This is a genomic window from Ruegeria sp. B10, assembly GCF_056539825.1.
Window position 1 is genome coordinate 1 of record NZ_JBQFVP010000021.1, and the last position, 54,727, is coordinate 54,727.

Annotated in this window: 60 protein-coding genes and 1 tRNA gene (1 of these 61 cut by a window edge); 35 read left to right on the forward strand and 26 right to left on the reverse strand. The window is 58.7% G+C overall.

Annotated elements, in window-relative coordinates; genetic code table 11:
- The first annotated feature begins 282 nt into the window (after positions 1-282).
- From ACR0J4_RS21670 to ACR0J4_RS21680, 3 genes are all read left to right on the forward strand, one after another.
- The gene (locus ACR0J4_RS21670) at positions 283-1,437 is read left to right on the forward strand and encodes a phosphoserine transaminase (protein ID WP_170644219.1); all 1,155 of its coding nucleotides are present in this window, start codon (positions 283-285) and stop codon (positions 1,435-1,437) included.
- 57 nt (positions 1,438-1,494) lie between these two features.
- A complete protein-coding gene (gene serA, locus ACR0J4_RS21675) occupies positions 1,495-3,090 on the forward strand; it encodes a phosphoglycerate dehydrogenase (RefSeq protein ID WP_170644217.1) in 1,596 nt (531 codons plus the stop codon).
- Positions 3,091-3,211: 121 nt separating this feature from the next.
- Positions 3,212-3,937, forward strand: a complete 726-nt coding sequence (locus tag ACR0J4_RS21680; RefSeq protein WP_170556283.1) for a metallophosphoesterase family protein — start codon at positions 3,212-3,214, stop codon at positions 3,935-3,937.
- On the opposite strand, the gene ACR0J4_RS21685 is transcribed toward ACR0J4_RS21680, so the two are convergent.
- Complete coding sequence (locus tag ACR0J4_RS21685) at positions 3,924-5,441, reverse strand: malonate--CoA ligase (RefSeq protein ID WP_170644215.1); 1,518 nt, start codon at positions 5,439-5,441, stop codon at positions 3,924-3,926. The genes ACR0J4_RS21680 and ACR0J4_RS21685 overlap by 14 nt on opposite strands.
- Positions 5,442-5,585: 144 nt before the next feature.
- Between ACR0J4_RS21685 and serB the strand changes: the two genes are divergently transcribed.
- The gene (serB, locus tag ACR0J4_RS21690) at positions 5,586-6,461 is read left to right on the forward strand and encodes a phosphoserine phosphatase SerB (protein WP_170644214.1); all 876 of its coding nucleotides are present in this window, start codon (positions 5,586-5,588) and stop codon (positions 6,459-6,461) included.
- Here serB and ACR0J4_RS21695 read toward each other — a convergent pair.
- Together ACR0J4_RS21695 and ACR0J4_RS21700 are read right to left on the reverse strand one after the other, a co-directional pair.
- Entirely contained in the window at positions 6,458-8,761 is a 2,304-nt protein-coding gene (locus tag ACR0J4_RS21695; protein WP_170556280.1) for a caspase family protein, read from the reverse strand. The two genes, serB and ACR0J4_RS21695, sit on opposite strands and share 4 nt — an antisense overlap.
- A 17-nt stretch (positions 8,762-8,778) precedes the next feature.
- Positions 8,779-9,096: a hypothetical protein gene (locus ACR0J4_RS21700; RefSeq protein WP_170644138.1), complete on the reverse strand. Its 318-nt coding sequence runs from the start codon at positions 9,094-9,096 to the stop codon at positions 8,779-8,781.
- Between the two features lie 183 nt (positions 9,097-9,279).
- Here ACR0J4_RS21700 and ACR0J4_RS21705 point away from each other — a divergent pair, with 183 nt between their 5' ends.
- Genes ACR0J4_RS21705 through ACR0J4_RS21715 form a run of 3 tightly spaced genes read left to right on the forward strand, consistent with a single transcriptional unit; the run spans position 9,280 to position 10,368 of the window.
- The gene (locus ACR0J4_RS21705; protein ID WP_170556278.1) at positions 9,280-9,609 is read left to right on the forward strand and encodes a metalloregulator ArsR/SmtB family transcription factor; all 330 of its coding nucleotides are present in this window, start codon (positions 9,280-9,282) and stop codon (positions 9,607-9,609) included.
- A complete protein-coding gene (locus ACR0J4_RS21710) occupies positions 9,597-10,025 on the forward strand; it encodes an SRPBCC family protein (RefSeq protein ID WP_170556277.1) in 429 nt (142 codons plus the stop codon). Before ACR0J4_RS21705 ends, ACR0J4_RS21710 begins: the two co-directional genes overlap by 13 nt.
- A 22-nt stretch (positions 10,026-10,047) precedes the next feature.
- The gene (locus ACR0J4_RS21715) at positions 10,048-10,368 is read left to right on the forward strand and encodes a YciI family protein (RefSeq protein ID WP_170644212.1); all 321 of its coding nucleotides are present in this window, start codon (positions 10,048-10,050) and stop codon (positions 10,366-10,368) included.
- A gap of 5 nt (positions 10,369-10,373) precedes the next feature.
- Here the strand turns inward: ACR0J4_RS21715 and ACR0J4_RS21720 are convergent, their stop codons facing one another.
- A complete protein-coding gene (locus ACR0J4_RS21720; RefSeq protein ID WP_170556275.1) occupies positions 10,374-11,372 on the reverse strand; it encodes an asparaginase in 999 nt (332 codons plus the stop codon).
- A gap of 181 nt (positions 11,373-11,553) precedes the next feature.
- On the opposite strand from ACR0J4_RS21720, the gene ACR0J4_RS21725 reads away from it, so the two are divergent.
- The 4 genes from ACR0J4_RS21725 (at position 11,554) to ACR0J4_RS21740 (ending at position 14,534) form a co-directional block, all read left to right on the forward strand.
- Positions 11,554-12,087, forward strand: a complete 534-nt coding sequence (locus ACR0J4_RS21725) for an invasion associated locus B family protein (RefSeq protein ID WP_170376002.1) — start codon at positions 11,554-11,556, stop codon at positions 12,085-12,087.
- A 147-nt stretch (positions 12,088-12,234) separates the two neighbouring features.
- A complete protein-coding gene (locus ACR0J4_RS21730) occupies positions 12,235-12,402 on the forward strand; it encodes a hypothetical protein (protein WP_170376001.1) in 168 nt (55 codons plus the stop codon).
- 117 nt (positions 12,403-12,519) lie between these two features.
- Positions 12,520-13,710, forward strand: coding sequence for a dual-specificity RNA methyltransferase RlmN (rlmN, locus tag ACR0J4_RS21735; RefSeq protein WP_170644210.1), 1,191 nt, complete (start codon positions 12,520-12,522; stop codon positions 13,708-13,710).
- A 200-nt stretch (positions 13,711-13,910) separates the two neighbouring features.
- Positions 13,911-14,534 carry a cytochrome P460 family protein gene (locus ACR0J4_RS21740; protein ID WP_170644208.1) on the forward strand — a complete coding sequence of 208 codons (624 nt, stop codon included), beginning with the start codon at positions 13,911-13,913 and terminating at the stop codon, positions 14,532-14,534.
- Between the two features lie 2 nt (positions 14,535-14,536).
- On the opposite strand, the gene ACR0J4_RS21745 is transcribed toward ACR0J4_RS21740, so the two are convergent.
- Positions 14,537-14,875 (reverse strand): hypothetical protein, encoded by a 339-nt coding sequence (locus ACR0J4_RS21745; protein WP_170556272.1) that lies wholly within the window; start codon positions 14,873-14,875, stop codon positions 14,537-14,539.
- Entirely contained in the window at positions 14,872-15,792 is a 921-nt protein-coding gene (locus ACR0J4_RS21750; RefSeq protein ID WP_170644206.1) for a J domain-containing protein, read from the reverse strand. The genes ACR0J4_RS21745 and ACR0J4_RS21750 overlap by 4 nt, the downstream gene beginning before the upstream one ends.
- Before the next feature lie 159 nt (positions 15,793-15,951).
- On the opposite strand from ACR0J4_RS21750, the gene ACR0J4_RS21755 reads away from it, so the two are divergent.
- Entirely contained in the window at positions 15,952-16,335 is a 384-nt protein-coding gene (locus ACR0J4_RS21755) for a hypothetical protein (protein WP_170644204.1), read from the forward strand.
- Here the strand turns inward: ACR0J4_RS21755 and ACR0J4_RS21760 are convergent, their stop codons facing one another.
- Positions 16,336-17,433 (reverse strand): cystathionine gamma-lyase, encoded by a 1,098-nt coding sequence (locus ACR0J4_RS21760; protein ID WP_170644202.1) that lies wholly within the window; start codon positions 17,431-17,433, stop codon positions 16,336-16,338.
- A gap of 3 nt (positions 17,434-17,436) precedes the next feature.
- Positions 17,437-18,279, reverse strand: a complete 843-nt coding sequence (locus ACR0J4_RS21765; protein ID WP_170644200.1) for an LOG family protein — start codon at positions 18,277-18,279, stop codon at positions 17,437-17,439.
- 79 nt (positions 18,280-18,358) lie between these two features.
- Between ACR0J4_RS21765 and ACR0J4_RS21770 the strand changes: the two genes are divergently transcribed.
- From ACR0J4_RS21770 to dapD, 3 genes are all read left to right on the forward strand, one after another.
- Positions 18,359-19,270 (forward strand): threonine/serine dehydratase, encoded by a 912-nt coding sequence (locus ACR0J4_RS21770; protein ID WP_170644197.1) that lies wholly within the window; start codon positions 18,359-18,361, stop codon positions 19,268-19,270.
- 44 nt (positions 19,271-19,314) lie between these two features.
- Entirely contained in the window at positions 19,315-19,914 is a 600-nt protein-coding gene (locus ACR0J4_RS21775) for a GntR family transcriptional regulator (protein WP_170644195.1), read from the forward strand.
- A gap of 109 nt (positions 19,915-20,023) precedes the next feature.
- Positions 20,024-20,851 carry a 2,3,4,5-tetrahydropyridine-2,6-dicarboxylate N-succinyltransferase gene (gene dapD / locus ACR0J4_RS21780; protein WP_170644193.1) on the forward strand — a complete coding sequence of 276 codons (828 nt, stop codon included), beginning with the start codon at positions 20,024-20,026 and terminating at the stop codon, positions 20,849-20,851.
- Between the two features lie 51 nt (positions 20,852-20,902).
- Here the strand turns inward: dapD and ACR0J4_RS21785 are convergent, their stop codons facing one another.
- Positions 20,903-21,238, reverse strand: a complete 336-nt coding sequence (locus ACR0J4_RS21785) for a cupin domain-containing protein (RefSeq protein ID WP_170375979.1) — start codon at positions 21,236-21,238, stop codon at positions 20,903-20,905.
- Positions 21,239-21,336: 98 nt separating this feature from the next.
- On the opposite strand from ACR0J4_RS21785, the gene ACR0J4_RS21790 reads away from it, so the two are divergent.
- The 11 genes from ACR0J4_RS21790 (at position 21,337) to ACR0J4_RS21840 (ending at position 32,584) form a co-directional block, all read left to right on the forward strand.
- Positions 21,337-21,681, forward strand: coding sequence for a hypothetical protein (locus ACR0J4_RS21790; protein WP_170375977.1), 345 nt, complete (start codon positions 21,337-21,339; stop codon positions 21,679-21,681).
- 70 nt (positions 21,682-21,751) lie between these two features.
- Positions 21,752-23,137 carry a trypsin-like peptidase domain-containing protein gene (locus ACR0J4_RS21795; protein WP_170644191.1) on the forward strand — a complete coding sequence of 462 codons (1,386 nt, stop codon included), beginning with the start codon at positions 21,752-21,754 and terminating at the stop codon, positions 23,135-23,137.
- A 3-nt stretch (positions 23,138-23,140) separates the two neighbouring features.
- Positions 23,141-24,454 carry a replication-associated recombination protein A gene (locus ACR0J4_RS21800; RefSeq protein ID WP_170644189.1) on the forward strand — a complete coding sequence of 438 codons (1,314 nt, stop codon included), beginning with the start codon at positions 23,141-23,143 and terminating at the stop codon, positions 24,452-24,454.
- A gap of 94 nt (positions 24,455-24,548) precedes the next feature.
- Positions 24,549-25,355, forward strand: coding sequence for a crotonase/enoyl-CoA hydratase family protein (locus ACR0J4_RS21805; protein ID WP_170644187.1), 807 nt, complete (start codon positions 24,549-24,551; stop codon positions 25,353-25,355).
- A 117-nt stretch (positions 25,356-25,472) separates the two neighbouring features.
- Positions 25,473-26,516, forward strand: a complete 1,044-nt coding sequence (locus ACR0J4_RS21810) for an RluA family pseudouridine synthase (protein WP_170644184.1) — start codon at positions 25,473-25,475, stop codon at positions 26,514-26,516.
- The gene (locus ACR0J4_RS21815; RefSeq protein ID WP_170644182.1) at positions 26,513-27,184 is read left to right on the forward strand and encodes an HAD-IA family hydrolase; all 672 of its coding nucleotides are present in this window, start codon (positions 26,513-26,515) and stop codon (positions 27,182-27,184) included. The genes ACR0J4_RS21810 and ACR0J4_RS21815 overlap by 4 nt, the downstream gene beginning before the upstream one ends.
- 4 nt (positions 27,185-27,188) lie before the next feature.
- The gene (locus ACR0J4_RS21820) at positions 27,189-27,896 is read left to right on the forward strand and encodes an ATP12 family protein (RefSeq protein WP_170644180.1); all 708 of its coding nucleotides are present in this window, start codon (positions 27,189-27,191) and stop codon (positions 27,894-27,896) included.
- 207 nt (positions 27,897-28,103) lie between these two features.
- Positions 28,104-29,120 carry an amino acid ABC transporter substrate-binding protein gene (locus ACR0J4_RS21825; protein WP_170644178.1) on the forward strand — a complete coding sequence of 339 codons (1,017 nt, stop codon included), beginning with the start codon at positions 28,104-28,106 and terminating at the stop codon, positions 29,118-29,120.
- Positions 29,121-29,245: 125 nt separating this feature from the next.
- Complete coding sequence (locus ACR0J4_RS21830; RefSeq protein WP_170375961.1) at positions 29,246-30,478, forward strand: amino acid ABC transporter permease; 1,233 nt, start codon at positions 29,246-29,248, stop codon at positions 30,476-30,478.
- Between the two features lie 3 nt (positions 30,479-30,481).
- Positions 30,482-31,780, forward strand: a complete 1,299-nt coding sequence (locus tag ACR0J4_RS21835) for an amino acid ABC transporter permease (protein ID WP_170644175.1) — start codon at positions 30,482-30,484, stop codon at positions 31,778-31,780.
- 12 nt (positions 31,781-31,792) lie between these two features.
- Complete coding sequence (locus tag ACR0J4_RS21840; protein WP_170528808.1) at positions 31,793-32,584, forward strand: amino acid ABC transporter ATP-binding protein; 792 nt, start codon at positions 31,793-31,795, stop codon at positions 32,582-32,584.
- A 44-nt stretch (positions 32,585-32,628) separates the two neighbouring features.
- Here the strand turns inward: ACR0J4_RS21840 and ACR0J4_RS21845 are convergent, their stop codons facing one another.
- The 10 genes from ACR0J4_RS21845 to ttcA all read right to left on the reverse strand — a co-directional run bounded on the left by ACR0J4_RS21845 (position 32,629) and on the right by ttcA (position 42,467).
- A complete protein-coding gene (locus ACR0J4_RS21845; protein ID WP_170644173.1) occupies positions 32,629-33,126 on the reverse strand; it encodes a histidine phosphatase family protein in 498 nt (165 codons plus the stop codon).
- Positions 33,123-33,797 (reverse strand): ferredoxin, encoded by a 675-nt coding sequence (locus ACR0J4_RS21850; RefSeq protein WP_170644170.1) that lies wholly within the window; start codon positions 33,795-33,797, stop codon positions 33,123-33,125. Before ACR0J4_RS21850 ends, ACR0J4_RS21845 begins: the two co-directional genes overlap by 4 nt.
- An 18-nt stretch (positions 33,798-33,815) precedes the next feature.
- Positions 33,816-34,679, reverse strand: a complete 864-nt coding sequence (argB, locus tag ACR0J4_RS21855) for an acetylglutamate kinase (RefSeq protein WP_170556255.1) — start codon at positions 34,677-34,679, stop codon at positions 33,816-33,818.
- A gap of 114 nt (positions 34,680-34,793) precedes the next feature.
- The gene (locus tag ACR0J4_RS21860) at positions 34,794-36,197 is read right to left on the reverse strand and encodes a PepSY-associated TM helix domain-containing protein (protein ID WP_170644168.1); all 1,404 of its coding nucleotides are present in this window, start codon (positions 36,195-36,197) and stop codon (positions 34,794-34,796) included.
- 69 nt (positions 36,198-36,266) lie between these two features.
- Positions 36,267-36,635 carry a DUF2946 domain-containing protein gene (locus ACR0J4_RS21865; RefSeq protein ID WP_480668817.1) on the reverse strand — a complete coding sequence of 123 codons (369 nt, stop codon included), beginning with the start codon at positions 36,633-36,635 and terminating at the stop codon, positions 36,267-36,269.
- Entirely contained in the window at positions 36,632-37,285 is a 654-nt protein-coding gene (gene yihA, locus ACR0J4_RS21870; protein WP_170644166.1) for a ribosome biogenesis GTP-binding protein YihA/YsxC, read from the reverse strand. The genes ACR0J4_RS21865 and yihA overlap by 4 nt, the downstream gene beginning before the upstream one ends.
- On the reverse strand, positions 37,282-38,019 hold the full coding sequence (locus ACR0J4_RS21875) for an MOSC domain-containing protein (protein ID WP_170644164.1): 738 nt from the start codon (positions 38,017-38,019) through the stop codon (positions 37,282-37,284). Before ACR0J4_RS21875 ends, yihA begins: the two co-directional genes overlap by 4 nt.
- Positions 38,016-39,845, reverse strand: a complete 1,830-nt coding sequence (gene yidC / locus ACR0J4_RS21880; protein WP_170644162.1) for a membrane protein insertase YidC — start codon at positions 39,843-39,845, stop codon at positions 38,016-38,018. The genes ACR0J4_RS21875 and yidC overlap by 4 nt, the downstream gene beginning before the upstream one ends.
- Positions 39,846-39,971: 126 nt before the next feature.
- Complete coding sequence (locus tag ACR0J4_RS21885; protein ID WP_170644160.1) at positions 39,972-41,507, reverse strand: GGDEF domain-containing phosphodiesterase; 1,536 nt, start codon at positions 41,505-41,507, stop codon at positions 39,972-39,974.
- 66 nt (positions 41,508-41,573) lie between these two features.
- Entirely contained in the window at positions 41,574-42,467 is an 894-nt protein-coding gene (gene ttcA, locus ACR0J4_RS21890; RefSeq protein ID WP_170556249.1) for a tRNA 2-thiocytidine(32) synthetase TtcA, read from the reverse strand.
- 113 nt (positions 42,468-42,580) lie between these two features.
- Between ttcA and ACR0J4_RS21895 the strand changes: the two genes are divergently transcribed.
- Positions 42,581-42,730: a hypothetical protein gene (locus ACR0J4_RS21895; protein WP_170556248.1), complete on the forward strand. Its 150-nt coding sequence runs from the start codon at positions 42,581-42,583 to the stop codon at positions 42,728-42,730.
- Between the two features lie 49 nt (positions 42,731-42,779).
- On the forward strand, positions 42,780-43,517 hold the full coding sequence (locus tag ACR0J4_RS21900) for an alpha/beta hydrolase (protein ID WP_170644158.1): 738 nt from the start codon (positions 42,780-42,782) through the stop codon (positions 43,515-43,517).
- Here ACR0J4_RS21900 and yidD read toward each other — a convergent pair.
- The 3 genes from yidD to rpmH are packed head-to-tail and all read right to left on the reverse strand — an operon-like array spanning position 43,514 to position 44,333.
- A complete protein-coding gene (yidD, locus tag ACR0J4_RS21905) occupies positions 43,514-43,750 on the reverse strand; it encodes a membrane protein insertion efficiency factor YidD (protein WP_170459835.1) in 237 nt (78 codons plus the stop codon). The genes ACR0J4_RS21900 and yidD overlap by 4 nt on opposite strands.
- Positions 43,747-44,172 carry a ribonuclease P protein component gene (gene rnpA, locus ACR0J4_RS21910; RefSeq protein WP_170556246.1) on the reverse strand — a complete coding sequence of 142 codons (426 nt, stop codon included), beginning with the start codon at positions 44,170-44,172 and terminating at the stop codon, positions 43,747-43,749. Before rnpA ends, yidD begins: the two co-directional genes overlap by 4 nt.
- Before the next feature lie 26 nt (positions 44,173-44,198).
- Entirely contained in the window at positions 44,199-44,333 is a 135-nt protein-coding gene (gene rpmH / locus ACR0J4_RS21915; protein ID WP_005980833.1) for a 50S ribosomal protein L34, read from the reverse strand.
- 269 nt (positions 44,334-44,602) lie between these two features.
- Here rpmH and ACR0J4_RS21920 point away from each other — a divergent pair, with 269 nt between their 5' ends.
- The 4 genes from ACR0J4_RS21920 to ACR0J4_RS21935 all read left to right on the forward strand — a co-directional run bounded on the left by ACR0J4_RS21920 (position 44,603) and on the right by ACR0J4_RS21935 (position 48,327).
- Entirely contained in the window at positions 44,603-45,361 is a 759-nt protein-coding gene (locus tag ACR0J4_RS21920) for a TVP38/TMEM64 family protein (RefSeq protein ID WP_480668818.1), read from the forward strand.
- A 5-nt stretch (positions 45,362-45,366) separates the two neighbouring features.
- Positions 45,367-46,785: an FAD-dependent oxidoreductase gene (locus tag ACR0J4_RS21925; protein WP_170644156.1), complete on the forward strand. Its 1,419-nt coding sequence runs from the start codon at positions 45,367-45,369 to the stop codon at positions 46,783-46,785.
- 18 nt (positions 46,786-46,803) lie between these two features.
- Positions 46,804-48,186 (forward strand): sensor histidine kinase, encoded by a 1,383-nt coding sequence (locus tag ACR0J4_RS21930; protein ID WP_475220645.1) that lies wholly within the window; start codon positions 46,804-46,806, stop codon positions 48,184-48,186.
- 64 nt (positions 48,187-48,250) lie between these two features.
- Positions 48,251-48,327, forward strand: a tRNA-Arg gene (locus tag ACR0J4_RS21935).
- Positions 48,328-48,440: 113 nt separating this feature from the next.
- On the opposite strand, the gene ACR0J4_RS21940 is transcribed toward ACR0J4_RS21935, so the two are convergent.
- On the reverse strand, positions 48,441-48,818 hold the full coding sequence (locus tag ACR0J4_RS21940; RefSeq protein ID WP_170556244.1) for a hypothetical protein: 378 nt from the start codon (positions 48,816-48,818) through the stop codon (positions 48,441-48,443).
- 155 nt (positions 48,819-48,973) lie between these two features.
- Positions 48,974-49,255, reverse strand: coding sequence for a hypothetical protein (locus ACR0J4_RS21945; RefSeq protein ID WP_170644154.1), 282 nt, complete (start codon positions 49,253-49,255; stop codon positions 48,974-48,976).
- A 376-nt stretch (positions 49,256-49,631) separates the two neighbouring features.
- Here ACR0J4_RS21945 and ACR0J4_RS21950 point away from each other — a divergent pair, with 376 nt between their 5' ends.
- Positions 49,632-50,306: an SOS response-associated peptidase gene (locus tag ACR0J4_RS21950; protein ID WP_170556242.1), complete on the forward strand. Its 675-nt coding sequence runs from the start codon at positions 49,632-49,634 to the stop codon at positions 50,304-50,306.
- 360 nt (positions 50,307-50,666) lie between these two features.
- On the forward strand, positions 50,667-52,112 hold the full coding sequence (locus tag ACR0J4_RS21955) for a phospholipase D-like domain-containing protein (protein ID WP_170644152.1): 1,446 nt from the start codon (positions 50,667-50,669) through the stop codon (positions 52,110-52,112).
- A gap of 459 nt (positions 52,113-52,571) precedes the next feature.
- Here the strand turns inward: ACR0J4_RS21955 and ACR0J4_RS21960 are convergent, their stop codons facing one another.
- Together ACR0J4_RS21960 and ACR0J4_RS21965 are read right to left on the reverse strand one after the other, a co-directional pair.
- Positions 52,572-52,958 carry a hypothetical protein gene (locus ACR0J4_RS21960; protein ID WP_170644150.1) on the reverse strand — a complete coding sequence of 129 codons (387 nt, stop codon included), beginning with the start codon at positions 52,956-52,958 and terminating at the stop codon, positions 52,572-52,574.
- A gap of 1 nt (position 52,959) precedes the next feature.
- Positions 52,960-53,427 (reverse strand): hypothetical protein, encoded by a 468-nt coding sequence (locus tag ACR0J4_RS21965; protein WP_170644148.1) that lies wholly within the window; start codon positions 53,425-53,427, stop codon positions 52,960-52,962.
- A gap of 259 nt (positions 53,428-53,686) precedes the next feature.
- Between ACR0J4_RS21965 and ACR0J4_RS21970 the strand changes: the two genes are divergently transcribed.
- Positions 53,687-54,727, forward strand: the 5' end (the start) of a protein-coding gene (locus tag ACR0J4_RS21970; protein ID WP_480668819.1) for an alkyl/aryl-sulfatase. The gene runs 1,044 nt beyond the window's last position; 1,041 of the gene's 2,085 nt are visible here — the first part of the coding sequence; its start codon is at positions 53,687-53,689; its stop codon lies off the right edge, out of view.

Genomic DNA, 54,727 nt, shown 5'->3' on the forward strand with positions numbered 1-54,727 from the left:
CGTCAACCGCGTCGACAACGCATACGGTGACCGAAACCTCGTCTGCACATGCCCTCCAATGGAAGCTTACGAAGAAGCCGCCGAATAAAACTACAAACCCTGCCGCGAAATCGGCGGGGTTTTCGCTTATCGGAAACCTCTGTTCTCATTTGCGCTCATCTTTGGTGTCGTTTTTTGCGGTGAAAGCGTCTTTTTCGCTTGCTGCGTCTGCGAAGGCCTCATAGCTCTGTCCGTGGGACACCCCTCCCCAACGAGGGGCGTGTATCTGGAAGGGTAATACAGATGAGCATTGAACAACCGGCGACGCGGCCGGCGAATCCGCGTTTTTCCTCGGGCCCCTGCGCCAAACCCCCCACATTTGATCTGTCCAAACTGGCCGATGCCGCGCTGGGTCGTTCGCACCGTGCTGCTGTCGGCAAGGACAAGCTGAAAGCGGCGATCGAAGGCACGCGTGAGATTCTGGGCATTCCAGCGGGCTACAAGATCGGTATTGTTCCCGCGTCGGACACCGGCGCGGTTGAGATGGCGCTTTGGTCGCTGCTGGGTGAGCGCAAGGTTGAAATGCTGGCTTGGGAGAGCTTCGGCGCGGGCTGGGTGACTGACGTGGTCAAGCAGCTGAAGATCGACGCCGAGGTGAAGACCGCAGATTACGGGCAGATCGTTGATCTTGCTTCGGTCGATTTCTCCAATGACGTTGTGTTTACGTGGAACGGCACAACCTCGGGCGTGCGCGTACCCAATGGCGACTGGATTGCCGATGATCGTCAGGGCCTGACGATTTGTGATGCGACCTCGGCCGCCTTTGCGATGGACTTGCCCTGGGACAAACTGGATGTGACCACTTTCAGTTGGCAGAAGGTGCTGGGCGGTGAAGCTGCCCACGGGATGCTGATTCTGAGCCCGCGTGCCGTTGAGCGGTTGGAGAGCTATACACCCGCATGGCCTTTGCCCAAGATTTTCCGTCTGACCAAGGGCGGCAAGTTGATCGACGGTATCTTTACCGGAGCCACGATCAACACGCCCTCGATGCTGGCGGTTGAGGATTACCTGTTTGCGCTGGACTGGGCACGCTCGGTTGGTGGGTTGCAGGGGCTGATCGCTCGTGCCGATGCCAATGCCGGTGCGGTGTATGCGTTCTGCAACCAGAACGATTGGATCGCCAATCTTGCTGAGGACGAGGCGACGCAGTCGAACACCTCGGTCTGCCTGAAATTCACAGATGGGCGCATTCAGGACGGTGCAGCATTCGCGAAAGCCGTGGCCAAACGGCTTGAGGCCGAGAATATCGCCTTGGACATCGGTGCCTATCGCGACGCGCCTGCGGGCCTGCGCATCTGGTGCGGTGGTACGGTCGAGACCTCGGACATCGAGGCGATGCTGCCATGGCTCGCATGGGCCTTCGAGGCCGAGATCGCGACGCAGTCTGAGGCTGCCTGACTTTTCACCGGGCCGTCCAGGGCCCGGACCTTCCATACAATTCAAGGACCAGAGAATATGGCCCCCAAAGTACTCGTATCTGACAAGCTCAGCGAAACCGCCGTGCAGATTTTCCGCGATCGCGGCATCGATGTGGATTTCATGCCCGATCTGGGTAAGGACAAAGACAAACTGGCCGAGGTGATCGGTCAGTATGACGGCCTTGCCATTCGTTCGGCCACCAAGGTCACACCAACCATTCTGGAGAAGGCCGACAAACTGAAAGTGATCGGTCGTGCCGGGATCGGGACCGACAATATCGACAAGGATGCGGCGTCGAAGAAGGGTGTGATCGTGATGAACACGCCCTTCGGCAACATGATCACCACCGCTGAGCACGCGATTGCGATGATGTTTGCAGTGGCGCGGCAGATCCCCGAGGCCAGCACCTCGACCCATGCGGGTAAGTGGGAAAAGTCCAAGTTCATGGGCATCGAGCTGACCAACAAGACCCTCGGCGTGATCGGGGCAGGCAATATTGGCGGTATCGTGTGTGAGCGCGCGATTGGCCTGAAGATGAAGGTTGTGGCCTATGACCCTTATCTGGGCGAAGAGAAAGCCGCGCAGATGGGTGTCGAAAAGGTCGAATTGGACGAGTTGCTGGCTCGCGCTGATTTTATCACTCTGCACGTGCCGCTGACGGATCAGACCCGCAATATCCTGAGCCGAGAAAACCTGGCGAAGACCAAAAAAGGCGTGCGGATCATCAACTGTGCCCGCGGTGGTCTGGTCGACGAAGAAGCCCTGGCCGAAGCGCTACAATCGGGCCATGTCGCAGGCGCGGCGTTTGACGTGTTCAGCGAAGAGCCGGCGAAAGAAAACGCCCTGTTCAACCTGCCCAACGTGGTTTGCACGCCTCACCTCGGCGCGGCAACGACCGAGGCGCAAGAAAACGTTGCGCTGCAAGTGGCCGAGCAGATCTCGAACTATCTGCTGACCGGTGCGGTGGAAAATGCGTTGAACATGCCCAGCGTAACGGCTGAAGAGGCCAAGGTCATGGGGCCGTGGATCAAACTGGCGGGCCATCTGGGCAGCTTTATCGGCCAGATGACCGATGAGCCGGTGCAGGCGATCAACATCCTCTACGATGGTGTGGCGGCTGAAATGAACCTGGCCGCGCTGAACTGCGCTGTGGTTGCGGGGATCATGAAGAAGTTCAATCCTGAGGTGAACATGGTCTCGGCCCCGGTTGTCGCCAAAGAGCGTGGCATCAAGATCTCGACCACCAATCAGGACAAGTCCGGTGCCTTTGAGGGCTACATCAAGGTCACCGTCGTGACCACCAAGCGCGAACGCTCGATCGGTGGGACAGTGTTCAGCGATGGCAAGCCGCGCTTCATCCAGATCAAAGGCATCAATATCGACGCCGAGATCGGGGCGCATATGCTCTACACCACCAACGAGGATGTGCCGGGCATCATCGGTGCGCTGGGTCAGACCATGGGCGAGAACGACGTCAACATCGCGAACTTTACCCTCGGCAGGTCTGAGGCGGGGGGTGAGGCCATTGCGCTGCTTTACGTGGACGAACCTGTCCCGGCCGAGGCGCGCGCTAAGCTGGCGGAAACAGGTCTGTTCACGCAGATCAAACCGCTGGAGTTCGACGTCGCCTGATTGGCACCCTGTGTCATTTCAGACAATTTGACACCCGCGCCAAGGACAGGCGCGGGTGTTCCTGATTGCGCTATCAACGCTTTCGCCTCTAAACTGCCGTGACAGCAGACGAGACCTTTTCATGACCAAACCGATTTACGCCATTGGCGACCTGCACGGGCAGAGCGCCGAGTTCGAGCGACTCCTTTCTCTGATTGACCGCGACGGCGGGCCTGAGGCTCAGGTGGTGTTTCTGGGCGACTATACCGACCGGGGACCAGATAGCCGGGGTGTTCTCGACCGCCTGATCGCGGGACACGCCGAAGGGCGGGACTGGATCACTTTGCTGGGTAATCACGACCGTATGTTTGCATGGTTTCTTGAGGATTTCCCCCGCCATGATCCGCATCTTCTGGTCGGTTACCACTGGCTGCATGAGCGTCTGGGTGGTGTCGAAACACTTGCCAGCTACGGTGTCGTGTTCGAGGGGCAAACCCGGCTTGAGGATCTGCACGCCATGGCATTGCAGGCCGTGCCCGAGGAACATCGTGCGTTCCTGCAGGGGCTGGTCTTGATGCACCAGACACCCGACCTGGCTTTTGTTCATGCCGGCATCCGCCCCGGTATCGCGCTGGATCAGCAGGATGAAAACGATCTGGTTTGGATTCGGCAGGAGTTTTTGAAACATACTGCGCCGCATCCCAAGCTGATCGTTCACGGCCATACTCCGGTCGACCGGGTGACGTATTGCGGGAATCGTGTGAATCTGGATACCGGCGCGGGGTATGGACGCCCGGCCAGTGCCGTTGTCTTCGAAGGCCGGACCTGCTGGGAGTTGACTGAAAAGGGCCGGGTCAGCCTTGTGTAAAGCTGTCTTTATAGGTCTCGCGCAGGGCGTTCTTTTGCACCTTGCCCATGGTGTTGCGGGGTAGCTCATCCAGCACGATCAGTTTGCGCGGATGTTTGAACCGGGCCAGCTGATCCTGAACAGTTGTTTGAATGGAATCCAGATCCAAGACTTGTCCGGGCTGAGGCACCAGAATGCCCAGCACCGTTTCGCCAAAATCCGGATGCGGCACACCGATGACCGCGCTTTCCAGAACGCCGGGTTGGTCATCCAGCAAAAGCTCGATTTCCTTGGGGTAGATGTTGTAGCCGCCCGAGATGATCAGGTCTTTGCCGCGGCCGACGATATGGACATAGCCATCCTCGTCAACCCGGCCCAAATCGCCAGTTATAAAGAACCCGTCCTCGCGCAGCTCGGCCGCGGTTTTTTCGGGCATTTGCCAATAGCCCTTGAAGACGTTCGGACCGCGCACCTCGATCATGCCGATCTCGCCGTGTGGCAGCAGCGCGCCGGTTTCAGAGTCCGTGACCTTCAACTCGACATCCGGCAGCGGGAACCCGACGGTCCCGGCGCGGCGTTCGCCGTCATAGGGGTTTGAGGTGTTCATATTGGTCTCGGTCATGCCATAGCGTTCGAGGATACGATGCCCGGTGCGGGCCTCGAACAACTCATGGGTTTCTGCGAGCAGCGGGGCCGAGCCTGAGATGAACAGCCGCATATGGCGCGTCAGATCTCCGGTAAACCGGTCATCGCCCAGCAGGCGAGTGTAGAAGGTTGGCACACCCATCATCGAGGTGGCCTCCGGCATCAGACGCAGGATGTCGTCCAGATCGAATTTGGGCAGAAAGATCATCGACCCGCCCGAAGCCAGCACCACATTGGTCGCTACGAACAGGCCATGCGTGTGAAAGATCGGCAGCGCATGCAGCAGCACATCGTCCTTGGTGAAGCGCCATTCCTGCGCCAGCGTTTCGGCATTGGACAGCAGGTTGGCCTGCGTCAGCATCGCACCTTTCGACCGCCCCGTGGTGCCTGAGGTATAAAGGAACGCGGCCAGATCATCTTCGGACCGTGAAACAGGTTCATACGCAGGCAGCATTCCCAGCGCCCAGCGCATCAGGCTGCCACTGCCATCGGCGTTCAGAGTTGCAATATGGGCGTTCTGCGCTTGGGCAATCGGGGTCAGGCCAGCCTCGTTCGCGATATCGCAGACCACTAGCTTCGCGCCGCTGTTTTCGATGAAATACTGCAGCTCAGTGGTCGTATAGGCGGTGTTAAGCGGCAAGAAGATCAGCCCGGTCTGCGCACATGCCGCGTAGAGGGCAAGCGCCTCAGCCGATTTTTCGACCTGAACGGCGATGCGGTCTCCGGGCTCCAACTCCAGCCCTGTCAGCGCGTTGGCCAGCCGCGCGGTCATGTCGAGAAAGGCAGCGTGGGTCAGAACCTGACCGTCGGGCAGGTATAGGAACGGCGTGGTTTTCCCAGCGTGAAAGCCAAACAGACGATCATAAAGCGGGTTGGCCATTCGGTGTTCCTTTCCGTGCGTCGCGGGCTGAATCTGGCGGGGAAAACCGGGACCGTAAAGCCCCGTTTGCCAGATATTTCCAACCAACTCTGGCGAAAATGCTGTACCTGCGATATGCGCTATGCAGATTGCCGGAGACCTGCCATGTACGTTGCCACCTTGCTGACCAATCCCACCACGCCCTCGCTTGAGGTCCCGATGGTGGACGCGTTGCGAAATGCGTGGGGCGGGGGCGAAGTCACGTGGCTCAACCCCGGTGAGGCGGCCGAGTTCACACTGTTCGAGATGCCAGACAATCGTTGGGATGTCTGGGCCGATCTGCAGGAAATGAGCGTCGATCTGGTCGTTCAGGCGTCCGAAGGGCGGCGCAAGAAAATGCTGCTGGCGGATATGGACAGCACCATGATCCAGCAGGAATGCATTGATGAGCTGGCGGATGAGGCGGGCGTGGGTGAGCGTGTCAAGGACATCACCGCCCGCGCGATGAATGGTGAGCTGGATTTCGAAGGCGCGCTGATCGAACGGGTCGGGTTGTTGAAAGGGTTGGACGAGGCGGTCATAGACCACGTTCTGAACACGCGGATCACCCTCATGCCCGGCGGGTGCGAGTTGGTGGCGACCATGCGCGCGGCTGGCGGCTATGCGGCCTTGGTCTCGGGCGGGTTCACCGCGTTTACGGCCCGCGTGGCAGAGCAGTTGGGGTTTGATGAGAACCGGGCGAACACTCTGTTGACCGAGAATGGGCAGCTAACGGGCGATGTGCAGCGCCCGATCCTAGGGCGGCAGGCCAAAGTGGAGTCGCTGGAGCGGATCACCGCAACGCTTGGCTTGTCCGAGGGCGACGTGATCGCGGTTGGCGACGGAGCCAACGATCTGGGAATGCTGGGGCGGGCCGGAACCGGCGTTGCACTGCACGCAAAGCCTTCGGTTGCGGCTGAGTGCGACGTGCGGATCAATCACGGAGACCTGACGGCCCTGCTTTACATTCAGGGCTACAGCAAGGCTGATTTCAGCGTCTAAAACAAGTCAAAGCGCACCGGATTCTGTGCCCAGTACACCCGCGCGGCCAGCAACAGCCGGGCCTTCGGATCGCTGGCGGCGGCATAGGGAACCGGAACACCGAACTTGGCGCTGATATTTTCGAGCGCAGTCAGAGTCGCCGGGCCGACTTGGCCATCGACGGTGACATTTTCCCCAAGTTCATTCAGCGCCAGTTGCAATGCTCGATCCAGATCCCCGCGCGAGAGGCTGTCCAATTGCGATTGAGCCTGCGCGGCAGGCTCTTCATTCGGCAGCAGGGCCGCTTTGGCCGCCCGCAGTGCCGCATCAGCGGGGCCTTTGCCCGGTACCTGACCGTCCAGAATGATATAGGCTCCGTTCGCACCGCCCCAGGCATCACCGCGTTCCAGCGAGGTGTCGTACCAGGCCAAGGCCTCGGTGCGAGGCCGACCTTTCAACTGATCCCGCAGGATCATGCGGGCGATACTGGCCGGAGCAGTTGGATGCCCACCCTGAGCTGCCGCCAGAAAGTAGGATTCGGCTTTGTCGAAATCGACCGGATTGCCGCCCAGCCCATTCAGCGAGACATAGGCCAGATTGTCGTACCCATAGATGTCCTGCCGCAGCTCGGACGCCCGCAGATATCGCAACCCACGCTCGGGGATATAGCGTTCCGAGTTTTCACGCAAGAAATACATGCCAAGTTCATTCATCGAATAGGTATGTCCAAGCTCGACCGAGCGTTCCAACAGCTCAAAGCCGCGGTTTTTCTCTTCGGTCGTTTCACCTTTGCGCAGCAGTTGTTGGCCCAGCCGGTGCATGGCATAGGGGTCTTGCTGGGCGATGGCTTCTTCTAACAGCGCGCGCGCTTTATCCGGGTCATAAGGGGTCTTGGTGACCGCGCGGTCGATGCGCTGTGTATCCAACAAAGTTGCCAGAGCGTATTTGGCGCGAATATGCCCGCCGTCGACAGCGGTCGTGAAACTCTCAAAGGCGCCTGGCACATTGCCTGCGGCTTGTTGCAAACGGCCCAGTTGATACTGGAACCGCGCGTTTTCCGGATAGTCCTCGACCGCTTGCGAACAGGCGGCCAGACCTTTGGTGATATCCAGCTCATTCGGCAGGCGAAACACGCCAACGCCGTTGAGGTCCAGCGCATCCCCCGCTTCGAGATCGCAGGCATTCATCCCCAATTCCAGAGAGACCTCAACCGTCTGTCGCGTCTGATCAGCGGTTACGACTTCGACTGCGAAGGTATCGGCGAAATCGGTTTTGGGCAGGTCAACGGCACGTGTGTCCGTGATCTCGGGCGTATAGGTCAGAGATGTGTCGCTGGCGTTGACAGCACCTCGGTCAGGGGTTTCCGTCACCCGCACATCTACGATGTCCCTTCCTAGGGCTTGGCTCAGGCTTTGGGACAATGGGACGGATTTGTCGAACTGATAGCTGAGCGATAGGGATTGGGGGGCGCCATCCTGCAGCGCTTCTGGTTCAACCTCGACCTTTTGCTGCGCCAGATAGAACGGGCGCACCAGTGTCGAGCTTTCCCAGGGGATCTGCTGCCCCGATGTTTTGGTGTGAACCCTCTCGCGAATGACCGGAAAGAGCTGTTGGATATTCTCAAACGGAGAGGATTGGGCTGTTTCCAGAACGGCCGCCGTATACGGGCTGTTGTGGCCGATCTCGCCATCACTGGCCACCGCACCGGGCGAGGTGGAATAGGCCACCAGTGAGTTCAGCGGTGTCTTGAACACGTCGAACCCTTCGCGGGTCTCAAAAAGGTTGGCGTCCAGATCGGCCGCCAATCTGAGGTCTTGAAACGGATTGTCCCTGCACGAGTCCAGAATGGCCACATGGGCCGCGCTACGGGCGGACAGGGTGTCAATCACGCGATCCAGCGTCATCGTTGCCAGCGGCACATCATAGACGCTTTCAAACTTGGCATCCACGGGCAGCAAATAGTTTCGCCGCCCGATCTGAATGCCGTGACCCGCATAGTAGAACAGAACATCTGCGGAATCCGGGATGTTCAGAACCGCTGTGCGGATCAGCTCTTCAAACTCGCGTTTGGTCAGGTCATAGCCGTCAAAGACTTGGAAATCGAAGTCTCGCAGCATGTCCGCAATGTCTTCGGCGTCTTTTCTGGCATTGGTCAGGTCGCCAACGCTCGTGTAGTCCTGATTGCCGATGACGATCGCAACCCTGCTGTTCGCGCTGGTTGCCGACGAGGACTGCGCGCTGAGGCCGCTTGCGCAAATCGTCAGGATAGACGCAGCTGCTAGTAAATGGCGCCGACCAGTTTTAGACCCAAGCTTAAGCATGTGGTGTCGTCTCCGGCTTAACCGCCCCAGCCGCCACCGCCGCCACCGCCGTCTCCACCACCGCCGCCACCGCCGCCGCCGCCACCACCATCTCCGCCGTCGCGGTCATACGCATTTTGAGGCGCTGTCGATGAAACGGCCGTCGGGGTTACTGCTGGGGCTGCTGCCGCCGTCGTTGCGGGCGCAGGCGCGGGAGTTGTCGCTACTGCCGCCGCTGGGGTTGGTTGAGGGGCGGTTGCAGTCGGGGTGACAGTCTCAGTCTGTGACCAAGGGGATGCACAGCCTGCAACAACAAGGGTACAGGCGATAAACAATGAAGTGGGCGCGAAGCGCATCTCAAGCCTCCTAAAATAAAACAACTTATTAAACTCACACATAACACCGTAACTTGTGTCTTTGGAGCAGGTCTATGAACCTTTTCACATATACACGAAAAGAAGAGGCACGGCCAATTTTCCTGATTGGCGCTGACAAAAGGTAGACTTTCCTAAATTTAACATTTATGTTAAATAAGAATCATGACCGATCTTATTACAGCCTTTTCCGCACTATCTGACCGCACTCGGTTTGCCATCGTCGAGCAACTGATGGAAGGCGGTGAACTGCCCGCCGGAGACCTGATCGAAGGCAAAGGCATGTCAGGTGCCGCGATCTCGCGCCACCTGAAGGTGCTGCGCGAGGCAGGATTGGTGCAACAACGCGTGCTGGGCACCCAGAGGTTGTATTCCGTCCACTCCGAAGGCCTTCGTGCGATTGCCGAGTGGACGATCTCGAAACGGCAGTTCTGGGAAAACAGTCTGGATCGTTTGGGTGACATTTTGGAAAGGGAAAATTCATGGCCGACCTGAAATTGGAGCGGGACTTTCCCGTCAGCCCAGAAGACCTTTTTGTTTGGGTGACAGATGGCTCGAAACTGCTGCAGTGGTGGGGGCCGGAAGGCATACATGTGCCGGATCACAATCTGGATTTTTCAAGAACCGGCCCCTGGTTTTCAGTGATGGAAAACAGCGATGGACAACAATTCAAGGTTTCGGGGCATGTCACGCATGTTGATCCACCGAACTCGGTTGGCTTTACATGGGGTTGGCATGACGATCAGAATCAACGCGGCCCGGAAAGCCACGTGACATTTTCAATAGCTGCAACCGAAACTGGCGCCCGACTTGTTGTCGATCACCGTGAACTCGCCGACGCCGAGGTAGCTGAAAACCACAACACAGGCTGGACATCCTCGCTGCGCAAGCTCGAAGCGCAGTGCCAATAGATTTCACTCAGGGAGGACCGAAATGCCCCAATATCTATTTGTTTATCATGGGGGACACACCCCAACCGACCCCGCAGAGATCGACGCAACCATGGCCGCATGGGGCGCATGGTTTCAAAACATGGGCGAGGCTTTGGATATCCCGGGAAACCCAGTAGGCCAATCCTATACCGTCAGCAACGGCGGCGTTGTCGACAATGGCGGGGCTAACCCGGCCTCTGGCTTCACGGTGATCAAAGCCGATAGCATTGATGCCGCGACCGAGATGGCCAAAGGTTGCCCGATGGTCATCAACGGATCTGGCTCGGTCGAAGTGGCGGAAATCCACGAAATCGAAATGTAGCTGCCTTAGTTCGGAAAGCCCGGTGCGGGTCGGACTACGCCGCATTCCAGTCCTCGGCGGCTGTATTGCGTGGCATTCATGAATTTGCGCGTCGCCGGGTGATCAGCCTCCAACACCCCGAGACTGACGAGAATGGCCGCGATGGCGCATTCGCTGGCGCGGGTGGTGCCATCGGTGATCTTCAGCGCAATACCCATGCGTTTTTCCGGCAGGATCGCGACGAAGACGGCCTCGGCCCCGGTCTTGATCGCAGCGCGACCGTTCATTGCGCGCATCAATTCGGTACAGGCACGGGTTTCGCCCGCGACAAGCTCTGGGTGCTTGATCATCGCGGCGGTCAGCTGCTGCGCCGCATCGCTCGACCGGTCCGACCGATTAGCGGCCGAGGCAAACCAAGCCATCGAGCGCGCAATCCCCACCAGCGAGGTCGCGAAATTCGGGGCCGAGCATCCGTCAATGCCGTAGCCGGGGCTAGTCTCGCCGGTTGTTTCCTCAATGGCAGACAAGCAGGCCTGTTGAACAGGGTGGTCGATCTCAAGGTATTCCGGTCCGGCCCCCATATGCTGAGACAGGGTCAGAAACCCGCAGTGTTTACCCGAGCAATTGTTGTGGATCTGGCACGGCGTATCGTCGGCCAGAATAAGCCGGTCGCGCGCGGCGATGTCGGCGGGCTCTTGCGGGCCGCAGCGCAGATCATGCTCGGTGAGACCCAGATGATCCAGCCAGGCCGAAACGCGATCCGTGTGAATGGCGGCCCCGTTATGCGAGGCGCAGGCCAGCGCAAGATGTTCCGAGTTCAGCCCGTATTTGGCCGCAGCGCCAGACGTAACCAAAGGCAAAGCCTGGATCATCTTGGCCGAGGAGCGTGGAAAGATCACTGCGTTCGGATCGCCCCAGCTTTGCACGATCTGCCCGGTGTCATCGCAGACCACTGCATGGCCCAGATGCAGGCTTTCCAACAGATCGCCGCGCCACAGTTCTGTCATCGGGATGGGCTGCGTCATCTGGACCTCCGGATTTATGCGCAAAATTCTGCCAATCGCCCTTTCGCCTGTGGCGAAACCTGCGTTAGTGTGTGTATGTCGACAATCATCGGAATGCGCAACGTTTCCAAGACGAACTGGCAGGGTTCGCATGGCTTTCCGATGGGTATGAGGTAGAAGGTCGAGCTAGGAGGCTGGACAAATGGGATCAATGCTTACCCGCGTGCTTGCGGGTCTGTGTGTGGCGGGTATGGCCACAACTGCAATCGCACAGCAGGGGACAAGTACGAACCGCGTCGCGGCAAAAACGGATTGGAGCGTTTTTGTCGAAGATGATCCCACCGAATGCTGGAGCGTTTCGGCCCCCAAGGAAACCGTGAATACGCGGGGCGGACGTGTCGTTTCCGTGCGCCGCAGCGACATCTTGCTGTTTGTCTTCTATCGTCCGAATGCAGAGGTCAAAGGACAAGTGACCTTTACCGGTGGCTACCCTTTCGCGGCCGGTTCCACGGTGAACTTGGTTGTAGATGGGTCTGAATTCGAACTGTTTACCGAGGGCGAGTGGGCCTGGCCGGCGACTGCTCAGGACGATGCCAAGATCGTCACCGCCATGAAGCGCGGGACAGAAGCGGTACTGACAGCTCGGTCAGAGCGCGGAACGCAGACCAAGGACACGTTCTCTCTGCTGGGCTTCACCGCAGCGATCGAAGACGCAGAGACCCGCTGCACCAACTGATCTGTCGGGTCGCGATAACACGCGGCCCATCTATTTTGCGGATTCTCGCAAATTTCTATCAAATATTCAGAAAGCTTGATCCGTATCAAAGCGCATCCTTTTGATAGCTGAACTAATTGGTTCAGCTATAACAAAGGATGTCTGAATATGTTCGACAAAACACTGATCACTCTGATGTTGGCTTCTTCACTGGTTCTGGCGGCTTGTGAAAAAGAGCCTGAAACCTACCCAATTACAGGTGAGGAATGCGGGCCTGAAGATCCGGTGAAAACGCTGGATGCCGAGGATTGCTTTATACCGCCTGCGGGAGTCTGATCCGGCGGCAAAAGCGCGTAAGGGTCAATACGATTCCTTTTGATCTTTGCGCGCGATCCTATATAGAGGCGCATCCCAATCCGGAATCCACCTGAGATACGCCCAGTAGGTACCCAAATGTCGCCCAAAGCGCCGATCACTCAAGACGTCATGACCATCCCCCGCAAACTGCCTGAGGGGAAGGTGAACCTTGTCGGTCTGACTCGCGATCAGCTCCGCGCGACACTGATCGAACATGGCACGCCGGAAAAGCAGGCCAAGATGCGGACCGGTCAGATCTGGCAGTGGATCTACCAATGGGGAGTGCGTGATTTCGCACTGATGACCAACCTGGCCAAAGCCTATCGCGCGCAACTGGCCGAGAGCTTTGTGATCGAAATTCCCGAAGTGGTCACGCGCCAGGTGTCAGAGGACGGCACGCGCAAATACTTGTGTCGTATTGCGGGTGGGCATGAGGTCGAGGTCGTTTACATCCCCGAAGAGGATCGTGGTACGCTGTGTATCTCGTCTCAGGTGGGGTGTACGCTAACCTGCTCGTTCTGCCATACCGGCACGCAGAAACTGGTGCGCAACCTGACCGCGGCCGAGATTGTGGGTCAGGTGATGATGGCCCGCGATGATCTTGAGGAATGGCCCACGCCCGGTGCGCCTAAGGATGAAACCCGCCTGCTGTCGAACATCGTTCTGATGGGCATGGGTGAGCCGCTCTACAATTTCGAGAACGTCCGCGACGCGATGAAGATCGCCATGGACCCCGAAGGGATTTCCCTGTCGCGTCGGCGGATCACTCTGTCGACGAGCGGCGTGGTACCGGAAATCGCGCGCACGGCCGAAGAGATCGGCTGCCTGCTGGCGATCTCGTTCCACGCCACCACAGATGAGACCCGCGACGTGCTGGTGCCGATCAACAAGCGCTGGAACATCGAAGAACTGCTGAAAGCGCTGGCCAGCTATCCCAATGCGTCGAATTCCGAACGGATCACGTTCGAATATGTGATGCTGGATGGCGTCAATGACAGCGACGAGGACGCGCATCGTCTGATCGATCACATCAAGCGTCATAAGATCCCGGCTAAGATCAACCTGATTCCGTTCAACGAATGGCCCGGTGCGCCGTACAAGCGCAGCTCGAACAATCGTATCCGGGCCTTTGCGAATATCATCTACCAGGCCGGCTATGCCTCACCCATCCGCAAGACGCGCGGCGAGGATATCATGGCGGCCTGTGGTCAGTTGAAATCGGCAACCGAGCGTGCGCGCAAATCGCGTAAACAGATCGAAGCTGAGGCCGGGTTGAGCGGTAACTAAGCCACTTCTGCCAAGGGTTGTAGCGGTAAACTTAATGTTTCCGGTGCTGATTTTGTCTTCAATATTTGCTATGTGTTAGGGCGTCCGTTCCTGTTTCGGACGCTCGGCTTTCCCTTGAAACGCCGGGGCTTTTTCGCCGCGAGCTTTTTTCTTCGCTATGCGCGGCATGTAGGCAAACTGATATTTCAGGTGAGCCCCAAATGATTGAACGACCTCGAAGTAAATTGAAAACCATTGCATTTGCAGTCCTATTTGTACCGCTATCTACGGCGGGCGCTTTTGCGGAAGACCCCGATGCGCATCTGGCCATCGAAAACCCGGCCGAGCTGAGCAAGGACGAAGCGAACGCGCATTATCGCGCGCTGTCGAAACGTATGGCCCGTGGCTATGCGACTTCTCAGCTGGATCTCATTTTGAACTACCAAAGCTGGCCGCTATTCAATGATGCGCCCTACATCTCGGCCACACATGGGCAGCGGTTCGTGAACAGCTACGCCAACCGCATGGCGCTGAACTACGGGACCCTGCAACCGGGTGAGGTTTTGCCCATGGGCTCGGTTCTGGCCAAAGACAGCATGACGGTGACCGATGAGGGCAAGATCTACCCCGGTGCGATGTTCGTGATGGAGAAACTGGCCCAAGGTGCCAATCCCGAGACGGCAGACTGGCGATACATTATGGTACTGCCCGATGGGTCTTTGTTTGGCGACACTCTGGGCGATCGGTCCGGGGCCGTGGCCTATTGCCATGACTGCCACGTGCAGGTGGCCGACAGGGACTACACCTTCTACGTTCCCGAGGATTACCAGATCAAAGGTGAGTAGACCTATCCGCGACGAAAGCGGGCGGTTCCAATAACCTCAATCAGTTGCTGCCGCACGGGATCGGGTTGCGCCTCGACCGCGTTCAGAACCTCACGCAGTTCAGCGCGTAGCCCGTGCATCTGGTCGATCAGAGAGATCATCATCGACAAAGCATCGGCCTCCATATCGTATTGCTCGTGCAATTCGCACGCCAATTCCAGCCGGGCGACGTCGATGCTGTGATAGACCACGCCATCATCCGATTGCTCGGGGATCACGATCTCGGCGGCCAGATATTCGGTCAGGCGGTCCGAGGTCAGGCGTGTGATGGTTTCGATCAGTTCCTCTTCGGTCAGGGTCATGACGGCATTCCTTTCCGAGGATCATAGTGATGGGCGTCGCGCCATGTTTCCATGAATTGTTTGAGGTCGTCGTCGATTTGTCCTGGCAGGGCGACGGTGAGTTCGATTAGTTGATCCCCCCGTTCGGACGAGCCGCGTTTTTTGACTCCCTTGCCCCGCAGGCGCAGGGTTTTGCCGCTGCTGGTGCCTGCCGGGACGGTGACATTGACGCCACCGTCGATTGTGGGGGCAGGGACTTTGCCGCCCAGGACAGCCTCATCAATGGTGATCGGCAAAGTGATGTGGATGTCATCCCCCTGCCGGTCGAACAACGGATGGTCCGCGACCGAGATCGTGACCAGCGCATCCCCCGGAGGCCCCTCACCATAGCCCGGAGCGCCCTTGCCTCGCAGTCGGATCGTCTGGCCCGTGGTGATACCCGCCGGGATTTTAACCTCGATCCGGTTGCCATCGGGCAAGGTTAGTTTCTGGCTGGCTCCAAACACGGCATCCAGAAAGCTGATCTGCAGTGAGTAATTCAGATTGTGACCCGGCGCATGGAATTCTTGTGTACGCTGGCCGCCAAACCCACCGCGGCCGCGCATGAATTCGGCGAAGATGTCTGACATGTCATCCGGGTCCGCCTGTCGCCCGCGATAGGGGTTTCCGGCGGCCTCAGCGTAGTCGCGATAATATTGCTGTTGGGGGCGCTCCTGACCCGAAGCGTCAATCTCGCCATTGTCATAGCGGGCACGGGTTTCGGGGTCTTTCAGCAGATCGTAAGCAGCGGCGGCGGCTTTGAACTTGGCCTCGGCCTCTGCATCACCGGGTTTGAGGTCCGGGTGGCATTCCTTGGCGATGCGCCGATAGGCTTTCTTGATCTCGGCGGCACTGGCGTCTTTGGCGACGCCGAGGACGGAATAGGGATCGTCGCTCATCTCACCTCTCGCGGATGTGGGTCGGTCTGATCTTTATGAATGTGTTTTATCATGCGATTTCAACCGGCCAAAAGGAAGAGGCAATTGAATTGGCTCGAAAAATCCTACAGGTTTGATAATATCTGCATGTCTGTACCTGTTCATACACGGAGAGCCTGAATGTCGCGCAGAATCAAATCCGCTCTGGCCCTGCTGGCCGGGAATGCCATCGGCCTGTTGCTGGCGTCGCTCATTTTGAACGGCTTTGCCATCAAGCCGATCTCATTCATCGTTGTGGTGCTTGTGTTCACCGTCGTTCAGGTGATTGCCGAGCCGCTGATCCTGAAGCTTGGGGAAAAGAAGGCGCCGGCGCTCAAGGGTGGGATCGCGTTGATCGTGACCTTTGTGGGTCTACTGGTCACCGACCTGATTGCCTCGGGGCTGACGGTTGGGGGTGTTTCCAACCTGCTGGCCGCAACGCTGTTGGTCTGGCTGGGGGCGTTGATCGCCAGCGTGGTGCTGCCGATCTACGTGTTCAAGGAACTACGCGAAGCCAAGAAATAGTCAGAGCGCGTTCAGGCTGGCCTCGAACGCCTGCCAAAGCTCATCAACCGGCTCACACCCGACCGAAAGGCGGATGAAGGCGGGGTCGACAGCGTCGCCCCACCGGGCACGACGCTCGGCCGAGCTGTGAACGCCGCCGAATGATGTGGCGGGCCGCAGCAAAGGGCAGGTGTTGATGAAGGCCTCGGCCTTTTCTTCGCTTTCCAGCGTCAAAGATAGCAGGAACCCGAACCGCGTGGTTTGAGCTTGCGCCAGCGCGTGGGACGGATCGTTCGGCAAGCCGGGATAGCGGATGTGCTTGACGGCCGGGTGTGCTGCCAGGCGCTCAGCCAGCACTTGGGCCGAGGCGCACATGCGATCAAAACGCACGTCCAGAGTCTCGAGCCCGCGATGCAAAAGCCATGCTTCGTGCGGTCCGGGGATTGAGCCTGAGACGCGGCGCCATTCCTCAACCCGCTCCATGATCTGCGCGTCGCGGCTGGCGACGTGGCCCATCAGCATGTCCGAATGCCCGCCCATGGCCTTGGTGTCCGAGGACACGACCACGTCGATGCCCAAATCCAGCGGGCGCTGGCCCAGAGGTGTCAGGGTCGTATTGTCGGCAATGGTGATGCCTCCGGCAGAGCGAACCTGTTTGGCTACATCCGCAAGGTCAATCATGTCGAGGCCGGGGTTCGAAGGGCTTTCGACGAAGACCACGTCGAAGCCCTCAAACCCTCCGTCGGCAAAGCTTGTGGTCGGCCGTTCTTCGACCACAACGCGCAGCCGCGACAGGAACCTATCCGCCAGCAGGCGCGTCACGTAATAGCCATCCGATGGGATCAACAGGCGCGACCCGGCCTGAACGGTTGCAAACAAAGCGGCCGAGATGGCAGCCATACCCGACGGGAAACTGAGGCAGGGCGCGTCTTCGAGATGTGAAAGCACATGTTCCAAATGCACCCATGTCGGGTTGTCGACGCGGCCATAGGTGGCATGCCCGTCCGGTAAACCGGGCAGGTGGTACATGCTGCTTTGGGTCAGCGGCAGGGCGACGGGTTCGCCCTTTTCCAACGCGTTGCCACGCAGGTGAAGCATTTCTCCGGGTTTGTTGGCCATGGCTCAGCGTCCCGGAATGGCGTCGCGAGGCGGGGCGGGTTCCCAGTTTTCGATGATCTCAACCGCTTCTTGCGCGGTGTCGACAAAGCGGAACAGGTCGAGGTCTTCGTCCGAGATCGTGCCCGCATCGGCCAGCGCTGACCAATTGATGACCTTTTCCCAGAATTCGCGACCAAACAGCAGGAAGGGCACACGCTCCATCCGTCCCGTTTGGATCAGGGTGAGGGACTCGAACAGTTCATCCATCGTGCCAAAGCCGCCGGGGAAGATGGTGATGGCACGAGCGCGCATCAGGAAGTGCATCTTGCGGATGGCGAAATAGTGGAAGTTGAAGCTGAGGTCCGGCGTCACATAAAGGTTCGGCGCTTGTTCATGCGGCAGAACAATGTTCAGACCGATGGAGCAACCACCGGCATCCTGCGCGCCGCGGTTTCCGGCCTCCATCACGCCGGGGCCGCCACCCGTGACGATGACATTTTCGCGGCAGCCCGTCTCGTTCGACTTCTCGGTCATCAGCCGCGCGAACTCGCGCGCCTCGTCATAATATTGGGACAGACCAGCCAGCGTTTCGGTGCGCGCAGTGTGTTTCTGCGACGGTTCCGGAATGCGCGCGCCGCCGAACATGACGATGGTCGAAGTGATCTCACGCTCGCTCATGATCATCTCGGGTTTCAGCAGTTCCAGCTGCAGACGCACCGGGCGCAGCTCATCACGGCACAGGAACTCGTCATCGGCAAAGGCCAGACGATAGGCCGGAGACCGCGTTTGAGGCGTGTCCGGCACCTCGCTCGCGGTCGAGCGGTCGGTCTGCGCGTCGCGGAAAGGGCTGTGGCGGTCTTCTCTCATTGGTGAACGATCCCTGCTTGCGTGTTTGACAAACAGCTATAGGGTTCGCGGGCAGAGTGCCAGTCACGGAAAGACAAGAATGGATTGGAAGACGGAAATTCAGGCGGCAGCAGAACGCATTGCCGGTCACGCGCAGATAACCCCGGTCATGGAGAGCCATATTCCCGGCTATCCGATCGAGCTGAAGCTTGAGCATATGCAGCACACCGGCAGCTTTAAGTCGCGCGGGGCGTTCAATACGTTGCTGAGCATGGAGGTGCCGCAGGCGGGCGTCGTGGCGGCCTCGGGCGGCAATCACGGGGCGGCAGCCGCCTATGCGGCGCGCGCGTTGGGGCATCCAGCCAAGATTTTTGTGCCAGAAATTGCGGGCCCGTCCAAGATTGCCCTGATCGAACAAATCGGCGCGGATCTGAGTGTGGTGCCCGGTGAATATGCCAACGCGCTGGCGATGGCGCAGGCGCATGAGGACAAGACCGGCGCGATGCAGATCCACGCTTATGATGCGCCCGCCACAGTTGCCGGGCAGGGCACCTGCTTTGCCGAATGGGAGGCGCAGGGCCTGGAGGCCGACACTGTCCTGATCGCCGTTGGCGGCGGCGGACTGATCGCGGGCGCTCTGGCCTGGTTTCAAGGCGCGCGCAAGGTCGTGGCGGTCGAGCCTGAGACCTCCTGCGCTTTGAACGCCGCCTTGCAGGCCGGTGAGCCGGTGGATGTATCGGTTTCCGGCGTTGCGGCCAACGCGCTGGGCGCGCGGCGGATCGGGTCGATCTGTTTTGAACTGGCGCAAGGGATGGAGACGGTGCTGGTCTCCGATCAGGCCATATCTGAGGCGCAGCGCGTGTTGTGGCAAGCGCATCGCATCCTTGTCGAACCCGCCGGAGCCGCCGCCTTGGCGGCGTTGATGTCGGGGGCCTACACGCCAGAATCGGGCGAACGCGTCGCTGTTCTGGTCTGTGGCGGGAACATTACGCCGGACCCGTTTGCAGGCTGAATTATCGCCTTGTGAAAACAGGTTGAGGATTTTATCTATAATTCATGAGCGCCACGATTGCCGATACAATCTACGAAAATCTCAGGCAGCAGATCATCACCGGTGATCTGAATGCCGGTGAGAAGCTGCGCCAGGATCACATCGCCAAAGCCTTTGAGACCAGCCATGTCCCCGTGCGCGAGGCTCTGCTACGGCTCGAGGGGCATGGCCTTGCCAAAAGCGAACCGCGGCGCGGTATGCGGGTCGCTTTTCTCGACCCGGCCGAGGTGCGCGAAGTGGTCGAAATGCGCGTGGTGCTTGAGCCTTTGGCCCTGCAGCACTCCGTGCAGAACATGACACCCGGTGATGTCAAGCGCATGGATGAGGCGCGGATGGCCTGTGACGAGGCGCAGACCATGCCGGACTGGGAAACGCGCAACCGGGTCTTTCACCGGGCGCTCCTGACGCCCTGCGGAATGCCGCGCCTGCTGCACACGATTGATGACCTTCATATCGCCAGCGCGCGTCATCTGTTTGCCCATTGGAGACCCAAGTGGAAACAGCGCGTCGACAAGGATCATCTGGCGATTGTTCAGGCGCTGAAGCACAAGGATCTTGCCACGGCAACGACCATCCTGATCCGGCATATCCGCCGCGCCAGCTGAGGCACGGACGATTCCGCCGCAAAAGAGCCCCTGTTCGTCGCATTGCGCCGTGGGCGTGGCTTTCGTATAGGCCACACCGACACGAACAGATTCTGTAGGGAGACGCCCAATGTCCAATGCGCAACTCGAAGCCGCCATCGAATCCGCCTGGGAAGCGCGCGATACGATCACGCCCGCAACCACTGGCGAACAGCGCGACGCCATCGAAGACACGCTGAACGCGCTGGACAGCGGCGCATTGCGCGTTGCCGAAAAGCTGGACAGCGGTGACTGGCATGTAAATCAGTGGGCCAAGAAAGCAGTTCTACTGGGCTTCCGTATAAAGGACATGGAAATTCAGACCGGCGGCCCTCAGGCCGGTGGTTGGTGGGACAAGGTGGACAGCAAGTTCGCGGGTTGGAGTGAAGACAACTGGAAGGCCGCCGGTTTCCGTGCCGTGCCCAACTGCGTTGTCCGTAAGTCGGCCTATATCGCGCCGGGCGCTGTTCTGATGCCGTCCTTCGTGAACCTCGGCGCCTATGTCGACGAAGGCACCATGGTGGATACATGGGCGACCGTTGGGTCCTGCGCGCAGATCGGCAAGAACGTGCACCTCTCGGGCGGCGTTGGTATTGGCGGCGTGCTGGAGCCGATGCAGGCTGGCCCGACCATCATCGAGGACAATTGCTTTATCGGCGCGCGCTCTGAGGTTGTCGAAGGCTGCATCGTGCGCGAAGGCTCGGTTCTGGGCATGGGTGTGTTCATCGGCAAATCGACCAAGATCGTCGACCGTGAGACCGGCGAGGTCACCTATGGCGAGGTTCCGCCCTATTCCGTGGTCGTTGCAGGCTCGATGCCATCGAAGAACAACATCAGCCTCTACTGCGCGGTGATCGTGAAGCGCGTGGATGAAAAGACCCGCTCGAAAACGGGGATCAATGAATTGCTGCGTGACTAAGCGCGATTCATCGAAACGATTGGCCGCAGCCCTGTGCTGCGGCCTTTTTTGTTAGGCTTTGACAGGATAGCGGTCCGGCTCTTCAAACACGTCGATCACGCGTGAGCCTGCCTTGATCTTACCGCCATGCTCGACCCCGTCCGGGATGGAGTAGCTGTCGCCAGGGCGGTAGATTCGGGTCTCAGCCCCTATCGTCAGCTCTACTTCGCCTTCGATGACAGTGCCCCATTGGGCCTTGTGGGCGTGCATCGGCAATTCAAAATCCTTTAGGAAAGTGAAAAACGCGACTAGCCCGGCATCTGAGCGGATCACGGCTGTTTGCACGACGTCCTCGGGGAAGGGAACGTCCAGGCTGGGAAAGTCGGCAATGAAATCTGGAAAGGTCATCAAACATCCCTATTGGCTTGTGAAAATACCACTATGCAGAGTTGTCCGCCCCATGCAAATGCTTGACCGTGCAAGGGTGCAGGACTATGGCCCCCTGCATGGAAAAACAAAAGAAACCCTCTCGTCAGCAAGTCTACACCCTGCTCGTTCAGATCGGCCGCAAGGAGGGAGATGGCCTGCCAGACGGCGCGACCGGAGCGGCCCTGATGTGCTTTGCCAGTGGCGTGGATGAGGCCGAGGCCGTGCGTGAGACGGTTGCGATCCTGAAACAGGCCGACACGGCCCCTCTGGACGTGACCGGCTATGGCACATTGGCCGAGCGCGAGGCGCAGGGGCATGACATCGACCCTGATGAACGCGCCCTGATGCAGCGGGCACTGGACGAGAACGCCGTCATTGTCGCGCAGATGACACCGTTTTTTGACGAAGGCGCAAAAGGCTGACGACTGGCCTTCTTGCATTGACGATCCGCTCGGCGCATATCCAGAGGGCTTTACTGGATTGAGGTTCTTCATGCGTCGCTGGATTTTCATCGCTGTTTCGGTCGCCATGGCATCGGTCGCCCATGCCGAGACGCGCGTCCCTCAATCCCAAGCCGAAATCTCGCTTGGTTTTGCCCCCGTAGTGAAAGAGGCCGCGCCTGCGGTTGTAAACATCTATGCCAAAATCGTGCGGCAGGGGCGCTCGCGACCGTTATTCTCGGACCCGTTCTTTCAGGATTTCTTTGGCCGCGGATTTGGAGAGCCACAGCAGCGGGTCCAGAACTCGCTCGGGTCGGGCGTGATCCTGTCCGAGGATGGCTATGTGGTGTCGAATTACCACGTGGTCGGCTCGGCCACTGAAATTCGCGTAGTCACAACCGACCGGCGCGAATTCACCGCCGAGGTGGTTTTGGGCCACGAAGAAAGCGATATCGCGATCCTGCGGCTGGAAGAAGCGCAGGACTTGCCCTTCCTGACCCTGCGCGATTCGGATCATGTTGAGGTGGGCGAGTTGGCCTTGGCGATCGGTAACCCGTTCGGGATCGGGCAGACGGTGTCTTCAGGCATTATCTCGGGATTGGCGCGCACAGGCACGGCGACCGGCAATGCGCGCGGCTATTTTCTTCAGACCGATGCGGCGATCAATCCGGGCAACTCGGGCGGGGCTTTGATTGACGTAAATGGTGACCTAATCGGGATCAACACCTCGATCCTGACGCGGTCGGGCGGTTCAAACGGGATCGGTTTCGCCATCCCGGCCAATCTGGTGGCCGAGTTCCTGCGGCAGGCGCAAGCTGGCAATGACACGTTTGTCAGCCCCTGGGCGGGCATGAGCGGCCAGCACATGAGCGCCGACATTGCCGAGTCTCTGGGTTTGGTCATCCCTATGGGCGTTGTGATCTCGGATTTGCACGACCTCAGCCCTCTGGGCGAGGCCGGGTTGCGGGTTGGCGATGTGGTTACCCATGTGGACGGGGATGAGGTGAACTCTCCGGCCGAGATGAAATTCCGCATGTCCGTGGCGGGGGTCGGCGGCACATCCGTTCTGACCCGCTTGCGCGGTGAGGAAAGCGACGACATCGAAGTGGCGCTGATCCGCGCGCCGGATACGCCGGATGCCGAAAAGACGACCTTGGATGAAAGCACCGTACTGCCTGAACTGACCGTCTCGGGTGTCAACCCGGCTGTGATCATTGATCTGGGGCTTAAACTGTCCCAGTCAGGCGTCGTTGTTGTAGATCCTGGCCCATACGGCGCCCGCGCGGGTCTACGCGTCGGCGACGTTCTGGAGGCGATCAATGGCTCAGACATCGCGCGCCCGCAGGACGTGGTGCGCGCGCTGACCGATCCGGGGCGCAGGATCAACATGCTGATCCAACGTGGCGGCCGCACGCTGTCTCTGCGGTTCCGGCTGTAGCGCATGAGCGATCTGTTCGACACCGGGGCGGCCGAGCCTGCCGCGAGCCCGCACCGCCCTTTGGCGGATCGCCTGCGCCCGCAAACGCTGGCTGAGGTGATCGGGCAAGAGCAGGTTCTGGGCCCCGACGCGCCTTTGGGAGTCATGCTGGCTTCGGGCAGCCTGTCCAGCCTGATTTTCTGGGGGCCTCCGGGCGTTGGTAAAACGACCATCGCGCGGTTGCTGGCGCAGGAAACCGATCTGCACTTCGTTCAGATCAGCGCCATTTTTACGGGTGTGCCGGATCTGAAAAAGGTATTCGAAGCGGCAAAGATCCGGCGTCAAAACGGGCAGGGGACGTTGCTGTTCGTGGATGAGATCCACCGCTTCAACAGAGCCCAGCAGGACGGGTTTCTGCCCCATATGGAAGACGGGACCATCCTGCTGGTTGGGGCCACAACCGAAAACCCGTCGTTCGAGTTGAACGCCGCGCTTCTGAGCCGATCGCAAGTTCTGGTACTGGAGCGCCTGAGCCTTACTGATCTGGAACGTCTGACCCAGCGGGCCGAGAAAGAACTGGGCATAGCGCTCCCCCTGACACCTGCGGCACGCGATTCACTGCACGAGATGGCAGATGGCGACGGGCGGGCCTTGTTGAACCTGATCGAACAGGTCGCCGCATGGAAGGTTGACGCACCGCTGGACCCGGATGCGCTGTCGACGCGTCTGATGCGGCGCGCGGCGAAATACGACAAATCCGGCGATGAGCACTACAACCTGATCTCGGCCTTGCACAAATCGGTGCGCGGTTCAGACCCGGACGCAGCGCTCTACTGGTTTGCGCGGATGCTGACCGGGGGCGAGGACCCGCGCTATCTGGCCCGTCGGATCACGCGAATGGCGGTTGAGGATATCGGTCTGGCCGACCCGCAGGCGCAGGCGATTTGTTTGCAATCGTGGGAGACTTATGAACGGCTTGGCTCCCCCGAGGGAGAGCTGGCGCTGGCGCAGGCCTTAGTTTATCTGGCGCTGGCCCCAAAATCGAACGGGGCCTATGTGGGCTACAAGGCCGCGATGCGTCTGGCGAAGCAATCTGGCAGCGAGCCGCCGCCCAAGCATATCCTGAACGCGCCTACTTCATTAATGAAGGATCAGGGCTACGGCGACGGTTACGCCTATGACCACGATGCAGAAGATGGGTTCTCGGGTCAGAACTACTTCCCCGAGACGATGAAGCGACCTGTGCTGTATCAACCGGTCGAACGCGGATTTGAGCGTGAGTTGAAGAAGCGGCTGGACTATTTCGCCAAACTGCGCACGCAGCGCAACAGCGGGTAACGCGGGGTCAATTTCGCGCTGCCGTGGCGTCACAGGCGACATGTGGCACGCATCCGGCTTCCCTTGGGTCAATGACCATGAGGGAGGACATGTCATGCCCGTTTCCATAGACAAAACCGAAGACGTCTGGACCATCATCCATGACCGACCCGAGGCGCGGAACGCTGTTGACCCGGATCACGCGAAGGCTCTGGTGGATGCGTTTCTCGAGTTCGAACACGGCCCCGCAAAGGTTGCCGTTTTCTGGGGGAAGGGGGGCAATTTCTGTGCCGGGTGGGACCTGAAGCTGGCCGCCAGTCTGTCGGACCCTGAATTGGGTGAGGCCTATTACGAGAAACACAGCTTTCCGATTGGATCGGCCACCTCGACGCTCGGGCCAATGGGGCCATCTCGGTTGGAATTGTCAAAGCCAGTCATCGGAGCAATCGACGGTGCAGCCGTCGCCGGCGGGATGGAGTTGGCCTTGTGGTGCGACATACGGGTGATGGCTGAGACGGCTTACCTTGGGGTTTTTTGTCGCCGATGGGGGATTACTCTGATGGACGGCGGCACAGTTCGCTTGCCGCGCTTGGTTGGGCAGGGCAAAGCACTTGAGATCGCTCTGACCGGGCGCAAGGTCGAGGCTGAGGAGTGCTATCGGATCGGGTTGGCAGAGAAAGTCGTGCCGCATGGAGAAGCGCGGGCCGCCGCCGAGGCCATGGCCTGCGACGTCGCCCGTTTCCCGCAGGAGGCTGTGCGGGCCGACCGACGCTCGATCATCGAAACGCGTGGGATGTCGGTGCGCGATGGGCTTAAGGTTGAATGGGCCAACGGTCTAGAGGCGATCCGGCGCGAGGGGACCGCAGGCGCAGGGCGGTTCCGAGACGGGGCCGGGCGACATGGGGATTTCTTGAACATCTGAAACACCTACGATTGCTTGACTCTCGACCCGTTGCAGGCCACAGACGCGCATGTTTTCTAAGGCAGTGGCAACAGGATACTCCGAGCGGATCGGCCGCGCGGGACAAGGGGCGATGGCATGAGTGGCGTGCAAATGATTACGGTCGCAGAAGGTGACGGGGACCAGCGTGTGGATCGCTGGCTGCGCCGCCTGTTTCCGCATGTCAGCCAGGGGCGGATCGAAAAGATGTGCCGCAAGGGTGAGCTGCGCGTAGATGGCAGCCGCGCCAAGGCCTCGACCCGGCTGGAGGTAGGGCAGGTCGTCCGCGTTCCCCCGCTGCCGGACGCCGACCACAAACCGGCCGAGGTGAAGCGCAGCGTGTCCGAGGCGGATGCAAAAATGATCCAGTCCTGCGTGATCTATCGCGACGATCAAGTGCTCGCGCTCAACAAGCCGCACGGCCTGCCGGTGCAGGGCGGCAGCGGTCAGGCCCGCCACGTCGACAGCCTGTCTGAGGCTCTACGCTTTGGCTATGATGAGAACCCGCGGCTGGTCCATCGGCTGGATAAGGACACCTCGGGCGTTCTGTTGCTGGCCCGCACGCGAGAGGCTGCTAAGGGGCTGACTGCTGCCTTCCGCCACCGCGATACACGCAAGATCTATTGGGCGCTGGTCGCCGGTGTGCCGACGCCTTATCTGGGAGAGATCAAGACCGGTCTGGTCAAGGCCTCGGGCCATGGCAAACAGGGCGAGGGCGAAAAGATGATCCCCGTCCATCTGGGCGACATCGACAGCACGCCGGGGGCGAAGCGGGCGCATACCCATTACGCAACGCTCTACCGTGTTGCGGGCCGCGCCGCTTGGGTCGCGATGGAGCCGATTACGGGCCGCACCCATCAGCTGCGCGCGCACATGGCCGCGATTGGGCATCCGATCATTGGCGACGGCAAATACGGTGGCTCGGGTCAGGAAAACCTCGGCGATGGCTGGGGTGCGCAATTGGGCGGGATTATCAGCAAAAAGCTGCACCTGCACGCACGGCGCTTGTCTTTCCAGCACCCGATGACCCGGAAACCGATCACGGTCGAGGCCCCTCTGCCCGAGCACATGAAGCACAGCTGGGACACGTTTGGTTGGACCGAAAACCTTGCTGCCGACGACCCCTTCGAGGAGCTGCAATGAGCGCACCCCTGCGTTTGGTCCTGTTCGATGTGGATGGCACATTGGTCGACAGTCAGGGCAGCATCGTCCATTCGATGACGGCCAGTTTTCAGGCCGCTTCGGTCGAGGTGCCAAGCCGCGAGGCTATTCTGTCGATTGTCGGCCTGTCGTTGCCTTTGGCCGTTGCACAACTGGTGCCACAGCAGTCGACGACGGTTCAGGCGCAATTGGTTGAAGGGTACAAACGGGCCTATCACGCGCACCGGCTAGATCTCGGCGCCGCGAGTTCCCCCCTTTATCCCGGCGCGCGCGACGCGATCGAAGCCCTGCATGCAGTGCCCGAGATTCTGCTGGGCGTCGCCACGGGCAAATCGCAACGCGGTCTGGATGCGCTGATCGAAGCGCATGGGCTGGAGCGCTACTTCGTCACCCGGCAGGTGGCGGATCATCACCCCTCAAAACCTCATCCCTCGATGGTTCAGACTGCGCTGGCGGAAACCGGTGTTGAGGCTGCGCATGCGGTCATGATCGGGGACACCAGCTTTGACATGGACATGGCCGCCGCTGCAGGCGTCACCGGGATCGGGGTGTCGTGGGGGTACCATGACACTGCTGCGCTAAGTGCGGCCTCGTGTGTGATTGAAACATTCGACCAGCTGCCGGATGCGCTGGCCACTCTTTGGAAGTGAAGACATGAGCGACTGGAAACCGAAACGCTTTTGGACAAACAGCACTGCGGTCGAGGTCGAGGACGGCTACACGGTCGAACTGGATAGCCGCCGGGTCAAAACGCCAGCCAAGGCGGCATTGATTCTGCCGACCAAAGCGATGGCTGAAGCCGTTGCCGCTGAATGGGATGCGCAAGACAAAGAGGTGGACCCGACCACCATGCCCTTCACCCGATCGGCCAATGCGGCGATCGACAAGGTGCGCATTCAGCACGGTGAAGTAGCGGATATGCTGGCGGACTATGGTGACTCTGATCTGCTGTGCTATCGCGCAACCCATCCACAAGAGCTGCAAGAGCGTCAGGCCGCAGACTGGGATCCCGCGTTGGACTGGGCCGCCGAGACCCTGCAAGCCCGACTGATTCCCGTAGCGGGTGTCCTGCACCAGCCTCAATCGACTGAGGCATTGGCGCAGTTGCGTCAGCAGGTCCATGCGCTGGATGCGTTTCAGTTGGCGGCCTTCCACGATTTGGTCAGCTTGTCGGGGTCGTTGATTCTGGGATTTGCTGCGGCGCAGGATTGGCGCGAACCGGACGAGATATGGCGCATTTCGCGACTTGATGAGGCCTGGCAGATCGAACAATGGGGCCATGATGATGAGGCCCACGCCGTGGCGGAAACAAAGAAAGCTGCGTTTTTGCACGCTAAGACCTTCTTCGATCTCTCTGTTTGATCCTTCCAACGTTGGTTTTTTTACGCATCTGCCTAATACAGAGGCGGTGACCCATCGTTTTCCCTGATCCGACCCTTGACGTTTGTTTATGAATGCGACCAAACTCAAGCCCACTAAAGGGGAGACACCTTTGGGGTAACCTTTCCGGCATCCACTATGCCGGGCAGAGCCGCCCTTACCGGGGCGGAAAATCAGGAAGAGGTAAAAATGAAAAAATCCGTAATCTTGGGCGCGGCAACAGTGGCCGGTCTGGCCGCAGGTGCTGCCGCGGCGGGAACTGTAGACGACGTCAAGGCGCGCGGCACTCTGAACTGTGGTGTGACCACCGGTCTGGTTGGCTTCGCTGCACCTGACGCGAATGGCGAATGGAAAGGCTTCGACGTATCGCTGTGCCGTGCCGTTGCCGCCGCTGTTCTGGGTGACGCAAACGCAGTTGAATTCGTTCCGACCACCGGCAAGACGCGCTTCACCGCTCTGGCCTCGGGCGAGATCGACATGCTGGCCCGTAACACCACATGGACCTTCAGCCGCGACGTCGACCTGAAGTTCGAATTCACCGGTGTGAACTACTATGACGGTCAAGGCTTCATGGTTCCCAAGGCACTGGGCGTAAGCTCGGCCAAGGAACTGGACGGCGCGACTGTCTGCATCCAGACCGGCACCACCACCGAGCTGAACCTGGCCGATTTCTTCCGTGCCAACAACATCAGCTACGAGCCGGTTCCGATCGAAACCAACGCCGAAGCGCAGCAGCAGTACCTGGCTGGCGCATGTGACGTTTACACCACCGACGCTTCGGGCCTGGCTGCAACCCGCGCCACGTTCGAAAACCCTAGTGACCACGTCCTGCTGCCCGAAATCATCTCGAAAGAGCCGCTGGGCCCGCTGGTCCGTCACGGCGACCACGAGTGGGGCGATGTTGTCCGCTGGACCCTGAACGCGCTGGTTTCGGCTGAAGAGCTGGGCGTAACCTCGGCGAACATCGACGAGCTGGCAGCTGGCACCGACAACCCGGAAGTCAACCGTCTGCTGGGCACCGAAGGTACCCTGGGCGAGATGCTGGGTCTGGACGCACAGTGGGCCATGCGCGCCATCAAGGCGGACGGCAACTATGGTGAAGTGTTTGCCAAGAACATCGGTGAAGAAACTCCGATCGGTCTGGCACGCGGCCTGAACGCTCAGTGGACCGAAGGCGGCCTGCTGTACTCGCCGCCTTTCCGCTAAGACATCCACGGAAAAGGGCGCAGGACATCCTGCGCCCTTTTTCACTAAAGCTTACGCGAACGGACGCCGAGCGGGGACAACCTCGCCATAAAAACAAAGTCCGCTAGCTACGGGGATTCCAAAATATGTCGACTATGACTGACCCGCCGAAAGCTGATTTTCGGCTGTCGATGCTCATAAACGATACCCGCTACAGATCGCTGACCTTTCAGGTGATCGCGGCTATCGCTATTGCGCTATCCATTTGGTATCTGGGCAACAACCTGATCCAGAACCTTCGGGCTGCCGGCCTGAACATATCCTACACATTCCTCGGCGATTCCGCCGGGTACGACATCAACCAGCGTCTGATCGAATATGACAGCCAGTCCTCGCATGGGCGGGCTGCGGTTGTGGGGCTTTTGAACACGCTTCTCGTGGCGTTTCTGGCCTGTATCACCGCAACGATATTCGGAGTGATCGCCGGGGTTCTGCGGCTCTCAAACAACTGGCTCGTCTCAAAGCTGATGGCGGTCTATGTCGAGATCTTCCGCAACATTCCGGTTCTGATCTGGATCATCATCATCTTCACGATCATGACGGCCGTTCTGCCGGGGCCGCGGGCGTTCCGCGGTGACAACCCGACGTCGAGCATGCTGTTTGATGCCTTCGCCTTCACCAACCGTGGGGTCTATATCCCCCGTCCGGAATTCGCGCATGGCCTGTTCAGTGCAACCATTCTGAACTGGCTGCTGGTGATTGCCGGTCTGGTCGGATCATGGTTCGCCTCGCGCGAGATCGAAAAGCGGGCGACCAAGAAGCAGGAAGAGACCGGTGAACGCCCCAGAACGCTGCTGGTGAAACTGGGCGTCTGGCTGGTGCCGTTTGCGTTGCTGATGGTTCTGATGGGCCTGACCTGGGACATTCCCGCGCTGAAGGGCTTTAACTTCAGTGGAGGTATCAAGGTCGGTGGTCCTCTGATCGCTTTGTGGTTTGCTTTGTCGATCTACACCGGGGCCTTCATCGCGGAAAACGTGCGTGCCGGTATTCAGGCGATCTCAAAAGGTCAGACCGAAGCTGCGGCCGCTCTGGGTCTGCGTCAGGGTCGGATCATGAATCTGGTCATCCTGCCGCAAGCGCTGCGGGTGATCATTCCGCCGCTGATTTCGCAGTATCTCAACATCACCAAAAACTCGTCTCTGGCGATTGCCGTGGGCTACGCGGATATTACCGCGACGTTGGGCGGTATCACCCTGAACCAGACCGGTCGTGCGATCGAATGTGTTCTGCTGCTGATGCTGTTCTACCTCACCGCCTCGCTGGTGATCTCGATGGTGATGAACGTCTACAACGCATCCGTCAAGTTGAAGGAGCGCTGAGCCATGGCCGATCAAACAACCAATCCGATCGCTTTCGTGGCCGAAGGTACCATCCCTCCCTCTCCGCCCCCGGCGAATGAGACGGGCGTGGTCAAATGGCTGCGTGAGAACCTGTTCTCTGGCGTTGCCAACACCATCCTGACGGTTCTGTCGCTGATCCTGATCTACATCCTTCTGAAGAACACGTTGCCGTGGATTCTGAACGGGGTGTGGAATGCGAACTCGCTGGCAGAGTGTCGTGAGATTCTGGGTGGCAAGACAGGCGCGTGTTTTGCGGTTCTGACCGAACGCTGGCCTCAGCTGATCTACGGCTTCAAATACCCGGTTGACGCGTACTGGCGCCCTAACCTGGCCTTTGTGCTGATGCTGGTGGCCTTTGCGCCGGTGCTGTTCTTCGACCTGCCGCGCAAGATGCTGATCTTCACGGCGCTCTACCCGTTCATTGCGTTCTGGCTGATCTGGGGTGGCACCATTCTGGTCCCGCTTGTGGCTCTGCTGGGTTGCGTCGCGGGCGCCGCGGTTTTCCAGAAATTCGGCAAGAACAGCTTTGCGGCCGGCTTCTTCGGGGCCATCGTTGTGGCGCTTGTCGTTTGGAATGTCGGCGGAGCGCTGATACCGGAAGGTGCTTCTGAAGACGCGATGCTTACAGCTGTTCCCAGCCGTGATCTTGGTGGCTTCATGCTGAATATGATGCTGGGTGTCACCTGTGTGTCACTGTCGGTTCCGCTGGGCATCGCCCTGGCACTGGGCCGCCAGTCCGACATGCCGCTGATCAAGTGGGTGAGCGTTATCTTCATCGAATTCATCCGTGGCGTGCCTCTGATCACGCTGCTGTTTGTGGCTTCGGTGATGCTGGCCTACTTCTTCCCGCCTGACAGCACGGTCGACCTGTTCCTGCGCGTTGTGATCATGATCACCATGTTCTCAGCCGCCTACATCGCCGAGGTGATCCGCGGCGGTCTGGCAGCGCTTCCCCGTGGACAGTATGAAGCAGCAGACAGCCTTGGTCTGGATTACCCTCAGGCGATGCGTCTGATCATCCTGCCGCAGGCTCTGAAGATTTCGATCCCTGGTATCGTGAACGTGGCCGTTGGCCTGTTCAAGGACACCACACTGGTTTCGGTCATTTCGATGTTCGATCTGGTGGGCATGATCCGGGGCCCCATCCTGGCGTCAACCGAATGGAACGGCGTCTATTGGGAACTTCTGGGCTTTGCCGCGCTTCTGTTCTTCGTCGTCTGCTACGGCATCTCTCAATATTCTCAGTGGCTCGAGCGTCGCCTTGCCACCGATCATCACTAAGGAGTTCAACACATGTCTGAACTTGCAATTGACCGCGAAATCGACCGCTCGAAGATGCAGGTGAGCGACGAGGTCGCCATCGACATTAGCGGAATGAACAAGTGGTACGGCTCGTTTCACGTGCTGCGCGACATCAATCTAACCGTCAACCAAGGCGAGCGGATTGTTATCGCGGGCCCGTCCGGCTCGGGCAAATCCACCCTGATCCGCTGCCTGAACGCGCTGGAAGAACACCAGCAGGGCAAGATCGTGGTGGACGGGATCGAACTGTCGAATGACCTGAAAAACATCGACAAGATCCGGTCCGAGGTTGGTATGGTGTTTCAGCACTTCAACCTGTTCCCGCATTTGACCATTCTGGAGAACTGCACGCTGGCCCCGATTTGGGTGCGCAAGACGCCCAAGAAAGAGGCTGAAGAGCGCGCGATGCATTTCCTTGAAAAGGTGAAGATCCCCGATCAGGCGCTGAAGTATCCCGGGCAGCTGTCCGGTGGTCAGCAACAGCGTGTGGCGATTGCCCGCTCGCTCTGCATGATGCCGCGGATCATGCTGTTCGATGAACCGACATCGGCGCTTGACCCGGAGATGATCAAAGAGGTGCTCGACACCATGATTGAGCTGGCCGAAGAAGGCATGACCATGCTCTGTGTGACCCACGAGATGGGCTTTGCGCGTCAGGTTGCCAACCGCGTTATCTTCATGGATGCCGGCCAGATCGTGGAACAGAACGAACCGGAAGAGTTCTTCAACAACCCGAAGAGCGAACGCACCAAGCTGTTCCTCAGCCAGATCCTCGGACACTGATCGAGGTTAAACCAAAGGAAAGGCGGGGTTTTGCCCCGCCTTTTTTATTTCAGAAGCTCGCGCGGGATAGCGAAGCCCAAGACCTTGCCTCTGTGCTTCTGGATGTCGGACCACTTGTCGATCTCAAACTGGATCACCGTTGTGGCGCAGGTCGGGTAGTCGTGGAACCGTGCGTGCTCAGGCGCGGTTTCGACAAGCTGAGCCGCGAATTGGGCAATCCCGGGGTTGTGACCCAGCATCATCACGGTTCGGCCTGTTGCCGTCTTTAACTCAGCCAGCATCGCATCCGGCCCCGCCAGATAGAGGTCATAGGCGTAGTAGGCGTTTTCAGCATTCAGACCCATGTGGTCCCAGGTCTCACGCGTTCGGACCGAGTTCGAGCTCAGAAGCTCATCCGGGACCCAGCCGTTTTTCTTGAGCCAAGACCCGATCGCAGGGGCCGAGGCGCGCCCACGTTTGTTCAGTGGTCGCTCATGATCACTGAGGTTGGGATCATCCCAGCTAGACTTGGCGTGGCGGGTCAGGATCAGGGTGTGTGTCATGACGGATGAAAAGCCCTCATATGATGTGCGGATTGGTCCGGGTCGCGCCCCGCGCGGGCGCTGACCGGGCAGGAGAGGCGCGCGAGGCACCCTCCGGTCATGCAGATCTGCCCCTCGGGCGTTGCGAGGTGGTTGTGGCAGGCCTCGACATTGTAGAAGCTCTGATCATTCAGCGCCCCCACAGGGCAGGTCTGCGTGCAAGGCGCTGCGCATGAGGTGCAGGGCGAAGGGGCGGTTGCCTGGGGAATCGCAAACTCATCGGCGAAATGAAGCGCGCCGCGCAGTGAGATCATCATGCCCATCTGGTCATGTACCAGCGCACCCACCGGGCTGCTGAAGGTCCGCCCTGACTTCAACGCCCAGTCAATGAACGGCGCGTAGGGAGGGCCGCCAAAGGGAAAATGTGCCTCGGCACCCAAGTCCTGTGCCAATTGCCCAACCACACGGAGTGACCAGCGATCCACCGGATCCTTGCCCTGCCATTCCGGCGCTGATTTCAATTGGGGCCAGAACTCGGGCCCTGCGCCCAGAAGGATCAGCGTACCGCCATCCAATTGTTTCGCTTGCACCTGACGCGGGTGCAGCGCGCCCATGACAATCAGCCCAAACCGCCGCGCTGCGTGTTCGACACGGTCATAATTGTGGTGAGAGGAGGCGGGCTGTTGGGTCATATCTCCTCCGGTTTGGTATTAGTCGGGGCGTATCAACGACCCGGCGCCGTGTTCGGTGAACAGCTCCAGCAGGACCGCGTTGGGCGCGCGTCCGTCCAGAATAACCACCGCACGCACTCCACTATGCAGCGCATCCAGCGCGGTTTCGGTCTTGGGGATCATACCACCGGCAATGGTCCCTTCCAGAGTCATTTCGCGGATCTGACCGGCCTTCAGCTCAGTCACCACGTCGCCAGCGGCGTTCTTGACGCCCGAGACGTCTGTCAGCAGCAGCAGGCGATCCGCTTTCAGCGCCGAGGCGATAGCCCCCGCAGCGGTGTCGCCGTTGACGTTAAAGGTCTCCCCCTCCGTGCCCGCACCAAGCGGTGCGATGACCGGGATCACGTCATGCGAGAACAGGTCGTGCAGAACCTTGGGGTCCATCTTCGCTGGAGACCCCACAAAGCCCAGCGAAGGATCGGTCTGTTCGCAAGTCATCAGGTTGGCGTCCTTGCCCGACAGTCCCACAGCGGTGCCGCCCTGACGGTTGATCGCCTGTACGATCCGCTTGTTCACAAGGCCCGACAGGACCATCTCGACCACTTCGACCGTCGCTTTGTCGGTGACGCGCTTGCCGCCCACAAACTCGGACTGGATGTCCAGCTGTTTGAGCATCGCGTTGATCATCGGTCCACCGCCATGCACGATCACCGGGTTCACCCCGACCTGCCGCATTAGCACGACGTCGCGGGCAAAGCTATCCATCGCCTCGTCGCTGCCCATGGCGTGGCCGCCCAGCTTGATGACAACAATCGCGCCATCATAGCGCTGCAAATAGGGCAACGCGCTGTTCAGGGTTGCGGCGGTGGCGATCCAGTCCCGGTTCATGTCTCGTGTCTTCATGGCTGTCAGTCCTCTGATCCACCCTGTTAGGGCGTTTGGACCGGGCTGCCAAGACCATACCGCTGCAAATGCAGGCTATGGGGCCGCGCCGGGTTGGCGCGACCCCTGTTCAGATCAGCTCATCGCGCGTTTCATCGCGGGAATATTGCTGAGGATCAGCAGGTCGAAGGCCAGTACACCCAACAGGGTCAGCCCGACCAGCGGGAAAGCCATAGCTGTGAACAGCCCGATCAGGACCGCGCCCTTCCACAACGGCAATTCCGCAGGCATCGGTGGAGCCGCCAGACGACGCGCCTTTTGCGGGCGGCGTTTGACCCACATCACCACGCCCGAGACGCAGACGAAGATCACCGATAGGCAGAACACCACGTTGAGAATGAAGTTCCACGTACCCATCAGCCCCATATGGAACGGGATGCCCACGGCCATGGATTTGCCCATCAGCGAATAGTCCGTATACCGTACATCGGCCAGGATTTTGCCGGTGTACTGGTCGACATGGACAGTTCGGTCGTTCACCGGATCGGTCGAGTCGCTACTCATGCTGTCGCGATTGAGCGTCCAGACGCCATCTTCTCCACCCGGATAGGCCACTCGGAATCGTCCGCTCATCTCCAATGCCGCCCCCAAAGCCACCAGCGCGTCGATATCGATTGCAGTCCCCTCAAGCACGCCCTCAATTCCGGCGTCAGAGCCGGAGGCAGGCATGGGTGTTTGCTCTAGCGCCCACGGCACGTCGTTCTGATGACCGTGATTCATGCTGGCATGGGTTTCATCCGACAAGGGTACGTTGTCCCATTTCTCGGCTGGAAAGCTGCTCCAGGGTTGAACGATCATACCGCCCCAGACCCCGGCCCAGGACAGGCCCGAGACAAGGAAGACGATCAGCAAAAGCGACATCCAGAAGCCGACCACCGCGTGCAGGGACTTCCACAACGCGCGCCCTCGCGCCTTGAGATCGGGCACAAAACCCGCCATCGCATTGCCGCGCGGACACCATAGATAGAGACCGGTGAACACCAGAACGAGGCTCAGGCCTGCCGCGATTTCAAGGATGCGGTCGCCAGTGGTACCGATCAGAAGGGTCGAGTGGATATTATCCGCCAGATCATACCATCCGGCACGGCGATCCCAGATTTCCAGAACTTGACCGGCGTAAGGGTCGACCGCGACCAAACGTTGGCCTGCATCGGTTTTGATGCGGAAGACGGTGGCCAGATCCTCGGCCTTGGGGCCGATCCATTCGACGACCTGCCCGGGAACCTCGGCCAAGGCGACCTCGGCCTGTTGCGAGACGGGCAGGGCTTTGCCTTCAACCGTGACGGCGATTTTCTCGCCATCGCGCCCGTCAAACTGGGTTATGAACATCATCATCAAACCGGTGACGGCGAGGATGATTAGAAACGGGATCACGAAAATCCCGGCGTAGAAATGCCACCGCCACGCGGCGAAGTAGAATTTTTGCGCAGTTGTATTCTGCATCGGGGCCGCGCCCGAAGTTTGGCTGTCCATTGCCATTGTTAATCTCCATATACAGACATCCCTCGCGCGCAGGTACGCGCAGGGTAAAAACAAGGTTTCGCTGTTTCAGGAGAAGCGGGGTGGTCCCCGCGCATCGTAGCGGGCGTAGAACCCCGCACTGCGATGGGTGAAATCGGAATGAGCCCAGCGCGGCTGCAGTTGGAAATCCGCCGGAATGATCAACTCAAACCCGGGCAAATTGGCATCCGCAGTGAGCCCCGCAAAAGGGCACATGGAGCGCGTGTCATGCTCATCATGGATTGGATCGTCCGGGTTCAGATCGACCCATTGCTCGACCGTTCCCTCACCGGTGCAAAGCACCAGTAGGATCTTGCCGTCTTTGCCTTGCGCTGGCATCCATCCCTGCGGAATTGCACTGGTCGCGAGCAGTGCAAGCAGGGTCAGAACACCAAAGACGCGCAGGATCAGGGTCATTCCAGATGGGCGATGATCGAGCGGAGTGTTGGCACCCCATCCCCTTTTTCCGAGGATGTCAGAACGATCTCGGGGTAGGCGGCAGGGTGTTTGGACAGGGCTGTACGAATTTGGTTCAGAACTTTCTCGCGGTCGTTGGCCTTCACCTTGTCGGCTTTGGTCATGACGCATTGAAAGGTCACGGCGCTGGTGTCCAGCAGCTTCATGATCTCGTCATCCACAGGCTTCACACCATGGCGTGAGTCGATCAGAACGAAGGCCCGACGCAGGGTTTGCCTCCCGCTGAGATACTGCTTCAACAGCCGCTGCCATTTCTCAACTACCTTGACCGGAGCATTGGCGTAACCATAGCCGGGCAGGTCCACCAGATACAGCTCAGGGCCTTGGGTGAAAAAGTTGATTTCTTGAGTGCGGCCCGGTGTGTTTGAGGCACGTGCCAGACCTTTGGTGCCGGTCAGCGCGTTGATCAGGCTGGATTTCCCCACGTTCGAGCGTCCAGCAAAACAGACCTCAAGCCGGTCAGGGGCGGGAAGGCCGTTCATCGCGACGACGCCTTTGACGAACTCGGATTCACCTGCAAACAGCTTGCGCCCACGCTCCAGCGCGAACTCGTCAGGATCTTCGGCAAGAGGGAAGGGCAGGGTGTTCATAGCAGTTGAACCTTGTCGTCAATGCGGATTTCACCGCCTCGGATCACCTCGGCGTAGACGCCGAAATCCTGATGGTCCCAACTGTTCAGGGCACCAAGCGTGTCTGCATCCCGCTCGCCCGTATCGGGGTTGGCAGTGGTTGCCAGACAGCGCGTGATCCGTTCGCGCACGTGGAACACGGCCTGTCCAATCTGAACTTGGCGACCGAGCCAATCAAACTCCTCCCACAAGGGCAGGCCATTGAACCAGATATTGCCGCGCCAGCGGATAGGCGACAGGTCACGACCCAGCTTCTGTTCGACCGCGCGGTGGCTGGCCATGTTGCACAGGCTGATTGAGGGGAAATCACTGTCGGTCATGCCCCGACCGGGCACACGCACGATCCGTGCGGAGGCGGCGCGATCCGCAGGCATCAGGGGTTTGACCCACTCCAAAAACACGTCCTGTTGGGTATCGGGTGCAAAGCTCAGGTCCGGACGATCAGGGTGGCGCAGGGTCACGTGGTCGCCCTGCGTCTCAGCCGAGATCGCCATCAGCTTGGGTGCCTTCGCACCGCGGCTGAAATTTACGCAGGGTGCCCATTCCGAGCCGTCGGTCCTGGCAGCCTCATGCGCGACGGCCCAAACACGATCCCCGGGCATGGTCTGCCCGGGGAGTACAGTGATCTCGGTCAGGGCTTCACGCCCATGGCTCTTGATCGGGTGCCGCCAGATGGCTGAGACCTGCCCGCTCATTTGCCGTCCGTTTTCGGCGTGCGCTTGAAGCCGGATTTGATGTTGCCGAACACGTCCGGCTTATACCCTTGGCTGCGCATGATCAGATACTGCTGGGTGAAGGTGATGGTGTTGTTGGCAATCCAGTAAACCACCAGACCGCTGGCAAACCCGCCCAGCATGAACATGAAGACCCACGGCATCCAGGCAAAGATCATCGCCTGTGTCGGATCGGTTGGTGCCGGGTTCAGCTTTTGCTGCAGCCACATCGAGATACCCAACAGCAGGGGCAGGATCCCGATAAAGATCAGCGCAAGGAAGCTTTCAGGCGCGGGTGCGGCCCAAGGCAACAAGCCAAACAAGTTGTAGATCGAGGTCGGGTCCGGCGCGCTGAGGTCCTGGAAAGGACCAAACCACGGGGCCTGACGCAGTTCGATAGTAACGAAAATCACCTTATACAGCGAGAAGAAGATCGGGATCTGCATCAGGATCGGCAAACAGCCCGCAGCGGGGTTTACCTTTTCCTTCTTGTACAGCTCCATCATGCCCTGCTGCATCTTTTGACGGTCGTCGCCAGCCGCCTCTTTCAGGGCCTCCATCTGCGGCTGAAGCTCCTTCATCTTCGCCATCGAGACGTAGGATTTGAACGCCAGCGGGAACAGGATCGCCTTGATGATCAGCGTCAGGCCGATGATGGACCAACCCATGTTACCGATCAGAAGGTTGATGTTATGCAGCAGCCAGAAGATCGGTTTCGTCAGGAAGAAGAACCAACCCCAGTCGATGCTGTCGATGAACTTCTGAACGCCTTCGGATTGGTATTCCCGAATGGCTTCCCATTCCTTCGCGCCCGCGAACAGGCGGGTGCTGACCTCTTCCGTTGCACCCGGAGCCACTGTCAGGGTCGGAAGTACGGTTTCGGTCTGATAGATTTTGCGGCGCGAGTCGTATTTTGCGGCTGCTTTGAAGGCCGATCCGGGCTCGGGGATCAGTGTTGTCATCCAGTAGTGATCGGTGAAGCCGATCCAGCCGTCCTCTTTGACCTGATAGACCTCGGCCTGAGCGCGTTCGTTCGGGTCGATGTCGAAGTCGCGGACATCGCCATAGTCGACCTCGGTCAAAGTCCCGTCGGCCATGCCGATCACCCCTTCATGCAGGATGAAGAAGTTCTTGAGGCCCGGCAGATCGCCGTCTTCGCCAATGCCATGGCGGGCCAGAATGCCGTAGGGGGCCATACTGACCTCAGCGCCGGTGGCGTTTTCGACCGACTGGGTCACCGAGAACATGTAGTTTTCGTCCACCGAGACTGTGCGGCGGAAGGTCAGGCCATTGCCGTTGTCCCACGCCAGTGTGATGGGGGTGTCCACGCCCAATGTCTCGCCCTGCTCAAGGGTCCAAAGGGTGTTGGGGCCGGGAACGTCCGTGCCGCTAACACCGGATCCGGGGGCCCAGCCATAGAGGGCGTAGTAGGCCGAATCCGACCCGACCGGGGCCAGAAGTTCGACGATCGGTGCGTCTTCCTCAAGCGAGACTTTGTAATCCTTCAGGAACAGCTCATCAATGCGGCCGCCCGACAGCGACAGGCTGCCTTTCAGACGGGGCGTATCAATCGCAACGCGCGGGGCCTGCTCTTCGGGCTGAGCCTCTTCCGCGGTCGCGGTTGACTCGCCAACCGTTCCGGTGCCGCTTGCGCTGGGCGTTTGAATCTCTGACCCTTCGGTTGCTGCGATCTCGGTCTGTTCCGTTCCGGGCGTGGGTTCCGGCGGAGGGAACAACACGAACCAGACCAGGATCACGAGAAAGCTGAGCGCGGTTGCAAGGATGAGATTCTTGTTCTGATCGTCCATCTGGGACAGCCACCTTGAGCAGTGAAAGACACCCGCAGGGTTCAACAGAGTGCAGGCCCAAAGGTCAAGCGGAATCGGCTGCAAATTCGTCGCGCCGTGGCATTCCGGGGCACTCTTTCACTGAATTCAGCCGGTTTGGCGTCCGATTTTCGGAACCCCGTTCATCTTGCCGTTATGCGCGGCCATCCAGTCCAGCGTCTTTTCGAACGGCATTGGCTTGCCGATACCAAAGCCCTGCACGTGATCACATCCAAGCTGGGCCATCAGGGCATGCTCCCCCGGTGTCTCGACCCCTTCCGCCAGCGTCTCCAGATTCAAGCGTTCGGCCATGGTCAGGACGGCGCTGGCCATCTGTTGCTGACTGGGGTCCTGATCGGATTTGGCAACGAATGAGCGGTCGATTTTGATCCGCGTGACATTGAACCGCTTGATCGACGCGATCGAGGCATGGCCGGTGCCGAAATCATCCAGATCAATACAGCACCCCAAAGCTGCAAGGCCGGTAACATTGCGGGTGATCACGTCGTCGGGGCGGCGGGAAAAGACGGTCTCTAACACTTCGACGGTCAGTCTGTCGGGGGTCAGATCGAATTGATCCAGCTCCCATTTGAGGCGGTCGATCAAACCCGGTGCGCGCAGCTCATCCGAAGAGAAGTTGACGCCTATACGCGGCACAATAACGCCCGCCCTGTCCCAGGCCCGCATGGCGGTGAAGGCGTGGTGCCGGATGGCCTGACCCAAACGCTCCATCAAGTCGGCTTGTTCGGCGAAGGGCAGGAAGACTTGTGGGCTTAGCACGCCTTTCTGCGGATGTTCCCATCGAGCCAGCGCCTCAAAACCCGTAACGCGGCCGGTATCCGTGGATACCTGTGGTTGGAACCATGGGCGGATATCGCCATGATCCAGCGCCGCCTCGAACTCTTTACGCAGATTGCTGCGGATCAGTGACCTGCGCCGGGTCTCGGAGGAATAGGCCCGAATCGTCGAGGGCCCGCTGCGTTGTGCCTCGGTCAGCGCCTCGGTGCTGGCGGCTTTCCAGTCCGAGACCGTATCGCCGGCAATTGTTTTGCTCATGCTGAACCCAATCGAACAGGTCAGGTAGAGGCCGATTCCATTGAGCATGATCGGCTCTTCTACCGCAGACTGGATGCGCCCTGACATCTGAATACAAGCCTCGAGATCCAACTGTTGCGACGGATGCAGCCCGATCATCAAACCATCGTCCCCGACCAACATCGCAATGTCATCGTCGCGGATCATCGAAAGAACCCGGCTAGAGAACTGCTGGTGGATGTGATCGGCGGCGGCCTGGCCGTGAATATCCACAACCTCGGGAAAGCCGTCGATTGCAATGGCGATGCAGGCTGTACCAGCCTCTTGCTGGTGCGCGATTTCAAGCTTTTCTGACAGGGCCAGATTGAACTGATCACTTAGCAGCACACCCCCGATTGCCTGCGCTGCATGCGTTTTCGCCTGACTGTCCACACTCCCTGCCACCGCGAACATCAACGGCACCCCAAGCGTCACACTGACAAGCGCGCGTTCGCCGCCCAGCCAAAACGCGCCAAGGCTGAGCGCTGGCAGAAAGGCCAGCGCAGATGGCCCGCTGAGGGCAGAGGTCACAGGACGCAGAAAACGGTCAAAATCAGGAAGGTTCCGCATAACTATTCCAGGCGTTGGGCATCGAAGGCTCAAGGTGAACGGTAGGAAACCAGTCTGAGTCAGACGTTAACGCAACTGCGGAATTTCGGCAGAATTTTCGTCTTTTTTGCTGAAATCCAAGGAAAGCCCTGAAAAGTCGAACAATTTTGGGTCCAGCAAATGGGAGGGGCGGGCGTTGGTCAGGGCGCGGAACATGACCTGACGGCGGCCGGGGCTGTTCTTTTCCCATTGATCGAGAATCTGTTTGACCTGCTGGCGCTGCAACCCATCCTGACTGCCACACAGATCGCAGGGAATGATCGGGTAGTTCATTGCCTTGGCGAATTTCTCGCAATCGGCCTCGGCCACATGGGCCAGCGGGCGGAAGACGAACAGGTCGCCTTCCTCATTAACCAGTTTGGGGGGCATGGTTGCCAGACGCCCGCCGTGGAACAGGTTCATGAAGAAGGTTTCCAGAATGTCATCGCGGTGATGACCCAGCACCACGGCCGAGCATCCCTCTTCCCGCGCGATGCGATACAGGTTGCCCCGACGCAGGCGCGAACACAGGGCGCAATAGGTCCGGCCTTGAGGGACCTTGTCCATCACAACGGAATAGGTGTCCTGATATTCGATCCGGTGGGGAACGCCCATCCGATCCAGAAACTCGGGCAGGACGGTGGCGGGAAAGCCCGGCTGTCCCTGATCCAGATTGCAGGCCAGCAAATCGACTGGCAGCAACCCGCGCCATTTCAGCTCATAGAGAACAGCAAGCAGGGTATAGCTGTCTTTGCCGCCCGACAGGCAGACCAGCCAGCGTGGCGGCTTGCCGTCCTTATCATGGGCGGACGGGTCGATCATCCCGTACTGCTCGATCGCCTCACGGGTCTGGCGCACGATGCGTTTGCGCAGCTTCTTGAACTCGGTCGTCGAGGGCGCGCCAGCAAACAGCGGATGGATATCGTCGGCTTCATCAAACATGGGCCGTGATTACAGCGCAGGATGCGCGCGGGCAAGGTGTCGTGAACCCGGGCCAGTTTTTGGGGAAAACGCCGCCTGTGCTATGCTCTGCGGATTTACTAACGGAGTTTAAAATGGACTATTTCTTTACCGTCCGCGGACGCAGCGGCAATACCTATTCAAACAAACTGGGCAAGGCGCGCTATCTGGCAATACCGTCCAACGTAAAGACACCAGCACGTAAACACGAAATCCGAATCTCGGACTGGCTGGACAAGGTGTAGCCGGGCCGCCGGGGCGACGGATCATGAACAGGGCCACATCGTCTTTTTCGTGCATGGCTTCAACACCGAGCAGTTCGAGAAGTTGGAACGGCACCGCAAGATCCGGAAAGGGCTTGAGGCCCATGGGTTCAAAGGTGTGATCGTCAGCTTTGACTGGCCAAGCGATGGGTCGGTCTTAGGCTATAGCTCGGACAGGGCCGATGCTCGGCGCTCGGCAGATAAGCTGTTCAATGACGGGATCAGACGCCTGTCCAAAATGCAGACCCCGGATTGCCCCCATAATGTTCATGTTCTGGCGCATTCAATGGGGACGTTTCTGGTGCGCGAGGCCATGGACTATGCCGATGACGACCATGAGATCGCGCAGCACAGCTGGACCACCAGCCAGATCGCCTTTGTTGCGGCGGATGTTTCGGCCAAGTCTTTCCGGGAGGGTAGCGCCAAGACCTCATCCCTGATGCGGCGGTGTGCGAGGCTAACCTGCTACTACAGCCCGTTTGATGAGGTTCTTTCTATCTCTGAGGTCAAGCGCGTTGGCGTTTCGCGCAGATTAGGGCGCGTGGGTATGCCCTCGGACCACCCTGAAAAGGCGGTTAACCTCTATTGCGGCAAGTTCTTCAATGACAATCGCGCGGATTACCCGGATGGGCCATCCGCCAGCCACAGCTGGTATTTCGATTCGCCCCGGTTCTACGAGGATTTGCATCACACTCTGCTCGGGAAGTTGGATCGTGAAGTCATCCCGACCCGAGGGTTTACGACCCGAGGGAATCTGGCGCTGGTCTAATCGTCTTCGGATTTCTCGGGCACAGGGTCATACCCCGTGCCGCCCAATGGGTGGCAGCGCCCGATTCTACGGGCGGCCAGCCACGCGCCCTTGATCGCGCCATGTTTCTCTAGCGCTTCCAGTGCATAGGCCGAACACGTCGGTTGGTAGCGACAATTGAATCCGACCCAGGGGCTGAAAACCAACCGGTATGCGCGCACGGGCAGGGCAAATATGCGCGCCAGCAAGGTCATTTGCGAGGGGCGTGGATCTTACGCAGTGCATAGCGCAGATCGTCGAGCATGGCGTCAAACGCCCGCCCGGCGGTGACCTCGGCGCGGCCAATCAGGACATAGTCCCAGCCCTCATGCCCCTGCTTGGGTAGTACGGCACGGGCGGCTTCGCGCAGGCGGCGCTTGGCGCGGTTGCGGGCCACCGCATTGCCGACCTTTTTGGAACACGTAAACCCAACGCGAATGCCTGCGCCCTCGTCCGAAGCGCGCCTGCGCGCCTGCACCATCATCGAGGATGTGCCTTGTCGACGCGCCCGCGCTGCTTTCAGGAAATCAGAACGATTCTTGAGAATGGTCAGAGGTTTGGGCGCGCAAACGGACGCCGCCGGGGGCTTGACCCTCGGTTGGCTGATACCATCCTCAGGGGCCTCCGGCGGCGTCATGTTCATAACCTGATCGGTGAGGCGGTTTACGCGCTCAGCGATTTGCGGCCGCGTGCACGGCGCGCGTTCAGGATTTTGCGGCCGGCTTTGGTGGCCATGCGCGCGCGGAAACCGTGGCGGCGTTTGCGAACCAGGTTCGAAGGCTGATAGGTGCGTTTCATCGCTCCGTCTCCAATCTATAGCGGTGGGTGCGGCGCGGATTCGCCTGGCCCGAGTGTTCGAAGCTCGTCCTCTACTGCCAAGCGGGGGGTAAGTCAAACCCCAAGGCACGGGTTTTCGCGCCTTTTGCAACAATTCTGTAACCTGGCCGATCAAAAGATTTCAGAATCCGGTTTTTTGCGCCCCGAACCCTCACATTCCCGGCCACAGAGTTCAAGGCCGCGTGAGGGGCCTGTTGTCGGACCACAGGGAAGCGCATGTTGAGGTCAGAATGAAACAATCAAAGCCGGACAGCCAGATGAGCGAAACGACCCAGGCACCGCGCAGCGGGTTTGCGCGCCATATTCCATTGCTTGTGATCCTGACCGTTGCCGCGGTGGGGTTCTTCACCCTTGGCGACTTCCTGAGTTTTGAAACCCTGCGCGACAATCGCGAGGCCCTCTTGGCCTGGCGGGATGAGTACTACTGGGCCATGGCCGCGGCTTTCGTTGGGATCTATATCGTGATCGTAGCGTTTTCCCTGCCCGGGGCCGCCGTCGCCTCGATGACCGGAGGTTTCCTGTTCGGCCTGTTTGCAGGCACCGCGTTCAACGTGTTCGCGGCCACGATCGGCGCATCCGCCATCTTTCTGGCCGCGCGCTGGGGCTTGGGGGAGTCGCTGACGGCGCGGCTCGAATCCTCGGAAGGGACCATCAAGAAACTCAAGGACGGCCTGCGCGAGAATGAGATCTCGGTCCTGTTCCTGCTGCGTCTTGTGCCCGTGGTTCCTTTCTTTGTGGCCAATCTGGTGCCGGCTCTGGTGGGCGTGAAATTCCGCAACTTCCTGTTCACCACGGCGCTTGGCATCATTCCGGGCGGGATTGTCTACACCTGGATCGGCGTTGGCCTGGGCGGTGTCTTTGATCGCGGCGAAACGCCTGATGTTTCGCTGCTTTGGGAACCCTTTGTTATCGGTCCGATCATAGGCTTGTGCGTATTGGCCGCTCTGCCCATTCTGATCAAAGCCCTGCGCGGGAAAAAGGACGCCTGAATTCCATGAAAGAGCTGAAAACAGATATCCTGGTCATCGGCGCCGGGTCGGGCGGTTTGTCGGTTGCGGCAGGGGCCGCGCAGATGGGGGCCGATGTGATCCTGCTGGAAGGTCACAAGATGGGCGGGGATTGCCTGAACTTTGGCTGTGTCCCATCCAAGGCCCTGATCGCCAGTGGCAAGATGGCCTATGGGCAGGCCCATTCCGCGCCCTTTGGCGTGGCCGATGTTGTGCCGCAGGTGGACTATGCCGCCGCCAAGGATCACGTGCACGGCGTCATCGCTCAGATCGAGCCGATGGACAGCCAGGAGCGGTTCGAGGGCTTCGGCGTCAAGGTGATCCGCGAATTTGGCACCTTCCTGTCCCCGACACAGGTGCAGGCCGGTGAGAACGTGATTACCGCCCGGCGGGTTGTCATCGCCACCGGGTCTTCGCCGCTTGTGCCGCCGATCCCGGGGCTGGACTCGGTGCCGTTCTACACGAATGAAACCATCTTTGATCTGAAGAACAAGCCCGACCACCTGTTGATTATCGGCGGCGGCCCCATCGGGATGGAGATGGCGCAGGCCCATATTCGGCTTGGCTGCAAGGTGACCGTGATCGAAGGCGCAAAGGCGCTGGGCAAGGATGACCCCGAGGCTGCAGCCCTTGTTCTCGAAACCCTTCGGTCCGAAGGCGTCGACATTCAAGAACAAGCCATGGTCGCGCAAATCCGAGGCTCGGCTGGCGCGGTCGAAGTTGTCACCCAGAACGGAGACATCTTTGAGGGGACCCATCTTCTGATGGCAGCCGGACGCAAGGCCAATGTCGAACGCCTGAATCTTGAGGCCGCTGGCATCGACCGCACGCGCACCGGGATCAAGGTGGATGATGCCCTGCGCACGACCAACCGCAGGGTCTATGCCATCGGCGATGTGGCGGGTGGTCTGCAATTCACCCATGTGGCGGGGTACCACGCGGGCATCATCATCCGCTCAGCCCTATTTGGTCTGCCGTCAAAGGCGAAAACCGCTCATATCCCTTGGGCCACCTATACGGACCCCGAACTGGCTCAAGTTGGCTTGACCGAGGCGCAGGCCCGTGAACAGCATGGCGATGCGATGGAGGTTGCTCGTTTCGACTACCACCACAATGACCGCGCCATATCCGAGCGTAAGACAAAGGGCTTTATCAAGGTCATGGTCGTGAAAGGACGCCCCATAGGCGCGACAATTGTCGGTCATCAGGCCGGAGAGTTGATCAACTTGTGGTCCCTTGCGCTGGCCAATAACCTCAAGATGGGGCAGATCGCCGCGATGGTTTCGCCCTATCCGACGATCGGAGAACTTAACAAACGTGTGGCGGGGGCTTATTTCTCGCCAAGGCTGTTTGAGAATCAGACGGTTAAACGCGTGGTCAGGTTCGTGCAACGCTGGATCCCCTGACCGGAAGAGGAGCGCCAATTGAACTCGCTGTCCGGCCGATTTCTGATCCTGACGACGGTCTTCGTGATGTTGGCCGAGGTCCTGATCTTTGTGCCGTCCATCGCGCGTTTCCGAGAAGACTTCCTGCTGAACCGGCTGGAACGCGCGCAGATCGCGTCTTTGGCGTTGCTGGCTGATGATATGCTCGCTGATGATCTTGAGGCCGAGCTACTGGCAAATGCGGGTGTCTACAACGTTGTCCTGCGGCGCGATGAGGTGCGGCAGCTGATGCTGTCATCGCCGATCCCGGAACAGATCACCAACACCTATGACCTGCGCGATGCTGGCCCGTGGATCCTGATCCGCGACGCAATGAACCGGATTTTCACCACCGAGAATGAAGTCATCCGCGTGATCGGCGAGCCAGTCAAAGGGGCCGGTCTACTGATCGAGGTCACTATTGATAGCATGCCTTTGCGCATGGCGATGGTGGACTATGGGCTGCGCATTCTGGGGCTGTCTTTCGTTATTTCGATCATTACGGCCTTCTTCCTGTTCCTTGCGGTGCGCGTCGTGCTGGTGCGTCCGATCAAAAGCGTTGTCGGCTATATGCAACGCTATGCCAGCGCGCCCGAGGATGCGCGCGGCATTATCACTCCCAACTCCAAGGTCACCGAACTGCGTGAGGCGGAGGAGGCCTTGAAGATGTTGCAGACCGACCTGACGCAGGCGCTAAAACAGCGTGAGCGCCTGGCGCAACTGGGTGGCGCTGTCGCCAAGGTCAGCCATGACCTGCGCAATATCCTGACCTCGGCGCAGTTGTTTACGGATCGGATCGAAGCCAGCGATGACCCCCTTGTCCGCCGGATGGCCCCCAAGCTGGTCAACTCGATCACGCGTGCGGTTTCGCTGTGTGAAAGTACCCTTGCCTTTGGCCGCGCGGAAGAGCCTGCGCCGACCCTGACCATGGTGCGCGTCCGCGACATCGCCGAAGATGTTGCCGCAAGCGAGCAGCTCGCCGTTGCTGATGCCTGCGTCGAAATCATGAACGAAGTGCCGGAGGATCTGGTCGTGCGCGCGGATCCGGAGCAACTGTTCCGCGTGATCATGAACCTCGTGCGCAACGCCCGGCAGGCTCTGGTTGCCTCGGGTAAACCCGGGCGCGTCACTGTCACCGGCTGCGCCATGGAGGCCAGCTGGTGCATCGAAATCCGCGATACCGGCCCCGGCCTGCCACCCAAAGCCCGTGAGAATCTGTTCACGCCATTCCAAGGTGGCGTGCGCAAAGGCGGCTCGGGCCTTGGACTTGCGATTTCACAGGAACTGGTGCGCGGACATGGTGGAGATCTTGTGTTGAAAGAGACCGGACCCACCGGTACAACCTTTGAAATAAGCCTCCCACGCGGCGATCTAACTTTTTGAAGATTTTTTGCAGAATCGGCTTGCACGTCCCCCGCACCGGGTCTAAACACCGCTTCACCAACGCGGACCGATAGCTCAGCTGGATAGAGTACTTGACTACGAATCAAGGGGTCGGGGGTTCGAATCCTCCTCGGTCCGCCACTGGTTTACCTTCAAAAATAGAGGCTTAAATGGTGCGGCCCACTTGATGGGTCCATGGGCTTTTTACTCAAGGCAACTTTGAGGCAACCATTCTGGGTGAAAAAAGGGTGTTTTCACCACAATCCATACGGTCCACCATCCTGTAAATCGCCGAACACTGCCCATGCCTCGTGGCATGCGTTTGCTAGTGCTATGTCATCCTCGTGGATGCTGTCCTTGAAATTGGTGTATGCCATTCGGTCGCCCAGGTTCATCAGCACAGTCACGAGGTGATTGCGTGGAATGAAAGCCCGGTAACGATAGTCGCCGCCTAGTGTTTCGATCACTTCGCCGTCCATACCATAATCGCGCAGAAGTTCGGCGTCCTGAGCGCGGCGGAACCGCAGACAGACGCGAGACCCCATGTGCGGCCCGCTGGTCTTGCCGTCCTTATCCTTTGCAACGGCTGAGAAAAAGCCCGAACCCTCGGGCGTCGAGAATGCTACCCACATCTGCAGGTCCTCCTAATTTTTTGGAAAAAGGGGACGTTGTCTATCAGATACAATATAGGGTCGTCAAATCGAGGCGGCTTACGTGCGCGGGCGCATGGCCTGTGGGCGCAAACCCAAACCTCTGCACCAGGCAGCCCCTAAGAGATGGTTGGAGACTACTCGACGTCATCCAGTTTTGGCTCAATCACCTTCTGCTGAGCCAATCTTTCTGGAAGGCGGTCGCTGATGTCTTTGAGCCGCTTTGTTGGATTGACGCTCATGCCGACAGTTCCGCTGTGGGTGTGTGTGATGCTAACGCCATCAGCGCGTCCGAAGGCTCGGTCCTGCGCTAAGGCCAACAAGGCGATTTGTTCCTTGCCAGAGAGTTTTCCCGATACAAATTCGCCGTTCCCATCTATGCGATTGAAGAGCTCATCCATCGACAAAAGATCGTTCATGCGTTTCACAGCGATCTCGCCGTTCGACTGGATCAACTTTCTTGTCTCGGGGTCCAGCTTGGGTCGCCCACCCGGATTACCGGAATGACCAGGCTTGAAGAGAGGTGTTGGCACAGTGGACTCCTCTGTTCTCAGAAGGTGAAGGTACCAAGAGATAAGTATATCTTTTGTATAGCATAATGGATGCCAAATTGCGATCATTTGCGCTCTCTATAGACGCACCAGGTAAGGCCGGATTTATGTCTCTCTCTCAAATTTCCTAGGGATGCCGTACAAATGCATTCAGGATTAGCGTAGCCGTGGCTTCCGTCATCGTGGGCTGAACTGTTGTTCGCCACCTATTTATCCGAGAGGCTGAGGTAAGTGAGGCAGATTAATGTGTAACCTCTATTCGAATACGACCCCGGCAGATGCGATGCGGCAGCTATTCGACGTCGCTTTAGAAAAAGACAGGCTCGGAAACGCGGAACCACTTCCAGCAATCTACCCAAAGCACATGGCGCCCATCGTCAGGAAAGACGAAGACGGGGCGCGTGAACTCGTGTCTTTGTCATGGGGGTTTCGAACGACCAAGAAATCAAAAAAGACTGGTGCCATCCTGCAACCTCATGCCTGGAACAATGCGCGGGACGAAAAGGTCCTGAAGAGCGGGCTGTTGAAGAACAGCTTCGAAGAGCGCCGTTGTCTCGTACCTGCAAGTTCGTTCTGCGAGGCGCAAGGGCGCAATCCAGCCACATACCACTGGTTCGCGCTCAAGGGCTCCGGGGTTCGCCCACCATTTGCGTTTGCCGGGATGTGGCAAGTATCGCGATACGAAGGCAAAGAAGGGCGAGAAGAGGTTCCAGCGTACACAGTGATAACCACCTCAGCGAATGAAATTGTGCGTCCGATACATCCGCAGAGAATGCCAGTCATACTCCGTCCTAGTGACTATGAGGTCTGGTTGGATGGCAGCGCAGCGCGGGCGTTTGAACTGCTAGAGCCCTATCTCTCAGATGAGATGGATATCGTCAGATCAGGTGTAGGAGAAAAGTCTGACACTAGTCTTTGAACGGCACGGTGCTGGAGAGTGTCCCCGTCAACGAATGTCCGCTTACGATCTCGCCTTGGACATCCGACGATTATTGTCAGATGTCTGCATCGAGCCCAAAGGCGACTTAGGTTATGGGCGCAGCATCTGTCGTTTTGGGCGGGAAGCAGACCTTCGCTGCACCGTTCATCGAGGTCCGCAGAATGGAGCTAAGCAGGCGTTGGTAAGGCTCGGAGACGGCCTATGAGGTGCGCCAAGCGTGACGCCAGTGGTAGAACGGCTGGATCCAAGCATGTCAAAAACAAACTTTCTGCACCCTTGTTAGTCAAAAGAGATAGTGTGAGGCTTCAAGTGGTATAGCTGCATTTGGGGGATCGTATTTTGAGCCTCGTCTACCTGTGGGCATTTCTCGTCGCGCTTGCGCAGGTGTCTTTAGCCTTCGGAGTCACTGTGCATGCCGTTCTGAGAAAGCGCGATACGCGCGCGGTGATTGGCTGGTCAGCTCTTGCTTGGCTTGCGCCGTTTGTTGGCTCGTTGGCGTACATCATACTGGGCGTCAATCGGATCAACCGGGCTGGCACACGGATGGGCCTGTCAGACACCATGCGCCGAATTCCAGGTTTCTCTCTCTCGGAAAGTGAGAGAGTGTTGTTTGAAGAGGCTAATATCCAACTACCTCACTTGGCCGGATTAGCCCGTGCCGGGGAAGCTCTTAGCGCAAAGCCACTCTTGCCGGGAAACACGGTCGATTGCCTGCGAGATGGTGATGAGGCCTTTCCGGAGATGATCGCTGCCATAGATAGTGCCAAATTATCGGTTGGATTGTTGAGCTATATTTTTGACAGCGACCGAGCAGGAGAAGAATTCTTGAATGCGCTCGTCCGCGCCAAGGATCGCGGCGTGGTAGTGCGCGTTCTTATCGACTGCGTTGGCGCGCGCTACAGCAAAGAAAATATGATTACTCGTTTGGAAGAGGTGGGCATTGAAGCCGCGAGTTTTCTTCCTACGAGCGGGTTCTCCTCACGCCGCTTTTCAAACCTCAGAAATCACAGAAAAATCCTTGTTGTGGATGGCTACATTGGCTTCACAGGCGGCACCAATATTCGTGAAGCGCATTGCCTGAACCTCGATCCCGAGGCGCCGACACAATGCCTGCATTTCAAATTCGAGGGACCGGTTGTAAGCCATTTCAAACAAGTGTTTGTCACGGACTGGGCCTTCACTACAGGTGAGCAGTTGAGCGGCCCGGCATGGTTTCCAGAGCTTACCCGCCATGGCACAGTCTGGTCGCGGGGGATTTCGCACGGACCAGACGAGGATTTCGAGACGCTCAGCAAACTCATTTTCGCAGCGCTGTCGGCCGCGCGGGAACGGGTGCGTATTGTCAGCCCTTATTTCCTGCCAGATTCTCGGCTGATAGAAGCGCTTTCAGTGGCGGCGCTCCGTGGCATCAAGGTCGAAATCTACCTGCCATCCAACAACAACGTTAAGGTTGTCGAGTGGGCAGCTATGGGGCAGATTGGGCAAATTTTGGAACATGGTTGCCGGGTTTTCTTCACCAAGCCACCGTTCGATCACACGAAACTCATGCTCGTGGACGACGTTTGGGCTCTTGTTGGAAGCACAAATTGGGATCCCAGAAGCCTGCGATTGAATTTTGAGTTCAATGTTGAATGCTATCATCGAGAGCTGTCGGAAGAACTCCATGCCATACTTGACTCAAAAGCACTTGGCGCTCGAGAAATCAGCCTCGAAGAGATCAATGATCTCCCGCTTTTAGCCAAATTGCGCAACGGTTTCGCCCGGCTACTTTCCCCTTACCTGTAGGCAGCCAAGCTTAGCCTTACACCCGAACGTCCAAGCGAGCGGTCTGAGAGGTAGTTCTTTTTTGGTATCCGCAACGCCCTTAAAAACTTGACCCAAAATGGACAATGCAGAGGGTTTGTCCGAAATTGAAAGGGAAGGCTGAACGTCCCTTTGTCTATTTCGCGGTGTTGAAAAGTTGCGCCAACAAGCTCGTGTGGCTATCATCTTGATATGGAATTTATTGTGGGTGGCATAGTTACGGTTGTTCTGGTGATTTGGGGCGCGGCCTCATTTTGGCGAGCGCCCTCAAATGACCAAAAAAAGGAAAAAGACAAAAAGTAGCGGCATCGTCTGCAAGCACTTTGAGCACGCCTCATGGGATGCATCATCATCCAATTCACCAAACAAACGTATTCGCCGACTTTATGGATAGCGTTGCAGCGACGACAGGGTGGACATTGCCCCCTTTATCAATAGACATTACCCATCGAATACTCGCGACCAGGTCTCCTGATCCAAAAGCGAAACGAGTTGATCACGTGAGTCGATTACCGCGCTTATCGCTCGATCTCTTTCCCGATCCAGTTCACTAAAAATGGCTCTTGTGGACGATGCCGATGCTGATTTGTCCGTGGAACCGAGAATGGCATTGTCCGCAGAACCTTCGACCGCGGCACGGAACCGATCAACGGCAACTTCCAAGTCGCTCACAATTTTCAAGGCCGCGGTCCGGACATCGCTGTCTGCGGGCGAAATAGCCTTATCCAAGGCGGGTCTCAGCGTATTGGGCTCCAGAAATGATGGTGCTAAATCAGACGATCCGTCCAAAAAGAAAGTGACCGCCGTTATCGTCGCAATTACTGGCATATCATAACTCCAAGCTGGTTCCCAAAGCGACTAAGTCTGCCTTTTCGTACAAAATTTCAGCAACTTCCGGCCAGTAGTCTTCCGGGACTGCTGCCTGCAATTGCCCCTGCAATACCAGCAGGTTATCGCGTTGCGAACGGCGTTCGGTGTCATATCTGTCTGAAACAGCTACCAACTTGGAACGTTTTACAGAGCGGTTGGCGGACAACCGGTTGAATTCTTCAATAAAGGCCGCGTGCGCCTGGATCATCAGTGTTGAATTCGCCTCAATCTCCCGGGCGACCTGAACCAGATCTGAGCCATCATAAGAAGGTATCCGTTCCAACGCGGCTGTGAGCTCAGAATTTATGTCGCCGATCGAACTACTGCGGTCGAACGGGGCACAACTTGAGATGCAACAAAGAGAAGCAGCAGCGGCCAGATTGATAAAATCTCGCCTCGACAGAGAGGCATTGCAGGTAGCTGCCATCGTGTTTCCCCCTGATCTGTGATCCACCTATTTTTAGATCGCGTCCTTTGTTGCCGTGCTCACTGAAGACGGCCCAATCTTCAGAAAACACTCAGGTATTCAATACATCCGCGAGCCATGCTGGATAATGAGCCGCGCAAGACTGCCTAAATCTTAATCGTTCCACAATGACATTTAAATGTTAGGATGTGAGGCACTGCTTTTCAGACAATTTTATCAATAGGGGGGAAATACGATGGCACCTAATCGGCGCGACTTCATGAAAACTGTTCCAGCAATTGGGGCCGCGTTTGCGGTAAGTCCTACTTTTTTGTCGGAAGAAGCAGCAGCACAAACCACATCGACAGCCGCGCCATTAGAAGGCCACTTTCACCCTAAAGGAAAAGCACCGTCCGAGCACACGCTCAAAATCCTGGCCGAAGCGAAAAAAACACTGCCTTTCTCAGACACTCAGGACTTTGACGAAGTTGCCAAGGGTTTCATTGCCCAGATGCCGGAGCCACAGATCATGGCGGATGCGGGGAATGTTGCCTGGGACCGGGGTGCATTTGATTTCATCGACGAGCAAGACGAGTACGACAGTATCCACCCGTCATTGATGCGTATCAGCAAGCTGAATCAGAACTATGGTCTGTACGAGGTAATACCCGGCATCTATCAGGTGCGCGGGTTTGATTTGTCCGACATCTCATTCGTGCGCGGCAAAACGGGTTGGATCGCCATTGACCCACTGGTTTCGGCCGAAACGGCGCGAGCCGCATGGGAATTGTTCTCGGAACACAAAGGCGAAGGGTTGCCGATTACAGCCGTGATCTATTCACATTCCCATGGCGATCACTGGGCAGGAGTTCGCGGCATCGTTTCGCAGGAGGACGTCGATTCCGGGAATGTCGAAATCATTGCTCCGCGCGATTTCATGGAACACACAATTTCCGAAAACGTGTTCGCGGGCAACGCAATGAACCGCCGGCTATTTTACCAATATGGTCTGTTGTTGCCCGTGGCCCCGCATGGGTTCGTCAATCAGGGTCTCGGCAAGCGCGTTTCAGCAGGTGCCACTGGCCTGATCGCGCCAACCCGGATTGTCGAGGACGACATCGAAGAGTTCGAAGTCGACGGCGTGCGGATGATCTTCCAGAACACACCTAACACTGAAGCGCCGTCTGAGATGAATACTTACATCCCAGACATGAAGGCCCTGTGGATGGCAGAAAACGTGACGGCCACGTTGCACAACATTTATACATTGCGCGGCGCGCCGGTACGTGATGCCCTTCGATGGTCAAAATACATCTCTCGT

Bases quoted from the DNA above. Each gene is read 5' to 3' on its own strand.
- ACR0J4_RS21950 (WP_170556242.1), top strand. From the start codon at position 49,632: ATGTGTAACCTCTATTCGAATACGACCCCGGCAGATGCGATGCGGCAG.
- ACR0J4_RS21940 (WP_170556244.1), bottom strand. From the start codon at position 48,818: ATGTGGGTAGCATTCTCGACGCCCGAGGGTTCGGGCTTTTTCTCAGCC.
- ACR0J4_RS21775 (WP_170644195.1), top strand. From the start codon at position 19,315: ATGAGCGCCACGATTGCCGATACAATCTACGAAAATCTCAGGCAGCAG.
- ACR0J4_RS21785 (WP_170375979.1), bottom strand. From the start codon at position 21,238: ATGACCTTTCCAGATTTCATTGCCGACTTTCCCAGCCTGGACGTTCCC.
- ACR0J4_RS21670 (WP_170644219.1), top strand. From the start codon at position 283: ATGAGCATTGAACAACCGGCGACGCGGCCGGCGAATCCGCGTTTTTCC.
- ACR0J4_RS21745 (WP_170556272.1), bottom strand. From the start codon at position 14,875: ATGACCCTGACCGAAGAGGAACTGATCGAAACCATCACACGCCTGACC.
- dapD (WP_170644193.1), top strand. From the start codon at position 20,024: ATGTCCAATGCGCAACTCGAAGCCGCCATCGAATCCGCCTGGGAAGCG.
- serA (WP_170644217.1), top strand. From the start codon at position 1,495: ATGGCCCCCAAAGTACTCGTATCTGACAAGCTCAGCGAAACCGCCGTG.
- ACR0J4_RS21715 (WP_170644212.1), top strand. From the start codon at position 10,048: ATGCCCCAATATCTATTTGTTTATCATGGGGGACACACCCCAACCGAC.
- ACR0J4_RS21755 (WP_170644204.1), top strand. From the start codon at position 15,952: ATGTCGCGCAGAATCAAATCCGCTCTGGCCCTGCTGGCCGGGAATGCC.
- ACR0J4_RS21760 (WP_170644202.1), bottom strand. From the start codon at position 17,433: ATGGCCAACAAACCCGGAGAAATGCTTCACCTGCGTGGCAACGCGTTG.
- ACR0J4_RS21840 (WP_170528808.1), top strand. From the start codon at position 31,793: ATGTCTGAACTTGCAATTGACCGCGAAATCGACCGCTCGAAGATGCAG.
- ACR0J4_RS21805 (WP_170644187.1), top strand. From the start codon at position 24,549: ATGCCCGTTTCCATAGACAAAACCGAAGACGTCTGGACCATCATCCAT.
- ACR0J4_RS21725 (WP_170376002.1), top strand. From the start codon at position 11,554: ATGGGATCAATGCTTACCCGCGTGCTTGCGGGTCTGTGTGTGGCGGGT.
- rlmN (WP_170644210.1), top strand. From the start codon at position 12,520: ATGTCGCCCAAAGCGCCGATCACTCAAGACGTCATGACCATCCCCCGC.
- ACR0J4_RS21845 (WP_170644173.1), bottom strand. From the start codon at position 33,126: ATGACACACACCCTGATCCTGACCCGCCACGCCAAGTCTAGCTGGGAT.
- ACR0J4_RS21680 (WP_170556283.1), top strand. From the start codon at position 3,212: ATGACCAAACCGATTTACGCCATTGGCGACCTGCACGGGCAGAGCGCC.
- ACR0J4_RS21730 (WP_170376001.1), top strand. From the start codon at position 12,235: ATGTTCGACAAAACACTGATCACTCTGATGTTGGCTTCTTCACTGGTT.
- ACR0J4_RS21710 (WP_170556277.1), top strand. From the start codon at position 9,597: ATGGCCGACCTGAAATTGGAGCGGGACTTTCCCGTCAGCCCAGAAGAC.
- ACR0J4_RS21830 (WP_170375961.1), top strand. From the start codon at position 29,246: ATGTCGACTATGACTGACCCGCCGAAAGCTGATTTTCGGCTGTCGATG.
- ACR0J4_RS21945 (WP_170644154.1), bottom strand. From the start codon at position 49,255: ATGAACGATCTTTTGTCGATGGATGAGCTCTTCAATCGCATAGATGGG.
- ACR0J4_RS21825 (WP_170644178.1), top strand. From the start codon at position 28,104: ATGAAAAAATCCGTAATCTTGGGCGCGGCAACAGTGGCCGGTCTGGCC.
- ACR0J4_RS21810 (WP_170644184.1), top strand. From the start codon at position 25,473: ATGAGTGGCGTGCAAATGATTACGGTCGCAGAAGGTGACGGGGACCAG.
- ACR0J4_RS21795 (WP_170644191.1), top strand. From the start codon at position 21,752: ATGCGTCGCTGGATTTTCATCGCTGTTTCGGTCGCCATGGCATCGGTC.
- rpmH (WP_005980833.1), bottom strand. From the start codon at position 44,333: ATGAAACGCACCTATCAGCCTTCGAACCTGGTTCGCAAACGCCGCCAC.
- ACR0J4_RS21965 (WP_170644148.1), bottom strand. From the start codon at position 53,427: ATGGCAGCTACCTGCAATGCCTCTCTGTCGAGGCGAGATTTTATCAAT.
- ACR0J4_RS21820 (WP_170644180.1), top strand. From the start codon at position 27,189: ATGAGCGACTGGAAACCGAAACGCTTTTGGACAAACAGCACTGCGGTC.
- ACR0J4_RS21720 (WP_170556275.1), bottom strand. From the start codon at position 11,372: ATGACGCAGCCCATCCCGATGACAGAACTGTGGCGCGGCGATCTGTTG.
- ACR0J4_RS21685 (WP_170644215.1), bottom strand. From the start codon at position 5,441: ATGGCCAACCCGCTTTATGATCGTCTGTTTGGCTTTCACGCTGGGAAA.
- ACR0J4_RS21925 (WP_170644156.1), top strand. From the start codon at position 45,367: ATGAAAGAGCTGAAAACAGATATCCTGGTCATCGGCGCCGGGTCGGGC.
- ACR0J4_RS21875 (WP_170644164.1), bottom strand. From the start codon at position 38,019: ATGAGCGGGCAGGTCTCAGCCATCTGGCGGCACCCGATCAAGAGCCAT.
- ACR0J4_RS21920 (WP_480668818.1), top strand. From the start codon at position 44,603: ATGAAACAATCAAAGCCGGACAGCCAGATGAGCGAAACGACCCAGGCA.
- ACR0J4_RS21750 (WP_170644206.1), bottom strand. From the start codon at position 15,792: ATGAGCGACGATCCCTATTCCGTCCTCGGCGTCGCCAAAGACGCCAGT.
- ACR0J4_RS21815 (WP_170644182.1), top strand. From the start codon at position 26,513: ATGAGCGCACCCCTGCGTTTGGTCCTGTTCGATGTGGATGGCACATTG.
- ACR0J4_RS21695 (WP_170556280.1), bottom strand. From the start codon at position 8,761: ATGCTTAAGCTTGGGTCTAAAACTGGTCGGCGCCATTTACTAGCAGCT.
- ACR0J4_RS21895 (WP_170556248.1), top strand. From the start codon at position 42,581: ATGGACTATTTCTTTACCGTCCGCGGACGCAGCGGCAATACCTATTCA.
- ACR0J4_RS21960 (WP_170644150.1), bottom strand. From the start codon at position 52,958: ATGCCAGTAATTGCGACGATAACGGCGGTCACTTTCTTTTTGGACGGA.
- yihA (WP_170644166.1), bottom strand. From the start codon at position 37,285: ATGAACACCCTGCCCTTCCCTCTTGCCGAAGATCCTGACGAGTTCGCG.
- yidC (WP_170644162.1), bottom strand. From the start codon at position 39,845: ATGGACGATCAGAACAAGAATCTCATCCTTGCAACCGCGCTCAGCTTT.
- ACR0J4_RS21800 (WP_170644189.1), top strand. From the start codon at position 23,141: ATGAGCGATCTGTTCGACACCGGGGCGGCCGAGCCTGCCGCGAGCCCG.
- ACR0J4_RS21865 (WP_480668817.1), bottom strand. From the start codon at position 36,635: ATGACCCTGATCCTGCGCGTCTTTGGTGTTCTGACCCTGCTTGCACTG.
- yidD (WP_170459835.1), bottom strand. From the start codon at position 43,750: ATGACCTTGCTGGCGCGCATATTTGCCCTGCCCGTGCGCGCATACCGG.
- rnpA (WP_170556246.1), bottom strand. From the start codon at position 44,172: ATGACGCCGCCGGAGGCCCCTGAGGATGGTATCAGCCAACCGAGGGTC.
- serB (WP_170644214.1), top strand. From the start codon at position 5,586: ATGTACGTTGCCACCTTGCTGACCAATCCCACCACGCCCTCGCTTGAG.
- ACR0J4_RS21835 (WP_170644175.1), top strand. From the start codon at position 30,482: ATGGCCGATCAAACAACCAATCCGATCGCTTTCGTGGCCGAAGGTACC.
- ttcA (WP_170556249.1), bottom strand. From the start codon at position 42,467: ATGTTTGATGAAGCCGACGATATCCATCCGCTGTTTGCTGGCGCGCCC.
- ACR0J4_RS21700 (WP_170644138.1), bottom strand. From the start codon at position 9,096: ATGCGCTTCGCGCCCACTTCATTGTTTATCGCCTGTACCCTTGTTGTT.
- ACR0J4_RS21885 (WP_170644160.1), bottom strand. From the start codon at position 41,507: ATGCGGAACCTTCCTGATTTTGACCGTTTTCTGCGTCCTGTGACCTCT.
- ACR0J4_RS21860 (WP_170644168.1), bottom strand. From the start codon at position 36,197: ATGGCAATGGACAGCCAAACTTCGGGCGCGGCCCCGATGCAGAATACA.
- argB (WP_170556255.1), bottom strand. From the start codon at position 34,679: ATGAAGACACGAGACATGAACCGGGACTGGATCGCCACCGCCGCAACC.
- ACR0J4_RS21850 (WP_170644170.1), bottom strand. From the start codon at position 33,797: ATGACCCAACAGCCCGCCTCCTCTCACCACAATTATGACCGTGTCGAA.
- ACR0J4_RS21740 (WP_170644208.1), top strand. From the start codon at position 13,911: ATGATTGAACGACCTCGAAGTAAATTGAAAACCATTGCATTTGCAGTC.
- ACR0J4_RS21765 (WP_170644200.1), bottom strand. From the start codon at position 18,279: ATGAGAGAAGACCGCCACAGCCCTTTCCGCGACGCGCAGACCGACCGC.
- ACR0J4_RS21790 (WP_170375977.1), top strand. From the start codon at position 21,337: ATGGAAAAACAAAAGAAACCCTCTCGTCAGCAAGTCTACACCCTGCTC.
- ACR0J4_RS21705 (WP_170556278.1), top strand. From the start codon at position 9,280: ATGACCGATCTTATTACAGCCTTTTCCGCACTATCTGACCGCACTCGG.
- ACR0J4_RS21770 (WP_170644197.1), top strand. From the start codon at position 18,359: ATGGATTGGAAGACGGAAATTCAGGCGGCAGCAGAACGCATTGCCGGT.